The 55541-nt window shown below is 72.5% G+C and carries 54 protein-coding genes and 1 pseudogene (1 of these 55 running past the window's edge); 38 read left to right on the forward strand and 17 right to left on the reverse strand.

Annotated features, from left to right (window positions below):
- Nucleotides 1-354 precede the first annotated feature (354 nt).
- Both AB0881_RS23930 and AB0881_RS23935 read left to right on the forward strand, forming a co-directional pair.
- Complete coding sequence (locus AB0881_RS23930) at nt 355-534, forward strand: hypothetical protein (RefSeq protein ID WP_366620022.1); 180 nt, start codon at nt 355-357, stop codon at nt 532-534.
- Nucleotides 535-699: 165 nt separating this feature from the next.
- Nucleotides 700-1551: a bifunctional methylenetetrahydrofolate dehydrogenase/methenyltetrahydrofolate cyclohydrolase gene (locus AB0881_RS23935; RefSeq protein ID WP_366620024.1), complete on the forward strand. Its 852-nt coding sequence runs from the start codon at nt 700-702 to the stop codon at nt 1549-1551.
- A gap of 106 nt (nt 1552-1657) precedes the next feature.
- On the opposite strand, the gene AB0881_RS23940 is transcribed toward AB0881_RS23935, so the two are convergent.
- Entirely contained in the window at nt 1658-2380 is a 723-nt protein-coding gene (locus AB0881_RS23940) for an FHA domain-containing protein (protein ID WP_366620026.1), read from the reverse strand.
- 268 nt (nt 2381-2648) lie between these two features.
- Between AB0881_RS23940 and AB0881_RS23945 the strand changes: the two genes are divergently transcribed.
- The 5 genes from AB0881_RS23945 to AB0881_RS23965 all read left to right on the forward strand — a co-directional run bounded on the left by AB0881_RS23945 (nt 2649) and on the right by AB0881_RS23965 (nt 10325).
- Nucleotides 2649-3101, forward strand: coding sequence for a DUF3017 domain-containing protein (locus tag AB0881_RS23945; RefSeq protein WP_366620028.1), 453 nt, complete (start codon nt 2649-2651; stop codon nt 3099-3101).
- Nucleotides 3102-3228: 127 nt separating this feature from the next.
- Nucleotides 3229-4443 carry an NADP-dependent isocitrate dehydrogenase gene (locus AB0881_RS23950; RefSeq protein WP_366620030.1) on the forward strand — a complete coding sequence of 405 codons (1215 nt, stop codon included), beginning with the start codon at nt 3229-3231 and terminating at the stop codon, nt 4441-4443.
- A 246-nt stretch (nt 4444-4689) separates the two neighbouring features.
- Nucleotides 4690-5679, forward strand: a complete 990-nt coding sequence (locus AB0881_RS23955; protein ID WP_366620032.1) for a malate dehydrogenase — start codon at nt 4690-4692, stop codon at nt 5677-5679.
- 117 nt (nt 5680-5796) lie between these two features.
- The gene (locus AB0881_RS23960) at nt 5797-7590 is read left to right on the forward strand and encodes an HSP90 family protein (protein ID WP_366620157.1); all 1794 of its coding nucleotides are present in this window, start codon (nt 5797-5799) and stop codon (nt 7588-7590) included.
- Nucleotides 7587-10325 (forward strand): hypothetical protein, encoded by a 2739-nt coding sequence (locus AB0881_RS23965; protein ID WP_366620034.1) that lies wholly within the window; start codon nt 7587-7589, stop codon nt 10323-10325. The genes AB0881_RS23960 and AB0881_RS23965 overlap by 4 nt, the downstream gene beginning before the upstream one ends.
- 23 nt (nt 10326-10348) lie before the next feature.
- On the opposite strand, the gene galK is transcribed toward AB0881_RS23965, so the two are convergent.
- Entirely contained in the window at nt 10349-11527 is a 1179-nt protein-coding gene (gene galK, locus AB0881_RS23970; RefSeq protein WP_366620036.1) for a galactokinase, read from the reverse strand.
- Nucleotides 11524-12489, reverse strand: a complete 966-nt coding sequence (gene galE, locus AB0881_RS23975) for a UDP-glucose 4-epimerase GalE (RefSeq protein WP_366620038.1) — start codon at nt 12487-12489, stop codon at nt 11524-11526. Before galE ends, galK begins: the two co-directional genes overlap by 4 nt.
- A gap of 137 nt (nt 12490-12626) precedes the next feature.
- Between galE and AB0881_RS23980 the strand changes: the two genes are divergently transcribed.
- The 4 genes from AB0881_RS23980 to AB0881_RS23995 all read left to right on the forward strand — a co-directional run bounded on the left by AB0881_RS23980 (nt 12627) and on the right by AB0881_RS23995 (nt 16560).
- The gene (locus tag AB0881_RS23980) at nt 12627-13832 is read left to right on the forward strand and encodes a hemolysin family protein (protein WP_366620040.1); all 1206 of its coding nucleotides are present in this window, start codon (nt 12627-12629) and stop codon (nt 13830-13832) included.
- Nucleotides 13833-13834: 2 nt separating this feature from the next.
- Nucleotides 13835-14917, forward strand: a complete 1083-nt coding sequence (gene trpS / locus AB0881_RS23985; protein WP_366620159.1) for a tryptophan--tRNA ligase — start codon at nt 13835-13837, stop codon at nt 14915-14917.
- A complete protein-coding gene (locus tag AB0881_RS23990) occupies nt 14901-15506 on the forward strand; it encodes a 2'-5' RNA ligase family protein (protein ID WP_366620042.1) in 606 nt (201 codons plus the stop codon). Before trpS ends, AB0881_RS23990 begins: the two co-directional genes overlap by 17 nt.
- 70 nt (nt 15507-15576) lie before the next feature.
- Complete coding sequence (locus AB0881_RS23995) at nt 15577-16560, forward strand: YhjD/YihY/BrkB family envelope integrity protein (RefSeq protein ID WP_366620044.1); 984 nt, start codon at nt 15577-15579, stop codon at nt 16558-16560.
- Here AB0881_RS23995 and AB0881_RS24000 read toward each other — a convergent pair.
- Complete coding sequence (locus tag AB0881_RS24000; RefSeq protein WP_366620046.1) at nt 16511-16906, reverse strand: nuclear transport factor 2 family protein; 396 nt, start codon at nt 16904-16906, stop codon at nt 16511-16513. The two genes, AB0881_RS23995 and AB0881_RS24000, sit on opposite strands and share 50 nt — an antisense overlap.
- 116 nt (nt 16907-17022) lie before the next feature.
- On the reverse strand, nt 17023-18210 hold the full coding sequence (locus tag AB0881_RS24005) for a D-alanyl-D-alanine carboxypeptidase (protein ID WP_366620048.1): 1188 nt from the start codon (nt 18208-18210) through the stop codon (nt 17023-17025).
- Between the two features lie 659 nt (nt 18211-18869).
- Here AB0881_RS24005 and AB0881_RS24010 point away from each other — a divergent pair.
- The 8 genes from AB0881_RS24010 (at nt 18870) to AB0881_RS24045 (ending at nt 29018) form a co-directional block, all read left to right on the forward strand.
- The gene (locus tag AB0881_RS24010; RefSeq protein ID WP_366620050.1) at nt 18870-20039 is read left to right on the forward strand and encodes a glutamate--cysteine ligase; all 1170 of its coding nucleotides are present in this window, start codon (nt 18870-18872) and stop codon (nt 20037-20039) included.
- Nucleotides 20040-20181: 142 nt separating this feature from the next.
- Entirely contained in the window at nt 20182-21561 is a 1380-nt protein-coding gene (locus AB0881_RS24015) for a M20 family metallopeptidase (RefSeq protein WP_366620051.1), read from the forward strand.
- Nucleotides 21562-21772: 211 nt separating this feature from the next.
- Nucleotides 21773-22828, forward strand: a complete 1056-nt coding sequence (locus AB0881_RS24020; protein WP_366620053.1) for a BMP family ABC transporter substrate-binding protein — start codon at nt 21773-21775, stop codon at nt 22826-22828.
- Between the two features lie 136 nt (nt 22829-22964).
- Entirely contained in the window at nt 22965-24572 is a 1608-nt protein-coding gene (locus tag AB0881_RS24025; RefSeq protein WP_366620055.1) for an ABC transporter ATP-binding protein, read from the forward strand.
- A complete protein-coding gene (locus AB0881_RS24030; protein ID WP_366620057.1) occupies nt 24569-25972 on the forward strand; it encodes an ABC transporter permease in 1404 nt (467 codons plus the stop codon). Before AB0881_RS24025 ends, AB0881_RS24030 begins: the two co-directional genes overlap by 4 nt.
- Nucleotides 25969-27330, forward strand: a complete 1362-nt coding sequence (locus AB0881_RS24035) for an ABC transporter permease (RefSeq protein WP_366620059.1) — start codon at nt 25969-25971, stop codon at nt 27328-27330. The genes AB0881_RS24030 and AB0881_RS24035 overlap by 4 nt, the downstream gene beginning before the upstream one ends.
- Nucleotides 27330-27737: a cytidine deaminase gene (locus AB0881_RS24040; protein WP_366620061.1), complete on the forward strand. Its 408-nt coding sequence runs from the start codon at nt 27330-27332 to the stop codon at nt 27735-27737. The genes AB0881_RS24035 and AB0881_RS24040 overlap by 1 nt, the downstream gene beginning before the upstream one ends.
- Before the next feature lie 3 nt (nt 27738-27740).
- Nucleotides 27741-29018 (forward strand): thymidine phosphorylase, encoded by a 1278-nt coding sequence (locus AB0881_RS24045; RefSeq protein ID WP_366620062.1) that lies wholly within the window; start codon nt 27741-27743, stop codon nt 29016-29018.
- A gap of 407 nt (nt 29019-29425) precedes the next feature.
- Here AB0881_RS24045 and AB0881_RS24050 read toward each other — a convergent pair whose 3' ends face one another.
- Nucleotides 29426-29824, reverse strand: a complete 399-nt coding sequence (locus AB0881_RS24050; RefSeq protein ID WP_366620064.1) for an ATP-binding protein — start codon at nt 29822-29824, stop codon at nt 29426-29428.
- A gap of 174 nt (nt 29825-29998) precedes the next feature.
- Here AB0881_RS24050 and AB0881_RS24055 point away from each other — a divergent pair, with 174 nt between their 5' ends.
- From AB0881_RS24055 to AB0881_RS24100, 10 genes and pseudogenes are all read left to right on the forward strand, one after another.
- Nucleotides 29999-30805: a helix-turn-helix transcriptional regulator gene (locus AB0881_RS24055; RefSeq protein ID WP_366620066.1), complete on the forward strand. Its 807-nt coding sequence runs from the start codon at nt 29999-30001 to the stop codon at nt 30803-30805.
- Complete coding sequence (locus AB0881_RS24060) at nt 30793-30984, forward strand: DUF397 domain-containing protein (RefSeq protein WP_366620068.1); 192 nt, start codon at nt 30793-30795, stop codon at nt 30982-30984. The genes AB0881_RS24055 and AB0881_RS24060 overlap by 13 nt, the downstream gene beginning before the upstream one ends.
- A 69-nt stretch (nt 30985-31053) precedes the next feature.
- Nucleotides 31054-31224, forward strand: a pseudogene (locus AB0881_RS24065) (DUF397 domain-containing protein); the annotation flags it as partial.
- A complete protein-coding gene (locus AB0881_RS24070) occupies nt 31221-31400 on the forward strand; it encodes a DUF397 domain-containing protein (protein WP_366620070.1) in 180 nt (59 codons plus the stop codon). The pseudogene AB0881_RS24065 and the gene AB0881_RS24070, both read left to right, overlap by 4 nt.
- Complete coding sequence (locus tag AB0881_RS24075; protein WP_366620072.1) at nt 31387-31596, forward strand: DUF397 domain-containing protein; 210 nt, start codon at nt 31387-31389, stop codon at nt 31594-31596. Before AB0881_RS24070 ends, AB0881_RS24075 begins: the two co-directional genes overlap by 14 nt.
- An 11-nt stretch (nt 31597-31607) precedes the next feature.
- The gene (locus AB0881_RS24080) at nt 31608-31793 is read left to right on the forward strand and encodes a DUF397 domain-containing protein (RefSeq protein WP_366620073.1); all 186 of its coding nucleotides are present in this window, start codon (nt 31608-31610) and stop codon (nt 31791-31793) included.
- A 55-nt stretch (nt 31794-31848) separates the two neighbouring features.
- A complete protein-coding gene (locus AB0881_RS24085; protein WP_366620161.1) occupies nt 31849-32019 on the forward strand; it encodes a DUF397 domain-containing protein in 171 nt (56 codons plus the stop codon).
- Between the two features lie 171 nt (nt 32020-32190).
- Nucleotides 32191-32505 carry a hypothetical protein gene (locus AB0881_RS24090; RefSeq protein ID WP_366620075.1) on the forward strand — a complete coding sequence of 105 codons (315 nt, stop codon included), beginning with the start codon at nt 32191-32193 and terminating at the stop codon, nt 32503-32505.
- Nucleotides 32506-32578: 73 nt separating this feature from the next.
- Nucleotides 32579-33166 carry an RNA polymerase sigma factor gene (locus AB0881_RS24095; protein ID WP_366620077.1) on the forward strand — a complete coding sequence of 196 codons (588 nt, stop codon included), beginning with the start codon at nt 32579-32581 and terminating at the stop codon, nt 33164-33166.
- Nucleotides 33163-34116 carry a CU044_5270 family protein gene (locus AB0881_RS24100; protein WP_366620078.1) on the forward strand — a complete coding sequence of 318 codons (954 nt, stop codon included), beginning with the start codon at nt 33163-33165 and terminating at the stop codon, nt 34114-34116. The genes AB0881_RS24095 and AB0881_RS24100 overlap by 4 nt, the downstream gene beginning before the upstream one ends.
- A 41-nt stretch (nt 34117-34157) precedes the next feature.
- Here AB0881_RS24100 and AB0881_RS24105 read toward each other — a convergent pair whose 3' ends face one another.
- The gene (locus AB0881_RS24105) at nt 34158-34505 is read right to left on the reverse strand and encodes a VOC family protein (RefSeq protein WP_366620080.1); all 348 of its coding nucleotides are present in this window, start codon (nt 34503-34505) and stop codon (nt 34158-34160) included.
- Nucleotides 34506-34993: 488 nt separating this feature from the next.
- On the opposite strand from AB0881_RS24105, the gene AB0881_RS24110 reads away from it, so the two are divergent.
- On the forward strand, nt 34994-35923 hold the full coding sequence (locus AB0881_RS24110; protein WP_366620081.1) for a DUF5829 family protein: 930 nt from the start codon (nt 34994-34996) through the stop codon (nt 35921-35923).
- A gap of 9 nt (nt 35924-35932) precedes the next feature.
- Here AB0881_RS24110 and AB0881_RS24115 read toward each other — a convergent pair whose 3' ends face one another.
- Complete coding sequence (locus tag AB0881_RS24115) at nt 35933-36526, reverse strand: hypothetical protein (RefSeq protein WP_366620083.1); 594 nt, start codon at nt 36524-36526, stop codon at nt 35933-35935.
- Entirely contained in the window at nt 36526-36876 is a 351-nt protein-coding gene (locus AB0881_RS24120) for a PadR family transcriptional regulator (protein WP_366620085.1), read from the reverse strand. The genes AB0881_RS24115 and AB0881_RS24120 overlap by 1 nt, the downstream gene beginning before the upstream one ends.
- Nucleotides 36877-36983: 107 nt before the next feature.
- Between AB0881_RS24120 and AB0881_RS24125 the strand changes: the two genes are divergently transcribed.
- Nucleotides 36984-39650, forward strand: a complete 2667-nt coding sequence (locus tag AB0881_RS24125; RefSeq protein WP_366620087.1) for a hypothetical protein — start codon at nt 36984-36986, stop codon at nt 39648-39650.
- Nucleotides 39647-42286 (forward strand): hypothetical protein, encoded by a 2640-nt coding sequence (locus tag AB0881_RS24130; RefSeq protein WP_366620088.1) that lies wholly within the window; start codon nt 39647-39649, stop codon nt 42284-42286. The genes AB0881_RS24125 and AB0881_RS24130 overlap by 4 nt, the downstream gene beginning before the upstream one ends.
- On the opposite strand, the gene AB0881_RS24135 is transcribed toward AB0881_RS24130, so the two are convergent.
- Nucleotides 42276-43103, reverse strand: coding sequence for an SDR family NAD(P)-dependent oxidoreductase (locus AB0881_RS24135; protein WP_366620090.1), 828 nt, complete (start codon nt 43101-43103; stop codon nt 42276-42278). The genes AB0881_RS24130 and AB0881_RS24135 overlap by 11 nt on opposite strands.
- Before the next feature lie 89 nt (nt 43104-43192).
- Between AB0881_RS24135 and AB0881_RS24140 the strand changes: the two genes are divergently transcribed.
- Genes AB0881_RS24140 through AB0881_RS24150 form a run of 3 tightly spaced genes read left to right on the forward strand, consistent with a single transcriptional unit; the run spans nt 43193 to nt 45517 of the window.
- Nucleotides 43193-43798 (forward strand): helix-turn-helix domain-containing protein, encoded by a 606-nt coding sequence (locus AB0881_RS24140; protein WP_366620092.1) that lies wholly within the window; start codon nt 43193-43195, stop codon nt 43796-43798.
- Between the two features lie 9 nt (nt 43799-43807).
- Nucleotides 43808-44887: an adenosine deaminase gene (locus AB0881_RS24145; RefSeq protein WP_366620094.1), complete on the forward strand. Its 1080-nt coding sequence runs from the start codon at nt 43808-43810 to the stop codon at nt 44885-44887.
- Between the two features lie 30 nt (nt 44888-44917).
- Nucleotides 44918-45517 carry a PH domain-containing protein gene (locus tag AB0881_RS24150; protein WP_366620096.1) on the forward strand — a complete coding sequence of 200 codons (600 nt, stop codon included), beginning with the start codon at nt 44918-44920 and terminating at the stop codon, nt 45515-45517.
- Here the strand turns inward: AB0881_RS24150 and AB0881_RS24155 are convergent.
- From AB0881_RS24155 to AB0881_RS24165, 3 genes are read right to left on the reverse strand one after another with little or no spacing between them, the layout of a single operon-like run.
- Nucleotides 45510-47159, reverse strand: a complete 1650-nt coding sequence (locus tag AB0881_RS24155; RefSeq protein ID WP_366620097.1) for a phospho-sugar mutase — start codon at nt 47157-47159, stop codon at nt 45510-45512. The genes AB0881_RS24150 and AB0881_RS24155 overlap by 8 nt on opposite strands.
- Entirely contained in the window at nt 47156-47956 is an 801-nt protein-coding gene (locus AB0881_RS24160) for a purine-nucleoside phosphorylase (RefSeq protein WP_366620098.1), read from the reverse strand. The genes AB0881_RS24155 and AB0881_RS24160 overlap by 4 nt, the downstream gene beginning before the upstream one ends.
- Before the next feature lie 10 nt (nt 47957-47966).
- On the reverse strand, nt 47967-48530 hold the full coding sequence (locus AB0881_RS24165) for a helix-turn-helix domain-containing protein (protein ID WP_366620099.1): 564 nt from the start codon (nt 48528-48530) through the stop codon (nt 47967-47969).
- Between the two features lie 63 nt (nt 48531-48593).
- On the opposite strand from AB0881_RS24165, the gene AB0881_RS24170 reads away from it, so the two are divergent.
- Nucleotides 48594-49568, forward strand: coding sequence for an alpha/beta fold hydrolase (locus AB0881_RS24170; protein ID WP_366620101.1), 975 nt, complete (start codon nt 48594-48596; stop codon nt 49566-49568).
- 101 nt (nt 49569-49669) lie between these two features.
- Nucleotides 49670-50545, forward strand: coding sequence for a type II CAAX endopeptidase family protein (locus AB0881_RS24175; protein ID WP_366620103.1), 876 nt, complete (start codon nt 49670-49672; stop codon nt 50543-50545).
- Nucleotides 50546-50573: 28 nt separating this feature from the next.
- Here AB0881_RS24175 and AB0881_RS24180 read toward each other — a convergent pair whose 3' ends face one another.
- Nucleotides 50574-51026 (reverse strand): gamma-glutamylcyclotransferase, encoded by a 453-nt coding sequence (locus AB0881_RS24180; protein WP_366620105.1) that lies wholly within the window; start codon nt 51024-51026, stop codon nt 50574-50576.
- Between the two features lie 103 nt (nt 51027-51129).
- On the opposite strand from AB0881_RS24180, the gene AB0881_RS24185 reads away from it, so the two are divergent.
- The gene (locus tag AB0881_RS24185; protein WP_366620107.1) at nt 51130-52518 is read left to right on the forward strand and encodes an NAD(P)H-quinone dehydrogenase; all 1389 of its coding nucleotides are present in this window, start codon (nt 51130-51132) and stop codon (nt 52516-52518) included.
- A 35-nt stretch (nt 52519-52553) separates the two neighbouring features.
- Here AB0881_RS24185 and AB0881_RS24190 read toward each other — a convergent pair whose 3' ends face one another.
- The 3 genes from AB0881_RS24190 to AB0881_RS24200 form a co-directional block, all read right to left on the reverse strand.
- The gene (locus AB0881_RS24190; RefSeq protein ID WP_366620109.1) at nt 52554-52877 is read right to left on the reverse strand and encodes a DUF5313 family protein; all 324 of its coding nucleotides are present in this window, start codon (nt 52875-52877) and stop codon (nt 52554-52556) included.
- A gap of 36 nt (nt 52878-52913) precedes the next feature.
- Entirely contained in the window at nt 52914-54239 is a 1326-nt protein-coding gene (locus AB0881_RS24195; RefSeq protein WP_366620110.1) for a hypothetical protein, read from the reverse strand.
- 144 nt (nt 54240-54383) lie between these two features.
- Nucleotides 54384-55541 carry the 3' portion of a biotin carboxylase N-terminal domain-containing protein gene (locus AB0881_RS24200; protein WP_366620112.1) on the reverse strand. Its footprint extends 621 nt past the window's final position, so the window shows 1158 of its 1779 coding nt (coding positions 622-1779); the start codon falls outside the window, past its right edge — the gene reads right to left on this strand; its stop codon occupies nt 54384-54386.

The raw sequence follows: 55541 nt of genomic DNA on the forward strand, positions 1-55541 counted from the left end.
CCGTCCGGGTGGGGGGCTGCCGCCCCCCACTCCCCCTGCCTGGGGGCTCCGCCCCCTAGCCCCCATCTCTGGGGGCTCCGCCCCTTGCCCCTGGGCCGGGGTTTGGGTCGTTGGTCATGGTGCGGGGATGTGACTTGGGGAGTTGGGGCTCCGCCCCTTGCCCCCCGGGCACGGGCTGGGGGGGTCTCGGGGTTCTGTGGAAGGGCGGGGCTGGGGTCTTTACGAGTTGTTTGGGCGTTTTTGGGTTTCGGGGTTGGTAGCCTCGGGGCTTCCGCGCATCTTCGCTTGATGATCCTTTGACCTGCCCTTTGGGTGCGCGGGCCCGCTCGCCGTTGGTGCTTTGGAGCTTTCCGCATGGACGTTCTCGTGACCCTGCTGGTTTGGAGCGCGACGCAGGCCGCCTCGCTCCTGACGGAGTCCCGCCAGCTGGTGGGCCTGGCCGCCGCGGTGCTCGCCGCGATCCTGGCCGCGCAGCTCGGCTGGCACGGCACCGACCGCCTGATCGCCTGGCGGTCCCGTACCGACGAGGACTAGGCCCCGGCGCGCTCGGTAGCATGGGACGGACGCGACTGGCGCGGTCAAGGTGGACGACCACCGGGGAGCGAAGACAGTCCGGACACCGCGCGCCTGGGTGACCGGGACGAGCCGGGACGAGGCCGCCCAGGCGGGGCACCCGGCCAGTTCAGCGCGGAGGTACGCATGACTGCACAGATCCTGGACGGCAAGGCCACCGCGGCGGAGATCCGGTCCGACCTCAAGGTGCGGGTGGAGGCGCTGCGCGAGCGCGGTGTGACCGTCGGGCTCGGCACGGTGCTCGTGGGGGACGACCCGGGCAGCAACGCCTACGTCACCATGAAGCACCGCGACTGCGCCGAGGTCGGCATCGAGAGCATCCGCCGCGACCTGCCCGCCGACGCCACCCAGGACGACGTGGAACGGGCCGTCGCCGAGCTCAACGCCGACCCGGCCTGCACCGGCTACATCGTCCAGCTTCCGCTGCCCAAGGGGCTGGACGAGCAGCGCGTGCTGGAGCGGATCGACCCGCTCAAGGACGCCGACGGGCTGCACCCGATCAACCTCGGCCGGCTGGTGCTCATGCAGCCCGCGCCGCTGCCCTGCACCCCCAAGGGGATCGTGGAGCTGCTGCGCCGGTTCGACGTGCCGATCAAGGGCGCCGAGGTCACCGTCATCGGGCGCGGCGTGACCGTCGGGCGGCCGCTGGGGCTGCTGCTCACCCGGCGCAGCGAGAACGCCACCGTGACGCTGTGCCACACGGGGACCGCCGATCTGGCGGCGCACACGCGGAAGGCCGACATCGTGGTCGCGGCCGCGGGGGTACCGGGGCTGATCACCGGTGACATGGTCAAGCCGGGCGCCGCCGTGCTCGACGTGGGCGTGTCCCGGGTGGACGGCAAGCTGGCCGGCGACGTGGCCGCCGACGTCCGCGACGTGGCCGGCTGGGTCGCCCCCAACCCTGGCGGCGTGGGCCCGATGACCCGCGCGATGCTGCTGGCCAACGTCGTTGAGGCCGCCGAGAAGGCCGCCTCCTGACCTCCGGTGCCGACCCCGTACGGGGTCGCGAGGAACTCGCGACCCCGTACGGTGTCGTGGCGACCGCCCTCTACTGCGCTACCCGGAGGGCGATCGCACGGTCACATCAGCTCGCCCGGCGGCCCGCCGCGGTCGCCGCGGTGCGACCGGGGACGTGGCTCGCCGCGTGCGCCGGTCCCGGGCGGCGCACCTCCGGGCCTCTCGGCCGCCCGCCGTCCATCGGTGACCGGGCCTGCTGCGGCACGTGCACCGGGGGAAGCGGGCGGACGAGGCCCATCGCGATGACCTCGTTGGCGAGCCGGGTGCGCCGGTTGGCGCCCTCCGGGATTCGGAACTTCTGGTAGAGCCGCAGCAGATGCTGCTTGACCGCGGCCTCGGTGACGACGAGATCTCCGGCGATCTCCCGCGCGGTGGCCGGGGCGACGAACGCCTCGTCCGACAGCGCGGGACGGCACAGCGAGGTCAGCACGTCGACCTCGCGGCGGGTGAGCTCCGGAGCCACGGCGCGGCGCAGCTCGACGTCCGGATCGACCTCCTCCCGGGGGATGCCCCCCATGCGGCACCGCGCGGTGCCGAAGCTGACGACGTCGCCGTCCTCCAGAACGCGGCGGGCGATCGGCCGGCCGTTGACACGGGTCCCGTTACGGGAGAGCCCCATGTCGACGACGTACACGTACGGGCCGCGCCGAACGATCTCTGCGTGCAATCGGGACACACTCGGGTCGTCGAGGCGGATGTCGACACCCCGCCCGCGCCCGACCGTCGTGACGTCGGGGCGCAGCGGCACCACCAGCCCGCTGTCCTCGATCCGCATGAACGGCCCCTCCACGGCAGTCCTCCCAGCTAGTTAGCGACCCCTGTCTGCCGGGTTACCCGGCCGCGTTCCCGTCACACCCCCCTACTGGCCGGTAGCACCGATGGCATAAGGCATTCGGTGTCCATCGGGAGTTCCTGGACCTCACGCGTTACGCCATTGGCGTGAAGAGTCTCCGGTGAGAGATGGGTCATGGGGAGAAATCTTCGGCCCGATTGGACCCCTATCCGAAGGGTGCCGGTGGATGTCGTGGGGAGCCGCCGGACCGGCTACGGTCGGATCCATGAGCACCGAGGTGCGCCGCCGGCGGCGCAGGCCCCCCGCGCGGAGAGGAACCGCACCGCACTGGCTCGCCAGGCTGCCCTATCTGATCGTGCTGTCAGGTGTGGCGGTCGGGCTGGTGCTGTGCTCGTTCCACTACTTCCGCAAGGGAACGGTGCTGATCGCGGCGGCGCTGCTGATCGGCGCGCTCGCCCGGCTGGTGCTCCCCGAGTCGCAGCTCGGCATGCTGGCGGTCCGGAGCCGCTCCATCGACTGCTGGACGCTGGTCTTCCTGGGGGAGGCCGTCGCGTTCGTCTCGCTGAGCGTCCCGCCGATGAACCGCGCCGGGCTGGGCGTGGCCGCCGCGTTCGGGGTACTGATCGCGTGCCTCTTCGTCGCGCGGGGCGTCCGGTTCCTGCTGGCCAAGCGCAGGAGATCGGTCGCCCGGCACGGGGCCCACCACGCGCCCGGCTGACGATCGCCGGTCCCGTGGTCAAGCGCGGGTAGACCCGAGGTCTAGACCGCCGGGTGCTCTCGGATAGCCTTCCCAGTTGAGCCTTACAAGGACTGCTGGGCCGGTGTAGGAAAGGGACAGCAACAGCATGCCCAAGATCAAAGTAGCGGGCCCCGTCGTCGAACTCGACGGCGACGAGATGACCCGGATCATCTGGAAATTCATCAAGGACCAGCTGATCCTGCCGTACCTCGACGTCGATCTGAAGTACTACGACCTCGGGATCGAGCACCGCGACGCCACTGACGACCAGGTCACGGTGGACGCGGCCAACGCCATCCGGGAGCACGGCGTCGGCGTCAAGTGCGCCACGATCACCCCCGACGAGGCGCGCGTCGAAGAGTTCGGCCTCAAGAAGATGTGGCGTTCCCCCAATGGAACGATCCGCAACATCCTCGGCGGCGTCGTGTTCCGCGAGCCGATCGTGACCTCGAACATCCCCCGCCTGGTGCCGGGCTGGACCAAGCCGATCATCATCGGCCGGCACGCCCACGGCGACCAGTACAAGGCGACCGACTTCGTGGTCCCCGGCCCGGGCCAGGTGACGATCACCTACACGCCCGAGGACGGCGGCGAGCCGATGGAGTTCGAGGTCGCGAACTTCCCCGGCGGCGGTGTCGCGATGGGGATGTACAACTTCGACGACTCGATCCGGGACTTCGCCCGGACGACGATGCGGTACGCGCTCAGCCGCGAGATGCCGCTGTACATGTCGACGAAGAACACGATCCTGAAGGCCTACGACGGCCGCTTCAAGGACATCTTCCAGGAGATCTTCGACGCCGAGTTCAAGGCGGACTTCGACGCCAAGGGCCTCACCTACGAGCACCGGCTCATCGACGACATGGTCGCCGCCGCGCTCAAGTGGGACGGCGGCTTCGTCTGGGCGGCCAAGAACTACGACGGCGACGTCCAGTCGGACACGCTGGCGCAGGGCTTCGGCTCGCTCGGCCTGATGACCTCGGTCCTGATGACCCCCGACGGCAAGACCGTCGAGGCCGAGGCCGCGCACGGCACGGTGACCCGCCACTACCGGCAGCACCAGCAGGGCAAGCCGACCTCCACCAACCCGATCGCGTCCATCTTCGCGTGGACCCGGGGCCTGGAGCACCGCGGCAAGCTCGACTCCCAGCCCGAGGTCGTCGGCTTCGCGCGCTCCCTTGAGGAGGTCTGCGTGGAGACCGTCGAGGGCGGCCAGATGACCAAGGACCTGGCGCTTCTGGTCGGTCGCGACACCGAGTGGCTGACGACCGAGCAGTTCCTGGAGGCTCTCGACACCAACCTCCAGAAGAAGCTCAAGTAAGGCCGCGCTTCGCGGATGAGCGTTGGAAGGCCGCTCCGGAGAACCCGGGGCGGCCTTTCGTGTGGCCGGGGCGGGTGGGGGAATGCCCGTTGACGCACCTGCGCGTACCCGGTGCGGCGGCGCGCGATAGCCTGCTGGCGAACTATCTCGACGGCGAGAGAACTCGCGCGGCGGCGCGCTCTCGGGTGGTCGGGTTCCCACAAGGGCCGCCTGAGCCCCGTAAATGTCACAGCAGGAGAAGAGGCCATGACTCGCACCCCAGTCACCGTCACCGTAACCGGCGCGGCCGGCCAGATCGGCTACGCGCTGCTGTTCCGCATCGCCTCGGGCCATCTGCTCGGTGCCGACACCCCGGTACGGCTGCGCCTGCTGGAGATCCCGCAGGCGGTCAAGGCCGCCGAGGGCACCGCCATGGAGCTGGACGACTGCGCGTTCCCGCTGCTGGACGGGATCGACATCTACGACGACGCCACCAAGGCGTTCGCGGGCGCCAACGTGGCGCTGCTGGTCGGGGCGCGGCCCCGGACCAAGGGCATGGAGCGCGGTGACCTGCTGGAGGCCAACGGCGGGATCTTCAAGCCGCAGGGCGAGGCGATCAACGCCGGTGCCGCCGACGACATCAAGGTGCTGGTGGTCGGCAACCCGGCCAACACCAACGCCCTGATCGCGCAGCAGCACGCCCCGGACGTCCCGGCCGAGCGGTTCACCGCGATGACGCGGCTGGACCACAACCGGGCGCTGGCGCAGCTGTCCAAGAAGGCCGGCGTGTCGGTCGACGAGATCAAGAAGCTGACGATCTGGGGCAACCACTCGGCGACCCAGTACCCGGACATCTTCCACGCGGAGATCGGCGGGAAGGGCGCCGCCGAGGTCGTGAACGACCAGGCGTGGCTGGAGAACGACTTCATCCCGACCGTCGCCAAGCGCGGTGCGGCGATCATCGAGGCGCGGGGCGCGTCGTCGGCCGCGTCGGCGGCGTCGGCGGCGATCGACCACGTGCACACCTGGGTGAACGGCACCAAGGACGGCGACTGGACGTCCATGGCCGTGGTGTCGGACGGCTCGTACGGGGTGCCCGAGGGCCTGATCTCGTCGTTCCCGGTGACCACGAAGGACGGCGCCTGGAAGATCGTCCAGGGGCTGGAGATCGACGACTTCTCCCGGGCGCGGATCGACGCGTCGGTGAACGAGCTGGCGGAGGAGCGCGACGCCGTCCGCAAGCTGGGTCTCATCTGACCTGACGCGGTTTCGTCGAGCCCCGGGCCGTACGGTCCGGGGCTCGCCGTGTCTCCGGGGAAATCGGCGTTTAACCGTCGGTTTTCGCTACTAGGCTTGCCGCGGACCGGGCAGGGCATGAGGGGCGGCGGCGTGGACCAGGCGTTTCAGGTAGATCTTCGTGGCGTGGTGGACCTGCTCAGCAGGCACCTGTACTCCAGCCCGCGGGTCTACCTCCGCGAGCTGCTGCAGAACGCGGTGGACGCGATCACCGCGCGCGGCGCGGGCGGCGGGACGGTGCGGATCGAGACCGGCGGCGGGCTGCGCGTGCACGACGACGGGATCGGCCTGACCGAGGAGGAGGTCCACCGGCTGCTCGCCACGATCGGGCGCTCGTCCAAGCGGGACGAGCTCGGCTTCGCGCGCCACGACTTCCTGGGGCAGTTCGGGATCGGGCTGCTGTCGGGGTTCCTGGTGGCGGACGAGATCGAGGTCGTGACGCGGTCGGCGAAGGCGGGCGCGCCGGCGGTGCGCTGGACGGGTTTCGCGGACGGCCGCTACCGCGTGGAGCCGGGCGAGCGGGACGAGCCGGGCACGACGGTCACGCTGAAGGCCCGTCCGGGGTCGGCGGAGCTGCTGAGCCCGGAGATCGTCCGGGAGCTGGCGCGGTCGTACGGGTCGCTGCTGCCGGTCGAGCTGACCGTGGACGGCGCGCCGGTCACCGGCGGCGGGCCGCCCTGGACGGTGGCGCACGCGGATCCGGCGCGGCGGCGGCGGGCGCTGGACGCGTACTGCCGGGAGCTGTACGGGTTCGACCCGTTCGACGTCATCGATCTGGACGTGCCGGAGGCGGGGCTGACCGGGGTGGCGTTCGTGCTGCCGCAGCCGGTGGCGCCGGCCGCGCGGGGGGCGCACCGGGTCTACCTGAAGCGGATGCTGCTGGCGGAGAGCGTCGAGGGGCTGCTGCCGGAGTGGGCGTTCTTCGTCCGGTGCGTGGTGGACGCGGGGGAGCTGCGGCCGACCGCGAGCCGGGAGGCGCTGTACGAGGACGAGCTGCTGGAGGCGACCCGGCAGGCGCTCGGGGAGCGGCTGCGGCAGTGGCTCGTCCGGCTGTCGGAGACGGATCCGGCGCGGCTGCGCGCGTTCCTGCGGCTGCACCAGCTGGGCGTGAAGGCGATGGCGCTGCAGGACGACGACATGCTGCGCATCGTGGACCGCTGGCTGGAGTTCGAGACGTCGGCGGGGCCGATGACGCTGGCGGAGTTCCGGCGGCGGCACGCGGACGCGCGGTACGTGACGAGCGTGGAGGAGTTCCGGCGGCTGTCGGCGGTGGCGGGCGCGCAGGGCGTCGGGCTGGTGAACGGCGGCTACGTGCACGACACCGAGATCATCGAGCGGCTGCCGGCGGTCGATCCGGACGCGGCGCTGCCCCGGCTGGACCCGGCGGAGCTGACGACGCATCTGGGCGTGCTGGACCCGGCGGCGGAGCTGGCGCTGCGGCCGTTCCTGGCGGCGGCGCGGAGGGCGGTGGAGCGGCTCGGGTGCGAGGTCGTGGTCCGCGACTTCGATCCGCCGTCGCTGCCGGCGCTGTACGTCACGAGCAGGGCGGCGCAGCATCAGGCGGAGCTGGAGGAGGCCCGGGAGATGGCCGACGGCCTGTGGGCGGACGTGCTGGGCGCGCTGAACGGCGCCGTCCAGGCCGACCGTCCCCAGCTGGTCCTCAACCACCGCAACCCGCTGGCCCGCCGCGTCACGTCCCTCACCGAGGAGGGGCTGGTCGAGCTGGCCGTCCAGGGCCTGTACGGCCAGGCGCTGCTGTACGGGCAGCATCCGCTGCGGCCGGCGGACACGGCCGCGCTCAATCGCTCGTTCCTGGGCCTGCTGGAGTGGGCCATGCACACCCCCGACGCGGAAGCAGGAGAGTCCAAGTGAGCCTTGAGCAGGTCCAGGAGCTGATGGGGCGGGCGTACGCGCTGCCCTACGGCGAGGCGCGCACGGTCGTGACGGAGGAGGCGCTGCGCCGCGCGGAGGAGCTGGGGGACCCCCGGGTGACCTTCGACGTGCGGATGGAGCTGGGGAGCGCGTACGAGTTCGGCGGCGAGCCGACCAAGACGTTCACGACGTTCAGCCGCTGCCTGGCCGAGTACGACGCGGACCCGGGCGCGCTGGGGGAGGCGGCCGAGCACCGGCTGCTGTGGCAGTACAAGTGGATCGTCTACTCGCTGACGCAGTTCCCCGAGGTGCCGCTGGACCGGACCCGCGCCGCGCTGGACGACATGGAGCGCCGCTACAAGCTGGGCGGGCACAGCCTCCAGGCCGTGTACGGCCGCCGGGCGCGGGTGGCCAAGCATCTGGGGAACGGCGACGCCGCCGACCGCTGGTTCGCGATGTGGCACACGACGCCGCGCGACGAGCTGTCGGACTGCGCGGGCTGCGACCCGACCGGCAAGGTGAGCCATCTGCGATGGCGGGGCCGGGACGAGGAGGCGCTGGCGGTCGCGGAGCCGGTGCTCCAGGAGCGGCTGAACTGCGCCGAGCAGCCGCAGGCGATCCTGACGGGGCTGCTGCCGGTGTTCCTGCGGGCGGGCCGGCTGGAGGACGCCCGCAACGCGCACCTGCTCGGGTACCGGCTGATGCGGTCCCGGCTGAACGAGCTGGCCTACATCGGCGAGCATGTGGAGTTCTGCGCCCGTACCGGCAACGAGGCGCGCGGGCTGGAGATCGTCCAGCGGCATCTGGGGTGGCTGGACAGGGCGCCGAGCCCGTACGCGGAGATGCGGTTCGCGGCGTCGGCGGCGCTGCTGCTGCGCCGGGTGGAGGAGGCCGGGCACGGCGACGTGCTGATCGCGCGGCCGGTCGCGGCGGGCGGTCCGGTGGAGTCGGTGGAGGTCGCGGCGGGCGAGCTGCGCGCGGAGCTGGCCGAGCGGGCGCTGGCGGTGGCGGCGCGGTTCGACGTGCGCAACGGCAACGAGCACCAGAGCGGGCTGATCAGGGAGCTGCTGGACGCGGAGCCGCTCGCGGACCGGCTGCCGCTGGCGCAGTACGACCGGCCGCCCGCGGTCGCGGTTCCCGCCGCGGCGGCCGGGCCCGTTCCGGATCACGCGGACGTGGCCGATCCGGACGCGCTGCTCGACATCGGCCAGGAGGAGTGGATCGCGGGCCGGATCGACCGCGCGGCCGCGGCCTGGCGCCGCTACGACGAGGTGGCCGCCGAGCCCACCACGCTCCAGACCGCCCGCCGTACCGACGGCGAGGGCGCGGAGCGGTTCGCGCGGGAGGACGTCGAGGGCGCGCTGGATGCCTGGGAGCGCGCCGCCGAGCTGTACGGGCAGGCGGGCGACGAGGTGGCGCGGCAGGCGGCGCGCAGCCGTGTCGGGGCGATCCGCTGCGGCCAGGGGCGGACCGGGGAGGGCCTGCCGATGCTGCGGGAGGCCGCGGACTACCTGGCGGGTCACGCCGCCGGGACGCGGCGCGCGTTCACCGCGCGGATGCGCCTGGTCGGGGCCCTGCTCAACGGGGACGACGACGCGGAGGCCATGGCGCTCCTGGACGCCGTCGTGCCGGACGGGGCGGAGCAGACCGGTGAGCTGGCGCTGATGCGCGCCCGGGTGGCGCTGCGGACGGACGACACCGAGGCGGCCGTGCCCCTGCTGGAGGCCGCGCGGGAGGCGTTCAAGAGCGACGGCGACGGGCAGGCGCACGCCGCCCAGCTGGCCGAGGCGTCGCTGACGCTGGGGCGGCTGCTCGCCCAGCGCGGCCACCGGGCGGCGGAGGGGCACGAGGAGATCTTCGCGGCGGCGCTGGAGATCTTCGACGAGGCCGTCGAGCGGGGCCGGGCCGCCGATCCGTGGCTGGCGACCGCCGCGCACGCCGAGCGGGGCACGCTGCTCGCGTCGATCGGGCGCGGGGAGGCGATCGCCGACCTGGTGGAGGCGGTCGCCGGGTTCACCGCGGCCGGGGCGGCGGCGCAGGCCGCGTACGCGCGGCTGGAGCTGGCCGGGGCCTACCACGGCGAGGGCCGGCATCTGGAGGCCGCCGAGACGGCCGAGGAGGCGCTGCCGATCGTCGCGTCGTTCGACGACCCCGAGTCGTTCCGGCGGCTCCGGCTGATCCTCGCGCACGCGCAGTCCGAGCTGGGCGAGGAGAGCGCCGCCGAGCTGTTCGGGGAACTGGCCGCGGAGGCGGCGGCCGAGGGGAACGCGGGGGCCGCCGGGGAGCTGCTGGAGCTGGGCGCCGGCGTCCTGACGCGCCTGGACAGGGACGAGCAGGCCGTGGAGCGGTTCCTGGAGTCGGCGGCGGCGTTCGAGGCCGCCGGGAACCCGTACGGCGTCGTCCGGGCCCGCCGCGCCGCCGGGCTGTGCCACCTGTGGTGCGGCCGGCCGGAGGAGGGCCTGGCCGAGATCGGGCGCTCCCGCGCCGCCCTGGCCGGGCTGCCCGCCGAGGACACCGCGGGCCGGACCTGGGAGGCGTCCCGGGTGGCGTACGACGAGGCCCGCATCCTCGCCCAGCTGGGGCGCCTGCCCGAGGCGCTCGCCCTGGTGGACGAGGCCGTCGAGGGCTTCACCTCCCTCGGCCAGAAGGAGGCCGCCGACACCGCGGCGCACCTGCGCGACGACATCAAGGACGCCCTGAACGGCGAGGACGGCGACTACGAGAACGGCGGCTAGGAGAACGGCGGCTACGAGAACGGCTAGAGGAGGCGGCGGGCGCCGTCCGAGGGGACGGCGTCCAGGAACTCCGGGCCGGGGAGGCCGCGGTCGCGGTAGGCGGTGGTGATCGCGTCGCGGACCCGGGCGGCGCGGTCGGCGGCGGTCAGCACGATCACCGAGCCGCCGAACCCGCCGCCGATCATGCGGCCGCCGCGGGCGCCGGCCTTCAGCGCCGTCTCGACGGCCAGGTCGGCCTCCGGCCAGGACACCTCGTACAGGTCGCGCAGGGACAGGTGGGACGCCGTCAGCATGCCGCCCAGCTCCGCCTCGGCGCCGGCGCGCAGGAGGCCGGCGGCGGCCTCGACCCGGTGGTTCTCGGTGACGACGTGCTGGGTGCGGCGGCGCAGTACGGGGTCGTCCAGCCGGGCCAGCGCCGCGCCGAGGTCCTTGACGTCGCGGAGCGCCTCGACGCCCAGCAGCGCGGCGGCCCGCTCGCAGTCGGCGCGGCGGGCCGCGTACTCGCCGCCGGTCAGCTCGTGCCGCGCCCGCGTGTTGACCACCAGCAGCGCCAGGCCCTTGCCGGGCAGGTCGAGCGGGACCTGCCCGGACAGGCCGCTGCGGCAGTCGAGCATCAGCGCGTGCCCGGCCGTGCACAGCAGCGCCGCCGACTGGTCCATGATCCCGCAGGGCATGCCCGCGTAGTCGTTCTCGGCGCGCTGCGCCAGCCGGGCCAGCTCGGGGCGGTCGGCGGCCAGGGCGTCCAGCCCGTACAGGTCGCACAGCGCCAGCGCGGTCGCGCACTCCAGCGCCGCCGACGACGACAGGCCCGCGCCCTGCGGCAGATCGGAGTCGATCAGCAGGGAGGCGCCGCCCGCGCCGCGCCCGCGCAGCAGCGACGCCACGCCGAACGGGTACGCCGCCCACCGCTCCCGCGCGTCCCACCGGCCGACCTCGTCCGGCCCGGTGCCGTCGAGGGGGACGGTGACTGCCGCGTCGGCGGCCTGGAGGGACCGGACCTCCAGCACGGCGTCGTCCCGCCGGGCCGCCGCGACCGACACGCCCAGCGGCAGCGCGAACGGCAGCACGAACCCGCCGTTGTAGTCGGTGTGCTCGCCGATGACGTTGATCCGGCCCGGTGCGTGCCACACGCCCTCGGGGGCGCGGCGGTACGCCTCGGTGAACGCCGCCGTCAGCGGCGCGGCGGACGCGTGCGCGCTCATCGGCCCTGGACGAAGGTCCAGGCGTCGGTGACCATGGCCCGCAGGTCGCGCTCCGGCTTCCAGCCCAGCGCCGTCCTGATCTTCTCGGACGAGGCCACCAGGATCGCCGGGTCGCCGGGCCGGCGCGGGCCGACCTCGGCCGGGATCGCGTGCCCGGTCACCTCGCGGCACATGTCGATGACCTCGCGCACCGAGTAGCCGCTGCCGCTGCCCAGGTTGAAGATCTGGTGGGTGGACGGCGCGCACGCGTCCAGCGCCAGCAGGTGCGCCACGCCGAGGTCGACGACGTGGATGTAGTCGCGCAGGCAGGTGCCGTCCGGCGTCGGGTAGTCCTCGCCGAACACGCTGACCGACTCCTTCTCGCCGAGCGCGACCTTGAGCACGTTCGGGATCAGATGGGTCTCGACCGCGTGCCGCTCGCCCTGGGCGCCGCCCTCGACGAGCCGGGCGCCGGCGACGTTGAAGTAGCGCAGCGAGACCGCGCCGATCCCGAACAGCCGCGCGTACTCGGCGAGCGCGGTGTCGATGGCCAGCTTCGACATCCCGTACGGGTTGGTCGGGCGGGTCGGCGCCGTCTCCACGATCGGCGTCTCCTCCGGCTCGCCGTACGTGGCGGCCGTGGACGAGAACACGATCCGGGACGTGCCCGCCGCGCGCATCGCGTCCAGCAGCGCGAGCGACTCGCCGAGGTTGCCGTCCCAGTAGAGCCACGGCTTCTGCACCGACTCGCCGACCAGGGACTTGGCCGCGAAGTGCAGCACCGCGTCGAAGCCGCCCTCCGCCAGGACCCCGGCGGCCTTCTCGCGCAGCGTCCCCTGGACAAGCCGGGCGCCCGCGGGGACCGCGTCCGCGTGCCCGGTGGACAGGTCGTCGAGCACGACGACCTCGTGCCCGGCCTCGAGCAGCTGGGCGGTGACGACGCTGCCGACGTAACCGGCGCCTCCAGTGACGAGCAACTTCACGGAAAATCCTCCTGGTCGTTTCGCTGGGGGGCATCGCCGGGACGCGGATCAGGCTATCGGCAACCCCGGGCGGGGAAGGCTGGAAAGCACAGCGGCAACGTGAGCAGCCGGCACCCCGCAGGGAGGCGCGCACCGCCATGGACGAGCACCGTTCCCGCCGCGGCCGGGCCCTGGCCCGCCCGCTGGCGCGGCTGACGGCCCGGTCCGCGGGCCTGGCCGCGCGGCTGGCCGGGGAGGACCCCGGCGCGCCGCGCGAGATGGTCACCGCGGCGCGGGTCCGGGCCCTGATCGCGGCCAACACCGAGATCGCCGCCGACGAGCGGGCCCTGATCGAGGAGGTCTTCGCCGCCGCCGAACGGCCGCTGCGCGAGGTGCTGGTGCCGCGTACCGAGGTGGAGTTCCTGGACGCCGGCCTCACGCTCGCGGCCGCCGCCCGGATTGCGGCGGGCAGCCCGCACTCCCGGTTCCCCGTGTGCAGCGGATCGCACGACGAGGTGATCGGGTTCGTCCATATCCGGGACCTGCTGGTGCCGGAGGTCGCCGACCGCGGCGTGCCGGTCGGGGAGCTGGTCCGGCCCGTCCCGTACCTGCCGGCCTCCCGGCGGGTGCTGCCGGTCCTGTCGGAGATGCGCCGCGAGGGCCACCACCTGGCGATCGTCATGGACGAGTACGGCGGCACGGCCGGCATCGTCACCCTGGAGGACCTGGTCGAGGAGCTCATCGGGGACATCCGCGATGAATATGATGTCCAGGACGCGCAAGCGCAACGTCTGCACGGTGGGGTGGTCGAGGTCGACGGTCTGCTGAACCTCGACGACTTCGCCGCCGAGACCGGGGTGCGGCTGCCCGACGGGCCGTACGAGACGGTCGCCGGGCACATCATGGCCGCGCTCGGCCGGGTCCCCGCCGCGGGGGACGCGGTGGCGGCGGCGGGGTGCCGGCTGTCGGTCGTCCGGATGGACGGCCGCCGGGTCGCCCGCGTGCGCGTCACCCCGTCCGTTCCGGGGCAGCCGGGTCCCGGTCAGCAGCCCGGTCCGGCGCAGCCCGTCCCGTCCCAGGCCGTCCCCGTGCCGCCCGTGCCACCCGGGCCGCTCGTGCCGCCCGTGGCGCCGTTGCGGTCCGTGCCGCCCGTGCCGCCCGTGGAGTCCGGGTCGCCGGTGCGGTCCGGCGCCGGAGACCTCGCGCCGGGGCCGGTGGCCGGAGCCGGTCCGGACGCCCCCGTACCGAACGTCCCCGCACCGGACGGCGTCCCAACCGCTGACGGCGCCTCCGGGGCCACCGCCCCGGCCGGCGCCGGACCGGCGACGCCGCCTCGCGCGAGGCCTGAGAGAATCGATCCGTGAGCATGTCCGAAGCCTCCACTCCCAGCACCGGCCCCAGCACCGGCCCCAGCACGGGCCCCGCCCCGCGCGTGCTGTCGGGGATCCAGCCCACCGCCGACTCGTTCCACCTGGGCAACTACCTCGGCGCGCTCCGCCAGTGGGTCGCCCTGCAGGACACCCACCAGGCGTTCTACTGCGTGGTCGACCTGCACGCGATCACCGTCGAGCACGACCCCGAGCTGCTGCGCCGCCGCACCCGCGTCGCCGCCGCCCAGCTGCTGGCGATGGGCGTGGACCCCGAGCGCTCGGCCCTGTTCGTGCAGAGCCACGTGCCCGAGCACGCCGAGCTGGCGTGGGTGCTGGGCTGCCTCACCGGGTTCGGCGAGGCCGGCCGGATGACGCAGTTCAAGGACAAGTCGGCCAAGCAGGGCACCGGCGGCACCACCGTGGGCCTGTTCACGTACCCGGTCCTGCAGGCCGCCGACATCCTGCTCTACTCGCCCGAGCCCGGCCCCGGCGAGCGGACGTTCCACGTCCCGGTCGGCGAGGACCAGCGGCAGCACCTGGAGCTCACCCGGACGCTCGCGCAGCGCTTCAACCACCGGTTCGGCGACACGTTCGTGGCCCCCGAGGCGTTCATCCCCGCGGGCGCGGCCAAGATCACCGACCTTCAGGAGCCGACCGCGAAGATGAGCAAGTCGGCGTCCTCCCCCCAGGGCATCATCGACGTCCTGGAGGAGCCCGGCCCGATGCGCAAGAAGATCATGCGCGCGGTCACCGACACCGGCACCGAGGTCCGCTACGACGAGGAGAACAAGGCGGGCGTCACCAACCTGCTGCGGATCTTCTCGGCGCTGGAGGGCACCCCGATCGCCGACCTGGAGGCCCGGTACGGCGACGGCGGCTACGGCACGTTCAAGAAGGAGCTGGCCGCGGTCGTGCTCGACACGTTCGAGCCGATCCGCGAGCGGACCGCCAAGCTGCTGGCCGACGAGGAGCGGCTGGACCGCGTGCTGGCGCACGGCGCCGAGCGGGCGGGCGCGGTGGCCCGGCGGACCATGGACGTGGTCCGTGACAGGGTGGGGTTCGTTGGGCGAGGCCACTGAGCCCGCGCGGGCCCCGGGCACGGCGGTGACCCCGGGAGCTCCGGAGCAGCCGGGGCCCGCACGCTGGATCGGGGTGGCCGTCCCGATCCCCGACCCGTACGGCACGGAGCTGCAGCGCGCACGCGGCGCCCTCGGCGATCCGCTCGCCGACGCGATCCCCACGCACATCACGCTGCTGCCGCCGACCGAGGTCGCCGGCGCCGGCGCGCTGGCCGCGATCGAGCACCATCTGCGCTCGGTCGCCGAGGCCGGCGCCCCGTTCCGGATCAGGCTGCGCGGCACCGGGACGTTCCGCCCGGTGTCGCCGGTCGTGTTCGTCGCGCTCGCCGAGGGCGCCGAAGGCTGCTCCCGCCTCCAGCGGCGGGTCGTGTCGGGGCCGCTCACCCGCGAGCTGGAGTTCCCGTACCACCCGCACGTGACGGTCGCCCACCACCTCCCCGAGGAGGTCATGGACCGCGCCTACAAGGAGCTGGCCTCCTACAAGGCCGCGTTCACCGTCGAGAGCTTCTCCCTGTACGAGCACGGACCCGACGGCGTCTGGCGGCCGCGGCGGAACTTTTACTTCACCAAGAACGCTCCGGCCGGTTAGCGGGATGTCACCCAGGGGAGCGTTGACCGGACAGAGCGTTGATCTAGACACAGCGGGGTAGACCGCCCGTATGCGGCAGGTGATCAGGAGCGTCTGGGGCCGGATCGGCACGGTACGGGACGCCGGAACGGGCCTGCTCCGCGAGCGGCGCCGGCGATGGGGCTGGTTCGACCATCTGGTCCGGGCGTTCGAGCGGTACCAGGACCGGCGCGGCGACCGGCTCGCGGCGGCGCTGACCTCGTACGGCTTCCTGTCGTTCTTCCCCCTGCTCGCGCTGACGTACGCGCTGCTCGGCTACCTCGTCGGGGTCAGCGACCTGGCGCGGACCTACTTCGTCGACGCGGTCTACTCGCTGCTGCCGGGGATGGCGCAGCAGCTGGAGGTCGAGGAGATCGTCAAGTCCAAGACGGCGGCGGGCGTGGTCGGGCTGGCCGGGCTGCTGGTGACCGGGCTCGGCTTCGTGCAGGTGCTGCGGGAGTCGCTGCGCGACATCTGGGGCAAGGAGCCGCAGCCGGGGGCGAACTTCTTCGTCCGGCGGTCCTGGGACCTGGGCGTGCTGGCGCTGCTGGGGGTCCTGCTCATCCTGGGCATGGCGGTGACGACGATCACCAACCAGGCCAGCCACACGGTGCTCACCTGGCTGGGCTGGGACGAGGTCGCCGGGGCCGGCACCGCCCTGCGGCTGCTCTCGTTCGCGATGGCGATCGCGTCCAACACGGTGATCTTCCTGGTGCTGTTCTCCCGGCTGTCGGGCACCCGCGCGCCCTGGCGGTCGATCTACCGCGGCGCGCTGGCCGGGGCGCTCGGGTTCGAGGTGCTCAAGCAGGCCGCGACGCTGCTGCTCGGGCACACCACCAGCAACCCGGTGTACGCCTCGTTCGCGGTGCTGGTCGGGCTGATGATCTGGATCAACGTGGTGTCGCGGTTCCTGCTGCTGGTGGCGGCCTGGACGGCGACCCGTCAGGCGGTCCTCACCGCCGAGAAACGGGACGGTGACGGCGGGGTCACGACCAGAACTCGTCGTCCGCGTACTGATCCTCGGCCAGTGTCCTGATCTCGATGATCCGGCCGTCCTGGATGCGGAACACGTCGACCGCCCGCCCGGACAGCACCCGCCCGGGGCGCTCGGCGTGGGTGTTGACGAGCGCGACGGCGTGGTCGTCGCCCGCCATCACCGCGTACGGCTCGGTGCGGAACGTCCCGCCGGACAGCTCGAACACCCGGACGTAGAAGCCGAGGACCTCCTCCGGCGTGCGGTACTCCCCGCACAGCGGCCCGCGGCCCGGGACGCGGTGGACGACCCGCTCGTGCAGCAGGGTGCGGATGATGTCCATGTCGCCCTTGCCGAAGGCGGTGTAGCCGTCGCGGATCAGGGCGGCGTTCGGGTGCTCGTGGAACACGGCGGATCCTCCAGCGGCACCGGCCCGCCGTCCGGCGGCGGCGCGGGCGGCCGGCCCCAGTGCGAGGGTAAGGCCGGTCGCCGCGGGCGGCCAGTCACGCCACCGTCACCCCGGTGTCAGGAGCCGGCCTCGTCGTACGACTCGGTGTACGGCGCGCTGCGGCGCCGCCGCAGCAGCACGAACATCGCGCCGCTGACCAGCACGGCGGCGGCCGCCCCGCCGCCGACGACCAGGCCCCAGCCGCCGGCGGAATCGTCGTGCGTCAGCGGGTTGGTCGGCAGCAGCTTGTGGGCGTCGGTGGCCTTCTTCGCCGCCGGGTCGCCCGGCGGGACGAGCGTCCCGACCGGCTTGGCCTTGCCGCGAGCGGCGAAGCCCCAGTCGAGCAGCTCGGCCGCCAGGCGGGAGGGCTGCTCGTCGGCGCGCATCAGCGAGATGATGATCGTGTGGCCGTTCCGGCGGGCCGCCGCGACGAACGTCTGCTTCGCCGCGATCGTGTAGCCGTTCTTGCCGCCGAGCATGCCCTCGTACTCCTGCGACTGCCCCGCCAGCATCCGGTTGTGGGTGTGGATGGGGTAGCCGCCGACCTTCTTGCCCCGCTTGCGCTCCTTCTTGGACGGCGGCGCGGGGAAGTGGTGGTCGATCGTCTCCACGTACTTGCGGAAGTCGGCGTTCTTCATCCCCTCGCGCAGGATCAGCGCCAGGTCGTACGCGGAGGTGTGCTGCGTCTTGACGTCCAGCCCGAGGTCCTTGTCGAGGCCGTTGGGGGAGCCGGCCAGGGTGTCGCGGGCGTTGATGCGGCGGGCCTCGGCGTTCATGTCGGCGAGCGTCTTGGCCATGCCGCCGTTGGCCTCGGCGAGCGCCACCGCGGCGTCGTTCGCCGACATCATCATCAGCGCGTGGAACAGGTCGGACACCTTGTACTGCATCTTCGGCGTCATGCCGACCTTGGTGCCCTCGACGTCGCAGGCCTTCTGCGTCGGCCGTACGAGCTTGTTCTTGTCGAGCCTGGAGACGAGGGTGAGCGTGGTCAGCGTCTTCAGCGTGCTCGCCGGGAGGTACCGGCCGTGCGGGTCCTTGCCCGCCAGGACCTCGCCGGTGTCGCCGTCCGCGATCAGGTACGAGGACGCCTTGATCTTCGGCGGTGCCGGGACGCCGGGCCCCTGGCCGGCCACGATCCCCTTGCCGGCCAGCTGCGGGCCGCCGACCGGCCCGGTCGCGGCCGGGCTCGGCTCCGCCTGCGCGGGCGGGGCCAGCAGCGTCGCGGCGAGCAGCGGTGCCGCCGCGGCGGCGGCCGCGCGCCTCACGGCCGCGCTCCCCGGGCTGCCTGGGCTCCCCGGGCTCCCTGGGCCTGCTGGAATCCCCGCGGTGCCGCCGCCCGCCATGGTGCCGCTCCTCGCTCTGCTCGCAAGCTCCGCCGCCCCTCGTTCCGGTCACTCGTGCACACCGCTCGTGAACTCCCGAAGATTAGAAGATTAGGCGACGTAAGCGGCGGCCGATGGCCGCCGCCCCGACAGTCTGACCTTTCCGGCTTTCCTGATCTACAAGACTCTGGGTGTATACGGGACGTAGCGGGCACCGGTTCGCCGGTGCCGCCGCGTTCCGGTACGCCGTTTTCCGGGACGGTCTCAGCCATGCGCCGATCATTCCCCGGATACGGTCCGTCATGTGATCATTGCGTACCGTTCCGGATGCGGGTTCCGGACGGACGGACTAGTTCCTTCTGAGGATGACATCGGTACCGTTCAATGACCGAAAAGGGTGACACGCCGTGATCGTCGGCAGCCCGGACGAGTCAAATGATCCGCATAGGGCATGGTTTCCCGCAGCGTGGCGGGCACCGGACGCCATGATGGAACGCACGGCCCGAGCCTGGCTGCGCGTTTGTGCAGGCTTAGGGCCCCGCTGGCCGAATAGCGCCACGTGCCACGCATCGACCTGCGAGGATTGTGGACGGAGGTTGGCCGTGGCCATTGACTTCAACCCGTCGCGCGGCGCGACGCTGGGCGTGGAGTGGGAACTCCAGCTCATCGACGCGGAGACGCGGTACCTGCGGCAGGACGCCGGCGAGGTGCTCGCCGCCCTGCCGTCGCTCAGCGAGGGCGGCGACAACCCGAAGATCAGGCATGAGCTGATGGAGTCGACGGTCGAGATCGTGACCGACATCTGCCACACCGTCGGCGAGGCCAAGCAGGACCTGGCCGCCACGGTCGCCGAGCTGCGCGCCGCGGCCGCCGCCCGCGGCATCACGCTGGCCTGCACGGGCACCCACCCGATCAGCGACTGGCGGGACGCGGTGATGGCGCCGATGAAGCGCTACGCCGAGCTGATCGAGCAGATGCAGTGGCTCGCCCGGCGCATCCAGACGTTCGGCGTGCACGTGCATGTCGGGGTGAGCGACGTCGACCGCGCGATCCCGATCGTCAACGCGCTCTCGGCCTACCTGCCGCACTTCCTCGCCCTCACCGCCTCCAGCCCGTACTGGAGCGGCAGCGACACCGGCCTGGCCTCCAGCCGGGCGGTCGTCTTCGGCCAGCTCCCCACGGCCGGGCCGCCCCACCTCCTGGACGACTGGGCGGCGTTCGAGGATTACATGGAAACGCTGCTCCGGGCGGGTACGATCCGGAGCATCAAGGAAGTGTGGTGGGACATCCGCCCGCATCCCGATTTCGGCACCGTCGAGATCCGGATGTTCGACGGCATTCCCACCATGCGAGAGGTGGGCATGGCCGCGGCCCTGTGCCAGAGCCTGGTCACCCTCTTCGAACAGCAGCTGGACCGCGGCTACACGCTGCCGCGGCCGGCCGCCTGGGTGGTGCGCGACAACAAGTGGCGGGCCACCCGGTACGGGCTCGACGCCATCGTCATCACCGACGACACGGGGAGCACGGCACCGCTCCGCGACGATCTCTACGAGCTGATCCGCGAGCTGGAGCCCGTGGCCGACCGGCTGGGCTGCGCGGAGGAGCTCAAGGTCGCCGGCGAGGTGCTGGAGTACGGGGCGCCGTACGAGCGCCAGCGCGCGATCCGCGCCGAGGGCGGATCCGTACCGGACCTGGTCGACGCGGCGATCATGGAGCTCGCGCAGGACCGGTTCGTCACGTACGGGGAGGTCGCCAATGCAGGGACCGCCTGAACCGGGCGAACCGGGGGACCCTCCCGACGACCATGCGGCCGGATCGCCCGCGGAGACATCCGCCGACCCACCCGCCGATCCACCCAGAGAGAAGTCCACCGGGCGGACGCCGTTCGGCTCCGCCCTCGCGCAGGGGGCGCACATGACACACACCGGACCCGGGGTGATGCCGGGCCTTGAACCACCGACCGCCCCCGGGGCGGCGCAGCGCACCAGCGACGACCACGACGGCGCCGGGACCGGCGCCCGCACCGGCACCGCCGAGGGGCGGGCCGCCGCGCTGGGCGGCGCCGCGCTGCAGCCGCAGCTGGACGCCTTCCTCGCGCTGGCCGAGCCCGCCCTGATCGCGTTCCGGCGCGACCTGCACCGGCACCCCGAGCTGGGGTACGCCGAGTACCGCACCACCGAGCGGATCGCCGGGCGGCTGGCGGCGGCCGGGCTGAAGCCGCGGATCCTGCCGCGCGGCACCGGCCTGTTCTGCGACATCGGCCCCGAGGACGGCCCGACGGTGGCGCTGCGCGCCGACATCGACGCGCTGCCCCTCCAGGACGAGAAGAAGGACGTCCCGTACGCCTCGACCGTGCCGGGTGTCGCGCACGCCTGCGGGCACGACGTGCACACCGCGATGGTGCTGGGCGCGGGGCTGTTCCTGGCGCAGCAGGCCGAGGCGGGGCTGCTGCCCGGCCGGGTGCGGCTGCTGTTCCAGCCCGCGGAGGAGACGCCCGGCGGCGCGCTGGACGTGATGGCGGCCGGCGGCATCTGCGGCGTCGACCGCGCGTTCGCGCTGCACTGCGACCCGCGCGTGGACGTCGGGAAGCTGGGGCTGCGCACCGGGCCGATCACCGCGGCCTGCGACAAGGTGTACGTCAAGGTGACCGGGCCCGGCGGCCACACCGCCCGCCCGCACCTGACCGCCGACCTGGTGTACGCGCTCGCCAAGATCGTGACGGAGCTGCCGTCGGCGCTGTCCCGGCGGGTCGACCCGCGCTCCAGCCTGTCGCTGGTGTGGGGGCGGGTGTCGGCCGGGTCGGTGGCCAACGCGATCCCCGACGACGGCATCGCCGAGGGCACCGTCCGCTGCCTGGACGACCAGGCGTGGCACCGGGCCCCGGAGATGATGAAGGCGCTGCTGGAGTCGGTGGCGGCGGCCTACGACGTGGAGGCGTCGCTGGAGTACGTGCGCGGCGTCCCGCCCACGGTGAACGAGGCGGCGAGCGTCCAGATGCTGCGGGACGCGGCGGCGCAGGTGCTCGGCGAGGACGCGGCCGTGCCGACCCCGCAGAGCCTGGGCGGCGAGGACTTCGGCTGGTACCTGGAGTCGATCCCCGGCGCGCTGGCCCGGCTGGGCGTGCGCAGGCCGGGCTCGGACGACGAGTACGACCTGCACCGCGGCGACTTCGACGTGGACGAGAGCTGCATCGCGGTGGGCGTCCGGGTGCTGGCGGCGACGGCGCTGACCGCGCTGTGGGACGGCGGCCGGCCGGGCGAGACCGAGCCGGTCGAGGGCGCCGCGATCGCCTGATCCGCACGCCGGCCCCCCATCCCCCGTGGCCCGGTTTCCGGGCATGCTTCCGGCGCCGTCCCCCGGCGGTCCGGTCCGCGTCCTGACCTGTGGCGATCTCGCCTACGCCTTGGTAACGGACGCGTTGCGAATCGGTGCACAACGGGCGTTCTGCGCGTTCTGCGGGGTAGCGTCCGATCGATTTCTGGGGAATCGGGAAGGGAGCGCTGCCTTGCGCCGTGGACTGAAGATCTCGCTCGTCACCATGACGGGCGCGGCGTTGACCCTCAGTGCCGCCGCCTGCGGTGGCAAGAAAGCCTCCGACGGTGGCGGCGAGGGCGACAAGAAGACCCTGAAGGTCGGCCTGGCCTTCGACATCGGCGGCCGTGGCGACCAGTCGTTCAACGACTCGGCCGCGGCCGGCCTGGACCGGGTCAAGAAGAACCTGAACATCGAGACGAACGAGATCTCGGCCAAGCCGGACGAGCCGGACTCCGACAAGGAGTCCCGGCTGCGGCTGATGGCGAACCAGGGCTACAACCCGGTGATCGGGGTGGGCTTCGCGTACACCACCTCGATCAACAAGGTCGCCAAGGACTTCCCGAACACCAAGTTCCTGGTCGTGGACGCCGACCAGTGCAAGGTCGAGGGCGCGAACGTGCTGGGCGCCTGCTTCTCCGAGGAGCAGGGCTCGTTCCTGGTCGGCGCCGCCGCGGCGCTGAAGTCCAAGAGCGGCAAGATCGGCTTCGTCGGCGGCGTGAACGTGCCGCTGATCCACAAGTTCCAGGCCGGGTACGAGGCGGGCGCCAAGCACGCCAAGTCCGACATCGAGATCCTGCCGGCCAAGTACCTGACCCAGCCGCCGAACTTCGACGGGTTCAAGAACCCGGCGCTCGGCAAGGAGGCCGCGCAGGGCCAGCTGGACGCCGGCGCGGACGTGATCTACCACGCCGCCGGCGGCGCCGGCATCGGCGTGATCCAGACCGCCGGGGCCGCGAAGAAGTGGGCCATCGGGGTCGACTCCGACCAGTACAACCAGCCCGCGGTCGCGAGCGTGAAGGACCAGATCCTCACCTCGATGATCAAGCGGGTGGACCTGGCGGTGTACGACTTCGTCAACTCGGTCACCAACAACACGTTCCAGGCCGGGACGAAGAAGTACGACCTGACCAACGACGGCGTCGGCTTCGCCACGTCCGGCGGCCACGTCGACGACGTCAAGGCCAAGCTCGACGGCTACAAGGCCGACATCGTGGCCGGCAAGATCAAGGTCCCGACCAAGCCCTGATCACCCGGCGCTGATCACTTACTGGGCGCGCGCCGCATGATCCGGCGCCTCTCCGGGCAGCGAGCCTGGAGAGGCGCCGGGGGCATGCGCGCGTGCCGCGGCGCAGGACCGCAGACAGCGAGTCAGGAGGGCACACGTGCCTGACGTTCACCCCGCGGGGGAACGATCCCCCGCGGCGAGCGCGGGGCCGGCCGTACGGCTGACGTCGATCACCAAGCGCTTCCCGGGCGTGGTGGCCAACCGCGACGTCGACCTCACCATCGAGCGCGGCGAGGTGCACGCGCTGTGCGGGGAGAACGGCGCCGGCAAGTCCACGCTGATGAAGATCCTCTACGGGATGCAGCGGCCGGACGAGGGCACCATCGAGGTCGGCGGCGAGCAGGTGGCGTTCCGGTCCCCGGCCGACGCGATCGCCCGCGGGATCGGCATGGTCCACCAGCACTTCAAGCTGGCCGACAACCTGACCGTGCTGGAGAACGTGATCCTGGGCGCCGAGCCGCGCCGGACGAGCCGGCTGGGCAAGGTCATGGGCGCGGCGAAGCACGTCGGGCGGATCGACTTCGCCGCCGCCCGCGAGCGGATCGCGAAGATGTCCGAGACCTACGGGCTGCGGGTGGATCCCGACGTGCTGGTGGAGACCCTCGGGGTCGGCGACCGGCAGCGGGTGGAGATCCTCAAGGTGCTGTTCCGCGGCGCCGAGGTCCTGATCCTGGACGAGCCCACCGCGGTGCTGGTGCCGCAGGAGGTCGAGGAGCTGTTCGGCAACCTCCGCGACCTGCGCGCCGAGGGCCTCACGGTGCTGTTCATCTCGCACAAGCTGGACGAGGTCCTGTCGGTGGCCGACAGCATCTCGGTGCTGCGCCGCGGCACCACGGTCGCGACCCGGCTCGACCCGGACGGCGTGACGTCCCGGGAGCTGGCGGAGCTGATGGTCGGCTCCGAGCTGCCCACCCCCGAGCTTCGCGAGTCCACGGTCACCGAGGACGTCCAGCTCCAGGTGGACGGCCTGACGGTGCTCACCGACGCGGGCCGTCCCGTGGTCGACGACGTGTCGCTGCGCATCCGGCGCGGCGAGATCGTCGGCCTGGCCGGGGTGGAGGGCAACGGCCAGTCCGAGCTGATCGAGGCGATCATGGGGATCCGCCCCGCCGACTCGGGCACGATCGCGTACGGCGGCGACGACATCACGGCCTGGCCGACCCGGCGCCGCCGCGAGGCCGGGATCGCCTACATCCCCGAGGACCGGCACCGGCACGGGCTCATCCTCGAAGGGGCCCTCTGGGAGAACCGGATGCTGGGCCACCAGACCCGGCGCCCCAACGTGCGCGGCCCGTGGATCGACCGGCGCGGCGCCCGCGCCGACACGACCCGGATCGTCCGCGAGTACGACGTCCGCACCCCCGGCATCGACGTGCCCGCCGCCGCGCTGTCGGGCGGCAACCAGCAGAAGCTGATCGTCGGCCGGGAGATGTCGGGCGACCCGCGCCTGCTGATCGCCGCCCATCCGACCCGCGGCATCGACGTCGGCGCGCAGGCCGCCATCTGGGAGTACCTGCGCCAGGCCCGCGCCGCCGGGCTGGCCGTCCTGCTGATCAGTGCCGATCTCGAGGAACTCATCGGTATGTCCGACACCCTGCACGTGATCCTGCGCGGCCGGCTGGTCGCGGAGGTCGACCCGGGCACGGTCACCCCCGAGGAGCTGGGCTCCGCGATGACCGGCGCCACCGGCGAGGACGACTCATGAGCGTCTCCAAGAACGACCGGGACAACGACCCGGAGAAGCCCGCCGGCGGACCGCCGGCCGCGGCTCCCGCCGTCCCGGCGTGGAAGGCGATCCTCCAGGGGCTCGGGCCGAGCGGGCTCGGACTCCAGGTCGGCGCGCCGGTCTTCGCCCTGCTGATCTCGCTGCTGATCACGATCGGGCTGCTCCGGGTGACCGGCGCCGACCCGTTCAGCTCGATCCAGGCGATGGTCGACTACGGCACCACCGACAACTCGATCGTCGACATCCTCAACCGCGCCACCCGCTACTACCTGTCGGCGGTCGCGGTGGCGATCGGCTTCCGGATGGCGCTGCTGAACATCGGCGTGGACGGCCAGTACCGGCTGGCGGCCATGCTGGCGGCCTCGCTCGGCGGCGCGCTCGCGCTGCCCGCCCCGTTCGGCCAGTTCCTGGTGATCGTGGCGGCGATGCTGGTCGGCGGGCTGTGGGCCGCGATCGCCGGCATCCTCAAGGTGACCCGCGGGGTCAGCGAGGTGCTCTCCACGATCATGCTGAACGCGATCGCCACCGGGCTGATCGCGTACCTGCTGAACGACAAGCGGCTCGCCGAGGTGCGGCCGGGCAGCAACAACGTCGCCACCCCGAAGATCCCCGAGTCCGGCCAGGTCGGCAAGTTCAACGACATGCTGACCGCGCTGTTCTCCGGGCCCGGCCTGGCGATCGTCCTGGTCGCCGGCTCGGCCGCGATCATCTACTCGGTGCACCGCCGCCAGGCCGACGCCCACCCCGGCCGCGGCGCTTCTGTCGGGCTGATCCTCGGCGTGCTGGGCGCGCTGGCGTTCGCCGCGATCACCGCGCTGGTGGTCGCGCCGACGCTCACCGACCTGCCCGGCTCGGTGTACGGGCTGCTGCCGCTCGCGGTCGTCGTCGGGATCGTGTTCTGGGTGGTCATCAACCACACCCGGTTCGGCTTCGATCTGAAGATCTCCGGGATGTCGCCGACGGCCGCGCAGGCCAGCGGCGTCAGCGCCCGCAAGATGATCGTCATCACGATGGTGATGTCGGGCGCGGTGGCCGGCCTGATCGGGATGCCCGAGCTGCTCGGCGCCTCGTACGAGTACTCGCTGAACTTCCCCGCCGGGCTCGGCTTCACCGGCATCACGGTGGCGCTTCTCGGCCGCAACCATCCGGCCGGGATCGCGCTGGCGGCGCTGCTGTTCGCGTTCCTCGACCAGACCTCCGACGTGCTCCAGGAGGTCGACGTGCCGAAGGAGATCGTCGGGGTCATGCAGGGCGTGGTCGTGCTGACCGTCGTCATCGTGTACGAGCTGGTCCGCCGCTGGGAGATCAGGTTGCAGCAGCGCACGGTCGCCACCGAACTCGCCACCGGCCACGACCTCGCGAAGGGGGCCTCGTCATGACCGCCGCCTCCGTGGCAGGGAAGCTGAAGAACGGCGCGAACGGCAACGGCAGGCTGAAGCTGCGCTGGCCGCACTACCTGATCCTGACCGGCGTGCTGCTGGTGCTGCTGTCGCTCGTCCGGGTGATCACCGGCGCCGACGACGTGACCTCGTCCGGCACGGTCAGCGCCGCCCTCCGGCTCGCCGTGCCGATCTTCCTGGCCGGCCTCGGCGGCCTGTGGTCCGAACGCGCCGGGGTCATCAACATCGGCCTCGAGGGCATGATGATCCTCGGCACCTGGACCGGCGCCTGGGCGGGCTTCCAGTGGGGCCCGTGGGCCGGTGTCGTCGCCGGGATCATCGGCGGCGCCCTCGGCGGCCTCCTGCACGCCATCGCGACCGTGTCGTTCGGCGTGGACCACATCGTCTCCGGTGTCGCGATCAACATCCTGGGCCTGGGCCTCACCCAGTTCCTCGCCGGCCTGATCTTCAACACGGGCGAGGCGAAGGCGCTCGGCGGCGGCCCCCGGCAGTCTCCCCCCGTGGATCCGATCGACCGCGTGACCGCGCCGGTCCTGTCCGGCGGCGACTTCTTCGGCTGGAAGAGCCCCGACCTCCTGGGCTCGCTGGAGGACACGCACTGGTTCCTGGTCTCCGACCTGGCCGGGATCCTGCGCGGCCTCACCACCGACATGTCGCTGCTCACCCTGGTCGCGATCGCGCTGATCCCGATCAGCTTCTTCGTCCTGTGGCGCACGGCGTTCGGCCTGCGCGTCCGGTCCTGCGGCGAGGACCCGTACGCGGCCGAGTCGCTGGGCGTGAACGTCTACCGGATGAAGTACGCGGCCGTCACCATCTCCGGCGCCCTCTCCGGCCTCGCCGGCGCGTTCCTGGTCACCGTCGCCGCCCCGGTCTACCAGGACGGCCAGACCGGCGGCCGCGGCTTCATCGGCCTGGCCGCGATGATCTTCGGCAACTGGCGTCCCGGCGGGCTCGCCACCGGGTCCCTGCTGTTCGGCTACACCGACGCGATGAACGTGCGCGGCGGCGGCGAGGCCGTCCACGCCCTGCTGCTGTTCGTCACGATCATCCTGGTCGCCGTCGCGTTCTGGCAGCTGTACCGCGGCAACCGGCTGCGCCCGCTGGTCGCCACCGACCACGACCGCGCCGCCGTCCGCAACGCGTTCGTCGGCGCCGCCCTCGCGGTCGTGGCCGCCGCCGGCCTGCTCACCTGGTTCCTGCTCAGCGACACGGTGCCCGGCGAGCTGGTCTCGTTCACCCCGCACCTGACCACGCTGCTCGTCCTCGCCCTGGCCAGCCAGCGGCTCCGGATGCCCGCGAGCAACGGCCAGCGCTACCGCAAGGGAGAGGCCCGCTGATGCACGACGTCGACTGGCCGGCGCTCCGCACGGCCGCCCGCACCGCGATGGGCCGCGCGTACGTCCCGTACTCGGGCTTCCCCGTCGGCGCGGCCGCCCTCGTCGACGACGGCCGCGTCATCACCGGCTGCAACGTCGAGAACGCCTCGTACGGCGTCGGCCTGTGCGCCGAATGCAGCCTGACCAGCGCCCTCTACGGCGAGGGCGCCTCGGGGAGGCCGCGCCTCCTCGCCGTCTCCGTCGTCGACCGCAACGGCGCCCCCCTCATGCCCTGCGGCCGCTGCCGCCAGCTCCTGTACGAGCACGGCGGCCCGGAAATGCTGCTGGAGACCGTGTCGGGCATCCGCCCCATGTCCGAGGTCCTCCCGGACGCCTTCGGCCCCGACGACCTGATCACGAGGAGCTGACCGGTGGACGCCATCGACGTCATCCGCGCCAAGCGCGACGGCGCCGAACTCACGCCCGACCAGATCGCCTGGACGATCGCCGCCTACACCCGCGGCGACATCGCCGAGGAGCAGATGTCGTCCCTGGCCATGGCGATCCTGCTCAACGGCATGACCCGTCCCGAGGTCTCCGCCTGGACCCAGGCGATGATCGACTCCGGTGACCGGATGGACTGGTCGTCCCTGTCCCGACCCACCACCGACAAGCACTCCACCGGCGGCGTCGGCGACAAGATCACCCTTCCTCTCGCGCCCCTGGTCGCGGCCTGCGGCGCGGCCGTACCCCAGCTCTCCGGCCGCGGCCTCGGCCACACCGGCGGCACCCTCGACAAACTCGAAGCCGTCCCCGGCTGGCGGGCGTCCCTCTCACCCGCCGAGATGCTGGGCGTCCTCGAAGAGACGGGCGCCGTCGTCTGCGCCGCCGGCACCGGCCTGGCCCCCGCCGACCGCAAGCTGTACGCCCTCCGCGACGTCACCGGCACCGTCGAGTCGATCCCGCTGATCGCCTCCTCGATCATGTCCAAGAAGATCGCCGAGGGGACGGGCGCGCTCGTCCTGGACGTGAAGGTCGGCTCCGGCGCGTTCATGAAGACCCTCCCGGACGCCCGCGAACTCGCCGAGACCATGGTCGCCATCGGCACCGACCACGGCCTGCACACCGTCGCCCTGCTGACGGCCATGGACCGCCCCCTGGGCAACGCCGTCGGCAACGCCCTGGAGGTCGCCGAATCCGTCGAGGTCCTCGCCGGCGGCGGCCCGTCCGACGTCGTGGAACTCACCCTCGCCCTGGCCCGCGAGATGCTCGCGGCCGCCGGCCTGGCCTCGGCCAAGGACCCCGCCGACGCCCTCCGCGACGGCTCGGCCATGGACGTCTGGCGCCGCATGATCACCGCCCAGGGCGGCGACCCCTTGGCCCCCCTCCCGGTAGCCCGCGAGACCCACGAGGTCCTGGCCCCCGCCACCGGCGTCCTCACCCGCCTGGACGCCTTCGGCGTAGGCGTCGCCGCCTGGCGCCTCGGCGCCGGCCGCGCCCGCAAGGAGGACCCGGTCTCGTTCGGCGCGGGCATCCTCTGCCACGCCAAACCAGGCGACAAGGTCACCAAGGGCCGGCCCCTGCTCTCCCTCTACGCCGACGACATGGACCGTTTCCCCCGAGCCCTAGAGTCCTTGGACGGCGCGTACACCATCGAGGAGACCGGCACCCCCGACCTCCACCCCCTCATCATCGACCGCATCACCTGACCGCCCGGCCGCACACCTCACCAGCGATCAACGAGGCCGACCAGACCGCGAACCAGTCGCGAGCGCCCACTCAGCCACCGGAGAAGCCCCCGCCGCTCCGGTCGCGGCCGAAAGCCCTTGCCCAGACACAGGCCTTCGGTAGGCCCACGCCCCGTCCTGCCTCCGCAGAGGCCTGGACGGCGTACGCATTCGCATGACATCCACCCGGCGTCCGACCCCCTCCGCGCGTAGCTTGCGGTCAAGCGCGGCGGCGTTCTTGGCCTCCACGAGCCGATCGGGCAGGAGCGCCCACAGCGAACCGCTGTACTCGCCGTACCAGATGCAGACCCCGGGGAACGCACGCCGCAACGTGAACAGCGCCAGATCGAGATCACTGTCCACACCCTGTGGAAAACAATCCCGAACGGTCACCGCACGAGTCGGGCCCATACGACCTTGCCCTCCTCGTTCAACAGGCGAACACCCCACGCCTGTACGAGTTCGCCCACCAGTCGCAACCCGCGCCCGCAGGTCGCCTCGTGGTCCTCAGGCTGGACTGAGGGCAACGCGATGCCCTGGTCCCAGACCTCGATGACGACCGTCCCGTCCCGCTCGTCCGGGAAGACGCGGACGACGATGAAGCCGTACCCGACGTGCCGATAGGCGTTGGTAACCAGTTCGGTAACCACGAGCCGCCCGACGTAGTCGTCCGCGATCCCGAGCTCCCGGTAGCGCCCCACCAGGAAGCGCCGCGCCCGAGAAGGCGCCTGATCGGTGTGAGCGAGTACGAGAGCCGGCGTCTCCGGCGCGAAAGCCACTGCTGACATGGCCAGTTCCCTCCATGGGGATGCGACCGACCCCGGCCCGCCGCCGAAGTCACCCTGTGTGCTCGAACGACCACCATGAAGGCATAGTCGGGCGTACTCTCATCGGAGAGTCATCAATCAATCGCAAACGGCTAGCAACGGTTAGCGCGCCGCTCTCGCGAGAGGGAGACCAACATGCCCGGCAGCAGCGCCAGGCCGAAGATCGACCCCGCACTGCTGGACTTCGGCACGGAAGTCAAGCGGGGCCGGGAGGCGGCGGGTCTGAGGCAGGGGGAGCTGGCGCAACTGGTCAACGTCGCGCGCTCGTACATCAGTCACGTGGAATGCGGCCGTACCAAGTGCCGGAGGGACTTCGCCGTACGCCTGGACCAGGCGCTCAAGGCCGGCGGCGCGATCGTCGCGGCGTGGGAAGGCCTTCTGGAGAAGACCAAGCTGATCAGGTATCCGCGCCACTTCCTGGCCTTCCCCAAGGTCGAGGCCACGGCAGACCAGCTGCGCGTGTACGAGAGTCACTTCGTCTACGGACTGTTCCAGACGGAGGCATACGCTCACGTCCTCCTGGATGACGAGGATGCGGTGTCGGCCCGCATGAGGCGCCAGGAAATCCTCTCCAGAAACCCTCGCCCCATGATCAGCGTAGTGCTCGAAGAGAGCGTCCTGTATCGCCAGGTCGGTTCGGCCGAGGTCATGTACGACCAGCTCAAGTCGCTGATCGAGATGTCCCTGCAAGAAGGGGTCTTCTTGCAGGTCGCCAAGAACGTCTACTATCGAGGCGTGCGAGGCTCGTTCACCATAGCGACTTTGGCGGACCGAAGTGAGATCGCCTATATCGTCAAGGCGAACGGAGGGGAGACAAGCCGGGATCCATCTGAACTCGCGAATATGAGCCAATCGATGCAGTTGTTGAACGCCAAGTCTCACAATACGGAAGATTCGCGGTCGCTGATACGAAGGGTGATGAACGAAAGATGGAGGAGCTGAATGAGGTCATCTGGCGCAAGGCGCGGCGCAGTTATGATGACGGAGATCAGTGTGTTGAAGTCGCTTCCCTTGCTGGAGGGGTTGCCTTTCGGGACAGCAAGGATCCTGCTGGCCCAAAGGTGACTATTGAGCGTGTGAGATTCCGGCGCCTCATTGAGGTAATGAAGCAAGCTGAGTAGATCGGGCGGCTTGCGAAAGAGAAGGGGAAGGTGGACTTTCGCGATGCCGTTTGATGTAAGGCTTCCCGCGGTCATGAGGACGGCGATCAGTACATCGAGGCTGCTGCTGTGGCCGGTGGTGTAGTGCTTGGTGTAGCGATCCGTGACAGCAAAGATGCCGTTGGCGCCATGCTCATCGTGAATCGTGACGACTTTCGGCGCTTTGTTGAGACCTTGAAGAGGGGTGGAGTTGCGGAATGATCTGGCGCAAGTCCTCTCGCAGCAAGGAAGATGGTTCCAACTGTGTCGAGGTGGCTTCCGTGGCGAATGCCATCGTCGTTCACGACAGTAAGGACCCTTGTGGGCCGATGCTTGTCGTGGAGCGCGGTGAGTTTCGGCGCCTCGTCCAAGCCTTGAAGAGGGATGGGGGTGAGTGACGTGACCTGGCGAAAGGCCTCTCGTAGCAGCGAACAGGGTGACAATTGCGTCGAGGTCGCCTCCCTCTCGGGGGCTGTCGCATTCCGTGACAGTCGGAATTCTGATGGTCCCATGCTTGTTGTAAATCGTGATGTGTTTCGATGCTTCGTTGACACCTTGAAGCATGGGCTGATGCCGGAGAAGCGTTCGCCGTGAGGGTAGGGGAGGTGGACTGCCACGAAGCTGTCTGGCGCAAGGCTGGTCGGAGTCATGATGATGGTGACCAGTGCGTTGAGATCGCGTCGGTTGCCGGGGACATCCTCGTGCGCGATAGCAAGCATCCAGACGGGCCGAAGGTCGTTACGAGCAGCCAGGATTTTCAACGTTTCGCTGAGACATTGAAGGGTCTTTGATGTGGGCTGCGTTCCAAATGCTTCGTCGGATCCTGAAGGAGTTGGGGTGGTTGGCGTGACTTGGCGGAAGTCATCGCGCAGTACTGCGCAGGGGGACAACTGCGTAGAGGTCGCCCCCCTCTTGGAGTTCGTGGCATTCCGCGACAGTCAGGATTCTGATGGCCCGGTGCTCGTCGTGGAGCGAGATGAGTTTCGGTGCCTTGTCGAGACCTTGAAGTGTTCCTAGTGCTTGAGTGTGGCGCAAATGGATAGATACAGGCTGCCGCGTGGGGTGACGGGGTTCTGGGGAGTTGAATCCGCGTCCTTGCCTGATGGCGATCGCAAGGAGTTCGCGCGTGTCTGTCACGCGGCGGCGCGGTGGCTCGATGCTCGGGTGGAGGGGATCGCCTCGCCGGGGGTGACGCCCAATTTCTACACCGCGGTCATCGTTCGCGGTGAGTGGCGGGTCGCGATACTCGCTCATCGGCATCTGGCGCTGCTCGCGCTCGCCGTTCCGCCGGCGAAGGGGGAGATGGAGGTCCGCTTCGTCGAGGAGCCGGAGGTCGCGGCGGTGGTGGCCGAGCTGGGCTCGTTCCGCCTCATGAGCATGGAGGAGCTCCGTACGCCGCTGGACCAAGCCGACCTCTCCGCGCTGGCCGAGGCCGAGCTTGCGCAGGTCGCGTACTGGAAGCCTCACACTGTCGGGGAGCTCGTCTTCAACTACTGGGACTGATCCGGAACAAGCGGGACCCGTGTCGCCAAGTACTGGTTGACCGATCCACCGGATCAGGGAGACAGGGTTGGTGATGATCACACGACCTCCGGGCACCGGAGGGGCGACCGACGGCGAGGCCATCGGCGCGTCCCTCGATGACCCGGAGCGGTTCGCCGAGATCTTCGAGCGGCACTGGGACGAGATACACCGGTACGTGGCGCGGCGGCTGGGCCCCGGGATCGCCGAGGACGTCGGCGCGGAGACGTTCGCCGCGGCGTTCCGTGGCAGGAGCCGGTACGACCTGAGCCGTCCGGACGCCAGGCCGTGGCTGTACGGCATCGCCACCAACCTGATCCGGCAGCACCGGAGGGTCGAGCGCCGCCACCACGAGACGCTCGCCCGTACCGGCGCCGAATGGGCCGCGGAGCCGTTCGAGCGCGACAGCGACGAGCGGTTGATCGCGCAGGGGCTCGGCCCCCGGATCGCGGCTGCGCTGGCGAAGCTGACGCACGGTGAACGCGACCTGCTGCTCCTGATCGCGTGGGCGGACCTGACCTACGAGGAGGCCGGGCAGGCGCTCGGCCTGCCGCTGGGCACGGTCCGGTCCCGCCTGCTCCGCGTGCGCGGAAAGCTCCGCCGGGCCCTCGGCGACATCGACCCGCTCCAGGAGGACGCGTGAACGACGAAGAGATCGCCCTCATCGCCCGGTTCCGTCCAGAGGTGCCGGAGGATCCCGCCGCACGCGCCCGCGCCTGGGCCTACCTGCAGCGGGAGCTCGAACCGGGGCGGCGCCGTCCCCGCGTCGGGCGCCGTTCGATGCTTCTGGGCGGGCTCGCCGCGACGGCCGCCGCGGCGGTCGCGGTGGCGCAGTTCGGTACGGCTCCGGAGGCCGGCCCCGGCGAGGTGAACCTGCGGACGCTGGAGCTCGCGGCCGCGACCGTCGAGCGGCAGGCGCCGACCGCGCCGGCCCGTCCCGCCCCCGATCAGTGGGTCTACACCCGTACAAAGGCGGCATATGCCCTCCAGAGCGGGAACGTCGGCGGGCCCGAGGCCATGCGGAAGGGCAGGGTGACGGTCGAGGAGTGGTGGAGGTTCGACGGCAAGCAGATGGCGTCGTCCGTCCAGAACCAGGAGATCAGCCGCTCCTACATCCTGAGCCCTGGGGAGAAGCGCCGCCCGGGCGTCCCGCGTCCCGGCTTCAACGGAGGGGACATCGGCGGCCCGGGGATCTGGAACTCGCTCCCGAACAAGACCTACGCCTACGTGGCCTCGCTGCCCACCGAGCCGGGCGCCCTCCTCGCCCGCGTCCGGAAGGACCACCGGGACGACGGCCGGGACGTCACCACGTTCGGTGTGATCTCCGGACTCTTCCGCGAGAACCACCTCATCCCGCCGGAGAAGAACGCCGCCCTCTACCGCGCCCTCGCGAAGATCCCCGGGGTGCGGGTGAAGAAGAACGTCAAGGACTACGCCGGACGTGCGGGCATCGGCGTCCTCTTCGGCCGGGACCGCCAAGGCGACGCCCGGGTCGGGATCATCCTCGATCCCCGGACCTACCGGTACATGGGCGACACGCAGTTCGCCCTCCTCCACTCCGCCGTGGTCGACGAAGCGGGGCGCCGCGCGTGATCGAACGGCCCCGCGCCGGACGGTGCGGGGCCGCCGTACCCCTACCGGTGGGTCAGGACGTTGACCACCCGGCCGTTGGGGTCGCGGACGAAGAAGCGGCGCACGCCCCACTCCTCGTCCTGCAGCGGGTGCACGATCTCGGCCCCGCTCTTCCGCATGGCCTCGTAGGCCGCGTCCACGTCGTCCACCTCGACGCTCAGGTCGGGGACGACCGGTGCGGTCTCGTCGCTGGTGATGAGGCTGACCTGCGCCGTCGGGTTGGACGGGGAGGCCAGCGTCACGATCCAGCCGGCGTCCATGACCTGCTCGAACCCGAGCCGTTCGTAGAACTCGCGGCTGGCGGGCACGGCGTCGGACTGGATGTCGGGCATGACACGGCGAATGGTCATCGATGACTCCGGGTGAACGAACTCGGTGCTGTTGCACGTTCCATCGTGGCCGGGGTCCGCGTCCATGGATTGGACGGATGGGAGCGCGCCGTCGGGCTTCGATGCGGTCGTGGCAGACCAGGGTGCCGGACGGCGCCGTACCGCATCACGTGGTGTGAGACCTCCGCACTGAACTCTGATGGGCTGAAGCTACTTATGGGTGACGGGATGTTCTGGTGTTTTATCGAGGCGTTCTCGCGCTGCTGAGGCGGGAGGGCATTGCCCGGCCGTACGCGGGCAATGGGGGGAGTTCTCGCGCATCATGGCCGATGGCGGCCGTTGTGGGCGGGAAGGGTGTGCGCGAGATGTGCTCCTGCACAGGTCGGAAAAGTGAAGGTGATGTGCCCTTCTTGGGTCTTTCGCGGGGCGGCCGGGGCGGCGGGGCATTGTCCCTCTGGTATCAGCGGGTGGCGTGTACAGCGGCAGTCTCCCGATTTAGCATCGGGCGCATGCTGATCTCCCGGATGGCGCAGGCGTTCGCGGCTCTCGCGACGACGCTCACGGTCCTTCTCGCCGGTACGGCCGAGGCGGGGACGGCGGCCCGGGGGCAGGAGAACCGGCCGCAACTGCTGTTCTTCAACCACGCCTACGGTGTGCTCGACCGGGTGACCGCCGATGCCGTCGAGCACTCCGCCTACCTGCGGGAGTTCGCGCATTTCCAGGTCCGTACCACGACCGGTACGGGAGGGGTCACCTGGAAGGGCCGCTACCTGTTCGGCCGGGAGACCTATTTCGAACTGTTCGGGGTGGGCGACCTTCCCGACACCGGATACGGCTCCGCCGGGATGGCGGTCTCCGTCGAACGCGCCGGTGGCCTGGCCACGGTCGTCGAGGGGATGCGTGACCAGGGTGTCGCCGACCCGGTCCAGTTCCTGCAGACACGCGATTTCGGCGATGGCGTTCCGGTGCCGTGGTTCGACGCGGTCTACGCCACCGACGAGATCGACGCGTTCCTCGGCTGGGGCATGGAATACCGGGCCGAGTACTTCGCCGATCCGCGCGGCAACACCGAACCGCCCGCCTACCCCGGCGATGTCGGGCGGGAGCGGTACCTGCCGGACCTCTACCGCGACCGCCTGATGCGCGATGTGACCGGCGTCCGGATCGCGATCACCAGCGGCGACCTGGCCGACACGGTCCCGTTGCTGCGCGCCGGAGGCTTCACCGTCCGCCCGCTCCCGAACGGCGGCGTCGTCGCGCTTCGCGGCGGCACCAAGATGCGCCTCGACGTCGTACCGCGCGACCAGGTCGGATTGCGGCGGATCGACATGTCGCTCAACCGCTCCGTCTCGTCCCGCCATGAGGAGCGCATCGGCCGGTCGACGCTCGCGGTCGGTCCGGGGCCCCGCGCCGTGTGGACGTTCCCGGACGTGGAGTAGGGGCCGCTGTCAGGCCGCGCGGCGGTCGTGGCGGGCGACGAGGGCGGTCGCGAGGACCGCGGCGAGCATCAGGGCCAGGCCGAGGCCCATCTGGGCCTCGATGGGCAGGCCGTCGGTGGTGCAGGTGCCGTCCGGCGAGCACATCGTGGACTCGGACGCGCCCGGCCCGGCGTGCCAGGCGCCCATGCCGAGGCCGATGGGCCAGGCCGCGGCCACGAGCAGTTTGTGGTGGACGGGCCAGCGGGTCAGCACCCAGATCAGGGCGGCGGCGATCAGCGAGCCGATCACGGGCAGGAGGATCCCGGCAGCGGCCGCGGCCAGGGCCAGGGCGGCGCCCGTGATGCCGAACGCGCCGCGGCGGGGCGCCGGGAGGTCCGCAGGGGCGTCGGCGGCGGCCTCGCGGACGATGGCGGCCGGGTCGCCGAGCCGGTCGAGGACGTTCCGGACGCCGGCCTCGGAATCGCCGGCCTGTTCGGCGACCGCGACGGCGATGTGCTCCCTGATCTCGGCGAGCAGGTCGGCGCGCCGTTCCGCGGGCAGGGTGCGGGCCGCCGCCTCCAGCCGGTCGAGGTACTCGGTGATGAGATGGTCGGTGCTAGTCATCAGATCTCCGTTTCCGTTCCGACGAAGCCCTCCACGGCGTCGCGGAAGCGCGCCCATTCGGTCGCGAAGACGCCGAGGGCCCGGCCGCCGTCGGCGGTGAGCCGGTAGTAGCGCCGTGGCGGGCCGGACGCCGACTCCCGCCAGGTCGTCTCCACCAGGCCCTGCCGGCGCAGCCGTGACAGCAGCGGGTAGATGGTGCCCTCGCTGGTGACCAGGCCGTCGACCTCGGCCAGCAGGCGGACGATCTCCACGCCGTACCGTTCGCCGTCGCGCAGCAGCGCGAGCACGCAGTACGGCAGCGCGCCCCGCCGCATCTGGGTCAGCAGGTTCGATGCGTCACCCGGTACCATGCCTCACAAGGTACCTGGCGGTGGCGACTACGTCCAGGAAGCCGAGGGAACCGGTCCGGGGGCGGCCCGGCGCCATGCGCGTGGCGGGCGGCCGATAATCGATCACCATGACCCCGGAACTCGCAGCCCTGGTCGCCGGCGCCGCGACCGACCACCCCCGCAAGCTCAAGTCCGGCCTGAGGAAGCTGGCGGCGCCGCTGCCGCCCGCGGACCGGATCGACTTCTACGAGGAGGCGTGCCGGGCCTTCACGGCGGGGTCGGCCGAGGTCGCGACATGGGCGTTCACGCAGGCCCGCAAGGTCGAGAAGGACGAGGGGCTCCGGGACGTCGCGCGCCTGCACCGGGTCCTGCTCGAACTCGTCCCGGACGGCGTGGTCGCGCCGACCGTGCTGCGCGACCACGCGAAGGACCTGAGCGCCCACTTCGCGGCGGACGAGGCGCACGCGCGGTTCCGCGAGGTGGTCCGCGCGGGCTTCGACGCGGGCCTGATCCCGTACGCCCGCGTGTTCCCCGACCTGCGGAGGCTGGCCGCCGCGGCGGGGCTCGGGAAGCGCGAGGAGGACGAGTTCCTCGCCGCCCGCCTGCTGCGCGACGGCCTGCTGCCCGAGGCCCCGCCGACGATCTGGGCGGCCGCCGCGCCCGCGCTCGCGGACGTCGCCGCCCGGGACGGCGGGCTGATGGACCTGCTGATCGCGGCCGAGCCGGACGGCGAGAACCGGGACCGGTGGCTGGAGACGCTCGCCGACGCGGGCGCCGGGACCCGGCTGCCGCTGGAGTGGTACGCCGGCCGCCCCTGCCCGGCGGGCGTCCTGCTCCGCCTCGCCGACCAGGGCGCGGACCACCTGTTCCCGCGTACGGGCGAGCCGCCGTCCGGCACCGACCCGGCGGCGGTCCCGCCGACCCCGGCCCCCTGGCACGATGCGCCCGACGCCGAGCTGAGGGAGATCCTCAAGGCCGACCTGGAGTCCGGCGTCCTGGCCCGCCTCGACCGGGCCGTCTCCTGGCTGTACGACAAGGGCCACCGCTTCCTGGAGCGCAATCCCGGATTCCTGGCCGAGGTGGAGATCGGCGATCCGGTGGACGCGCTGGTGGCGGAGCTGCGCACCGGGATCCTGGAGGAGATCGGGATGCGGGCGGTGCCGCCGGCGCAGGACGTCAGGCGGCGAGCCGGCACGGAGTCCGTCCTCCAGCACGGCGCGTACGTGACCGTCCGGAGGAAGGGCGAGGTCGTCGCGGCGGACGGGAAGGGCGGCACCTGGACGCTCGGCTCCTGCCCGGGCGACCTGATGCCGTGGTTCGACGGCGGGTCCTGGTACGCGTCGCGCCCGCGACCCGGCGGCGACTGGCAGACGTTCGTCGTGGACGGCCCGGCCGGGGACGGCCTGAGGCTGGAGGCCGCCTCCCGCACGGCCCGTCCCGAGGCGCCCGGCACCGGAACGGTCACCTTCCCCGGGTCCTCCGTACGGCACGACGTCCGGCTCCGGGACGGCGTGATCACCGTGACCGCGCCGGACGGCACGGAGGTCGCCAGGACCGCGTTCACTCCCCGGCAGGCGTCCGTGCTCCCGCCCGCCGCGTGGAGCGCGCGGGAGGCGGTGGACCCGGCCGGATCGGCGTGGCTGCGGTCGCTGGACCGGGCGGCCGTCCTGCGCCTGCTGGAGCCCGTCCTGCCCCGGTGGTCCGGGGTGGGGCTGATCAGGCGCGGCGCCTTCGTCGCGGAGCTGCTGCCCGAGATCACCGATTCCGGGCTGGCGCAGACGGTCGCCGCGCGGCTGGTGCGCGCGGCGCGCTGCCTGATCGAGGAGCACGTGGTGCTGGTCAAGGAGGGCCTGCCGCCCCGCCCGCCGCTCCTCCCGCTGCTGGAGACCGCGCCGGACCTGCCGACCCCCTTCCTGCCCACGCTGATGCGGCTCCGGCTGCTGTCCGGGTATCTGGTCGAGGCTGCGGCGGACGGCCCGGCCCCGCGGGAACCGGTCCACCTGCGGACCCTCGACGACCTGAGCGGGACGGAGTGGGTCGCCTCGGAGTTCGAGCGGATGACGGGACAGCTGATGTGCCGGCTGTGGCCGTGGGACCGCTTCCCGGACCGGACCGTCTCGGAGCTGAACGCCTGGGCGAACACCGGGCTGGGCGACGGCAGCGGGCGCTGGCGGCTGCACTGGTTCGACCGGCCGTTCAGCGGCTCCGGCCTTCCCCACCTCGCGCTGTGGCGGACCTCGAACGGCGCGCTGCTCGTGGTGAGCGGCCGCAGCCAGGGCCGGGACCTGTTCGCGGCCATCGAGTACGCGCCGGACGGCGGCTTCGGCCCCACCGAGTTCCCGGACGGGCAGATCCCCGTGGAGACCGTCCCCCAGGGCAGGTTCAGCCCGGATCTCCTGCGCCGCGCCGAGCGGCTGCTGGCCGACAAGGGCCCGCCGCCGGCCGGCGCGGACGCCGCGAGGGAGCTGGCCGCCCAGGCCGGGATCACCACCGCCAACGCGGTCGGGATCCTGTACGGCGACAAGGACGGGTTCGTCCTGTCGTACCCGCGTCCCCCGCTGGAGGAGTCGGGCCTGCCCGCCGACGTGATCGAGCTGCTGAAGGCGACCCGGGACGAGCGCGTGGTCCAGGGCGGACTGGAATGGAAGACCTTCGGGAGCCGCCGTTCGGGCGCGGTCGGGCGGTTCCGTGAACTCCTCATGCCCGACGACCCCGCCGACCTGTGGACGACCGGCCCCGACATCGCCCGCGCCGCCGGCTGGTGGCAGGCCCGCCGAAGGGAGCACGGCGAATGAACCTCCAGGAAACGGCCATCGAGAAGTCCAAGGTGACCAGGGCGGCGCGCCCGCTCCCGGCCCCCGGACTGCCGCCCCATTTCGAGCGGGCGTGCCGGGACTTCCTCGCGGCGGGCGAGGCCGAACTGGCGGCCTGGGCGTTCGGCGAGGCCCGCCGCGCCGAAGAGAACCATCCCGCTCTCCGCGACATGGAACGGCTCCACGACACGTACCTGGAGTTCGTTCCGGCCGGGGCCGTGGCGCCGACGGTCCTGCGCGCCCACATCGGCCTCATGGCGGAGCATCTTTCTCCGGACATCGCCCTCGACCGCTTCCACGAGATCCTGGAGAAGGCGTTCGCCGCGGGGGTCGTGCCGTACGCGCGGATGTTCACCGACCTGCGGACGCTCGCCAAGGCGGCGGGCGTCCGGAAGAGGGACGCGGAGAACGGCCTCGCCGCCCGGCTGCTGCGCGCTGGCGCCCTCTCCGCCGCGCCGTACACGGTCTGGAACGCCGCCGGCCCCGCCCTGGCGCGGGTGGCCGCGAAGGACGACGACCTCCTGAAACTCCTCCTCGCCGCCGATACCGCGACCGAGAAGGTGCGCCAGATCCGGCTGTCGGTGCTCGCCGACGCGGGAGCGGGCGCTCATGTCGACCGGAAATGGTTCCGCACGGTCGCGTACGACTGCGACCAGGACGTGCTGATGGCGCTGGCCGACCAGGCCGGATCCCGGCTGAAGCGCCGCAAGCGGTTTCCGCCGGGCGACCCGGCGATTCCCGTGACCGTCCCGGACTACTCCGCGGCCGACACGAGGGACCGCGACGCGCCCCTCTTCTGGAATCTGGACACCGACTTCGGGAAGGCCGCCACCGAAGCGGACCTGCCCGAGAAACTGGACGCGTTCGTCCTCGACCTGGACGCGATCGACAAGGACGGGCCCGCCCTTCTCCGCCGGGCCCTGTCGGCGCCCGGAATCCGCCGCGTCCTGAACGGGCTCGCCGCCGGCTGGGCCGCCGAGGCCGCCACGGAATCGGTGCCCGACCTCCGGCACGCCCTGGCGCGCCTGCTGCCGTTGGTGCAATCCGGCTTCACCGTTCCCGATCTCGAAATCGCCGACCCCCGCACCGCGCTCCTGCGGACCCTGCGCGGCGGGATCCCGGCCGAGCTCGCGCTGCCCCGCCTGCACGGCCGCAATTGCTGGAAAGAGGAGACCACCGTTCTCCAGAACGGCGACCACCTCGCGATCGCCTGGCGGTACGCGGACGTGGCCGTCCTCTCGCGCGGAGAAGTGCTCGACCGGCCCGACATCGGATTCCGCCTCCGCGAGGACGACATCGGGTTCTGGTACGGCGACGACGGCACCCTCTACCGCGGGCGCCTGCACGACGGCGAATGGCAGAACTTCCGTGCCACGGAACGCGGACTCACCCTGGACCCGGACAACCGTTTCCCGTCCGCGCCCGCGACCGCCGAGGTCACCTTCCCCGGGGCGCGGGAGCCGAGCACCGTCGGCTGCGCGGGAGGCGTCCTCACCCTCACCGCCCCGGACGGGACCGTGACCGCCCGGCTTCCGTTCTCCTCCCGCCAGCTCCTCAGCGGGTTCGCCGCCGTCCCGGTCGTGCCGCCGGGCTGGTGGAAGTGGCTGTCCCCGGTCGACCCGGACGGCTCGGCCGCCCTCCGCGCGCTCGGCGCGGACCAGGCGGACGCGCTGCTCGACGCCGCCCTGACCGGGCCGCGCGCCGCCGCCGAGGCGCTCACCACCGTCCTGCCGGAGCTGACCTCCGCCGAGCTGCGTACCGCGGTCGCCGAGACCGCCTGCGCCGCCGCCGACTGCGTCCGGCTCTCCGCCGCGCTGCGGGCGGTGCTCGAAGACCGCCCGGTGGCGCGCTCCGTGCCGTTCGTCTCGGCGGCCGGGCGCCTGACCCGGATCCTGGAGGAGGCCGCCGGACTCCCGGCGGGCCCGTACCTGATCGGTGAGGCCGACCGGCCCGTACCCAACTGGACCTGGCACACGTTCGGCACGCTGGGCGCCAGAGCCCTTCGCGCGCTCTGGCCGTGGACGGAGGAGCGCCACCGCGTCCGGGCGGTCGAGTCGCTCCGCGGCTGGGCGGCCACCCCACTTGGGGACGGCAGCGGCCGGTGGCGCCTCCTGCGCCTCGACCGCGCCGGCCAGGGGCACGAACTGGGCTTGCACGAACTCTGGCGCACCACCAACGGCGCGCTCCTCATCGTCCGGCCCTACGAGGCCGTCGAGTACGCTCCCGGCGCCCGCTTCGGCCCGCCCGGCCTGGACGGCTGGGCGGTGCGCGACGAGACCGCGCAGGGCTGGGGCGGCGCCGCCGGGATCGACGCCCTGACGCGGCTGCTCACCGAGCGCGGGCCCGTCCGCCCCGACCCGTCCTGGGCGCACGAGCTGGCCGAACGCGCCGGGATCCCGCTGCCGAACGCCGCCGCGATCTGCTTCGGGTCCCACTGCCCGGAGGGCGCGCCCGGCCCGATCCGCGCCCTGTACGACGGCGAGGCCGCGCCGGTCGACTTCCGCGTCGAGGACGCCGCGCGCGAGCACCTGATCCCCGCCGACCCGGCCGCCATCTGGACCGGCCGCCTGGACATCGAGGGCGCCGCGCGCCGCCTGGAGGACCTCGTCAGCCGGTGACCATGCGCTCGACGGCGCGGGCGAGCCGCTCGGCGTCGCCCTCGTCGTCCGGGCCCGGCACGAGACCGGCCTCCTTCGCGCCCCGGTACGCGGCGCGGCCGGGGCGCGGGTCGTCGATCAGGCGGATGACGGGGCGTACGGCGTCGCCGGGGTCCTGCCCGACCAGCGGTGCCAGGAGCGCCGCCGTCCACTTCATGACCGGGCCCGTCTCCCCGGCGAAGCTGGTCCTGACCAGGTTGCGCGGGCCCCAGGTGATGTAGGAGAGATCCGCGTTCCGGGTGGCGAGGATGCCGAGCAGCTCGTTGGCGCGGCGCTGCTGGGCGTTGGCCCTGGAGAAGGTGAACCGCCCGGCGAGTTCGAGGTCGTCGAAGTCGATGGCGTCCGGCCTGGTGCCGGGGACGGCGGTGTTGACGATCACCGGACGGCCGGCGGCGGCGAGCCGGTCGGCCAGGCCGGTCACGAAGAGGTACTTCGAGACGAGGAAGAGCATCCACGACGCCTCGCGGCCTTCGGCGGTGACGTGCCTCTTCTGGCGGATGAACGAGGCCGCCAGGACCAGGACGTCGATCCGGTCGTAGTGCTGCCTGAGCCGGTCGATGACCCGTTCGTTGTCGGCGAGCAGCGAGAGGTCGGCGGCGAGGAAGCGGGCCCGGCCGGCGGGCGAGAGCGCCCCTTCCGCCTCCGCCGCGGCGAGGAGGGCGTCGAACTTGGCGCGGCTGCGGCCCACCACCGCGACCCGGTCGCCTGCCCTGAGGTGGTGGCGGGCCAGGGCGGCGCCCATGCCGTCCGTCCCACCGGTGATCACCACTGTGCGCATCGTCGCCTCCCTGTATCGGAACCCGTGTTCCGTTTTACGCGACGCTAGCACAATACGGAACGCACGTTCCGTATTGGTATCGTGGCCGGATGGGGGAGACGAGGCGGCGGCGGCGCGACGTGGTCGCCAACCGGGCGCGGATCATCGAGGCGGCCGAGAGCGTGCTGCGGGAGCAGGGCCTGGACGCCGACATGCGCACGATCGCGCAGGCCGCCGGGGTGGGGATCGGCACCCTCTACCGGCACTTCCCGACGCGCGAGGACCTCGTCCACGAGATCACCGGGGTCGATCTCGCCCGGCTGGCAGAGCAGCCGCTTCCGCCGGACCTGCCGGCCGCCGACGCGCTGCGGCACTTCTTCACGACCGCCCTCGGGAACCTCGCCGGGCGCCGGGCCATGGTCGACCTGCTCGCCGGCGCCAAGCCCGGCGACGCCGACCTGAAGCGGTGCGTCGAGCACCTGACCGGGGTCGGGCGCGCCGCCCTCGCCCGTTCCGAGGACGATCGCACGCTCGCGGCCGACGTGACCGCGAGCGACATCGCGTACCAGTTCCTGGCGCTGGCGCGCGTCGTCCAGCTCGCGCCGGAGGCCGACATCGGGCACCATGTCGACCTCGTCCTGCGCGGCATGGAGCGCGGTCGCGGCGGCCGACACTCGGCAGATGTTGCCGACGTGCGGAGGCGGGCCGGCGGGTAGATTCGCCAGATGAACGAACGTCCGTCGCTCGACGACATCCGGCGCGCGCCGAAGGTGCTGCTGCACGATCATCTGGACGGCGGCCTGCGCACCGAGACCATCGTGGACCTGGCGCGGGACACCGGGTACGGGGACCTGCCGACGACCGATCCCGGGAACCTGCGCGCGTGGTTCTCGGAGGCGTCCAACTCCGGGTCGCTGGAGCGCTACCTGGAGACGTTCGCGCACACGGTGGGCGTCATGCAGTCGGCGGAGGCGCTGACCCGGGTCGCGTACGAGTGCGCCGAGGACCTGGCGAAGGACGGCGTGGTGTACGCGGAGGTCCGGTACGCGCCGGAGCTGCACACGCGTACGGGTCTCCCGCTGGAGACGATCGTGGAGGCCGTCCTGGACGGCTTCGCCCGGGGCGGCCGCGACCACGGGATCTGGGTCGGGACGCTGGTCACGGCGATGCGGCACCAGGCGCGCAGCATGGAGATCGCCGAGCTGGCGGTGCGGTACCGGGACGCCGGGGTCGTCGGGTTCGACATCGCGGGCGCCGAGGCCGGCTACCCGCCCACCCGCCACCTGGACGCCTTCGAGTATCTCCAGCGGGAGAACGCGCACTTCACCATCCACGCGGGCGAGGGGTTCGGGCTGCCGTCGATCTGGCAGGCGATCCAGTGGTGCGGCGCCGACCGGCTGGGGCACGGGGTGCGGATCATCGACGACATCACCGAGGACGAGGACGGCGCCCCCAGGCTGGGACGCCTCGCGGCCTACGTGCGCGACAAGCGGATCCCGCTGGAGATGTGCCCGACGTCCAACATCCAGACGGGCGCGGCGAAGTCGATCGCCGAGCATCCGATCGGGCTGCTGCGGCGGCTGCACTTCCGGGTCACGGTCAACACCGACAACCGGCTGATGAGCGGGACGCTGCCGTCGCTGGAGATGGCGAAGCTGGTGGAGGCGTTCGGGTACGGCTGGGACGATCTGCAGTGGTTCACGGTGAACGCGATGAAGTCGGCGTTCGTCGCGTTCGACGAGCGGCTGGAGCTGATCAACGAGGTGATCAAGCCGGGGTTCGCGGCGCTGCGGGGCGCGGCCTGAGCACCGCCCGGTTCCTGGAATGCTGTGGGCATGACCCCGCTCCTGACGATCAAGTCCACCGTCGCCCGGGTCGCCGGCTGGGCCTGGATGGTGTTCGCCGCGCTCAACCTCATCGACATCGCCGTGCGCGGCCGGGACATGGCCTCGGTGGTCATGACCACGCTGCTGCTGCTCGGCTGCGGGATCGCGTACGCGGTGGGGCTGCGCCCGGCGGTGGTCGCGGACGAGCAGGGGTACACGGTGCGCAACCCGCTGCGGGACACGCGCGTCCCCTGGCGGGCCTCGCGGAAGATCGAGGCGGCGGACGCGCTGCTGGTCACGTTCAAGGCGGCTGACGGCGAGCGGAAGACGAAGGCGTGGGTCCACCAGACGTCGCCGCGCGCCAGGGCCAAGGCGGAGGCGCGGGAGCGGCGGCAGGCCGCCCGGATGCCGGACGCGGCCGCGACCGCGCTCAAGCACGGCACCCCCACCATGTTCGCCGCCCAGCAGCTGAACGAGCTGGCGCGCGAGCACAAGGGCAAGGGCGATGCGGATCAGGGCACGGTGGCCTGGTCGCGACCGGCGGTGGCGGCGGTCGCCGTGCCGGGCGCGCTGGCCGTGGCCGCGTCCCTGATCGCCCTGCTCAGCTAGCGCCCAGGCCGAGTACGGCCGCCAGGGCGTCCCGAAGGGCCTCCAGGTCGCGGGCCGCGGCCGCGCGCGCGGCGGGCACGTCGCCGTCCGGCACCTCCCGGACGACCTCCAGGTAGCACTTCAGCTTGGGCTCGGTGCCCGACGGGCGGACGACGACCCGGGCGGACGTGGCCAGCCGGAACCGGAGCCCGTCGGTGGGCGGCAGGCCGTCCACGCCCTCGGCGAGGTCCTCGACCGACTCGACGGCGAATCCCGCCAGCCCGGACGGGGGATCGGCGCGCAGCCGCCCGACCGCCGCGGGGAGCAGCGCGAGGTCCGGGACGCGGATCGACAGCTGGTCGGTGGCGTGCAGGCCGTACCGGCGGGCCTGGTCGTCCAGGAGGTCGAGCAGCGTGCGGCCGTCCCGCTTCGCCTCGGCGGCCATCGCCGCGACGGTGAGCGCGGCGCCGACGCCGTCCTTGTCGCGGACGATGCCGCCGACGCTGTAGCCGAGCGCCTCCTCGTACCCGTAGACGATCCCGTCCCCGGCCTTCATGATCCACTTGAAACCGGTGAGCGTCCGGGCCGAGCGCGCGCCGTACGCGGCGGCGATCCGGTCCAGGAGGGACGACGACACGATCGTCGTCACGACGAGCGGATCGCGGGCGCCCGCGTGCCGCAGGACGTGCTCGGCGAGCAGGCCGCCGACCTCGTCCCCGGTGAGCGGCCGCGCGCCGGGGACGGCCACGGCGCAGCGGTCCGCGTCCGGATCGTTCGCGATCACCAGGTCGGCGGTGCCGCCGGCGAGCGCGACCGCGAGGTCCATCGCCCCGGGCTCCTCCGGGTTCGGGAACGCGACCGTCGGGAAGTCCGGATCGGGCTCGGCCTGCTCGGGGACCACCGCCGGCGCCGGGAACCCGGCCCGCTCGAACGCGCGCAGCAGCACCTCGCGGCCCACCCCGTGCAGGGGCGTGTAGACCGTGGTCACGTCGCGGGCGCCGCCCAGGGGGAGGGCGGCGAGGGCGTCCAGGTACGCCTCGACGATCTCGTCGCCGAGGACCGTCCAGCCGTCGCCCAGCGGCAGCGCGTCCACCGGCCCGGCCGCGTCGATGGCGGCGGAGATCTCGGTGTCCAGCGGCGGTACGATCTGCGCCCCGTCGCCCCAGTAGACCTTGTAGCCGTTGTCGCGCGGCGGGTTGTGGCTGGCCGTCACCATGACGCCGGCGGAGGCGCCCAGGTGCCGTACGGCGAACGCCAGCACGGGCGTGGGCAGCGGCCGGGGGAGCAGCCAGGCGCGCAGGCCCGCCCCGGTCACCACGGCGGCGGTGTCGAGCGCGAACCGCTCCGAGTTGTGCCGCGCGTCGTACCCGATCACGACCCCGCCGGTCCCGCCGCCGGTCCCGCCGCGGCCGAGGCGTGCGGCCAGCCCGGCGGCGGCGCGCATGACGGTGACCCGGTTCATCCGATTGGGGCCCGCGCCCAGCTCGCCGCGCAGCCCGGCCGTGCCGAACTCCAGCCGCGCCCCGAACCGGGCCGCCAGCCCGGCCGCGTCCCCGGCCGCCAGGATCCCGCGCAGCTCGGCGGCGGTCTCCGGGTCCGGGTCCTGCGCCAGCCACTCCTCGGCCTCGCGGACGTACGGCGGCCGCTCCACGGTCCCGCTCAAAGCTTCGAGATGACCGTCGCGAGGAGGGCGCCCATGCGGCCGGCGGCGGCGCGGCCCGCGGCCAGCACCTCCTCGTGGTCCAGCGTCCCCTCGGCCAGCCCGGCCGCGATGTTGGTCACCAGCGACACGCCCAGCACGTCGGCGCCGCCCTGCCGGGCCGCGATCGCCTCCAGCACCGTGGACATCCCGATCATGTCGGCGCCCATGGTGCGGAGCATCCGGATCTCGGCGGGGGTCTCGTACGTGGGGCCGCGGAACGCCGCGTACACGCCCTCGCCCAGCGTCGGGTCCACCTCGCGGGCCAGCGCCCGCAGCCGCTTGGAGTACGCCTCGGTCAGGTCGAGGAAGGTCGGCCCGGTCAGCGGGTTGGCGCCGGACAGGTTGAGGTGGTCGGAGATCAGCACCGGGTCGCCGACCTTCTGGTGCTCGGGCCGCAGCCCGCCCGCCGCGTTCGTCAGGACGACCGTGCCCGCCCCGGCCGCCAGCGCGGTGCGGACGCCGTGCACGACCGGGTCGACGCCGAGGCCCTCGTACAGGTGCGTGCGGCCGAGGAATACCAGCGCGCGCCGGCCGCCGACCTCGACCACCCGGAGCCGCCCCGCGTGGCCCTCCACCGCGGGCGGCGCGAAGCCGGGCAGCTCGGTGACCGCCAGCTCCGCCACCGGCTCGCCGAGCGCGTCGGCGGCCGGGACCCAGCCGGACCCCATCACCAGGGCCACGTCGAACCTGTCGAAGGACGTCAGTTCCCGCAGCCGCTCGGCGGCGGCGCGGGCCTTCGGGAAAGCCTCATCGCTCACCATGCCGACCCTAGCCGTCCGCGCGCCCGGTGGCGCCGCCGGTGCCCGCGTCCTTGTCGGGGACGACGACGAGGCTGATGATGTGCCGGGTGCGGCCGTCCCCCGGGGTGGTCGCGGTGCGGCGGGCGACGACGGCCTCCAGCTCCTCGACCAGTTCGGCGAACTCCTCGCCGGTCAGCCACATCGCGCCCTGGCGGTAGAGGACGCCCTCGCGTACGGGGTCGGCGTCGTCGCGCGCGAGGTAGCGGTCGAAGTCGGCCATCATCGCGCCGGTGAAGAGGGTGAAGGCCTGCCGGTGGTCCTCCTTGGTCATCGCGGCGCGCGCGTCGGCGTCGACCAGGGCCTCGTCCTGCCGGACCCGGTAGCTGCGCTCGACGGTGCCGCGGACGGGCGTCTCGCGGACCACCTCGATGATCCCGGCCTGGGTGAGCGCGGCGACGTGCCGGTACATGGTGGCCGGCGGGACGTCGGGGATCCGTTCGCGCAGCTGGGCGGTGGTGAGCTCGTCCGCGCCGAGCAGCGTCCGCAGGATCAGCGCCCGGACGGGGTGGAGGAGCAGATTCGCGTTGGGCATGACTTCATGATCTCATACCTGATAACGTTCTCAGCGCTGATAACACTCTCGACAGTGATAACAATGAGAGGCGAGGTCTTGCCCGACATCGACATGGAGGTCACCGCGGACGACGGGACGCTCCTGGCCGGCACCCTGACCCTGCCGGCCGTCCCCGGACCGCACCCCGTCCCCGCCGTCCTGCTCCTGCACGGCTCCGGCCCCCTGGACCGCGACGGCAACACCCCCAAGATCCCCATGAGGCTCGGTCCGCCGCTGGCCGGCGCCCTCGCCGCGCGAGGGATCGCCACGTTCCGCTACGACCGGCGCGGCGTCGGCGCCGCCCCCGGCGACTGGCGGGAGAACGGCTTCACCGACAACCGCCGGGACGCGGCCGCCGCCCTGCGCGCCCTGGCCGCCCACCCCGCCGTCCGCGCCGGCGCCGTCGGGGTCGTCGGCCACAGCGAGGGCGCCCTGCACGCCATGGCCCTCGGCACCCGCCCCGACGTGCGGGCCGTCGTGCTGCTCGCCGGATACGCCAACCTGGGCGAGGACGCCCTGCGCTGGCAGGCCCGCTCGCACTTCCAGGGCCTTCCCGCCCCCGCCCGCCTCCTGCGGCGCCCCCTGGCGGCGCTGGGCGAGCGGCTCCTCGCCCGGATCAAGAGGACGCGCACGGACGTGGCGCGCGTCGCCGGGCTCCCCGTCAACGCCCGCTGGATGCGCGAGCAGCTCGCCCACGACACCCGCGACGACCTCGCCGCCGTCCAGGCCCCCGTCCTCGCCGTCACCGGCGCCAAGGACGTCCAGGTCGACCCCGCCGACCTGGCCGAGATCGCCCGGCTGGTGCCGGGCGGCGCCGAGACCCACCGCGTCCCCGACCTCACCCACGTCCTGCGCCGCGACCCCGCGAGCCGCCCCACGGTCCGCTCCTACCGCCGCCTCCTGCGCGAGCCGGTCGACCCCGGACTCCTCGCCCTCGTGACCGGCTGGCTCGGCGCCCGGCTGGACGCGGCTCCCGCCGAGGAGACGCCCGCCGGGAAGAGGACCGCCTCCTCCTGACCGCGGCGACCGCGGCACGGATCCCGCCGCTGAACCCGCCGCTGATCCCGGCATGCACGCCCCCTGAACGACGCAGTGGACACCTGACAGAGGGAACCCCCATGACCACTTCGCACGAGCCCCCCGCCGCCGCCCCCGGCAGGAGCCGGCACGACCTCCTCCTCTTCATGGCCCTGGCCTTCGTCCTGAGCTGGGGCTCCTGGCTCGCGGCGATGGCCACCGGCGGGACGGCGATGACCGCCCCCACGGTCCTGCCGTACATCTTCGGCGCCTTCGGCCCGCTGATCGCCGCCCTGGTGGTACGGATCCGCCGCGCCCGGCGCGGCGAGCCCGCCCCCGCGCACGCGGTCCGGTTCCGGCGGGCGAGCCTGCTCTGGGCGCCGCTGTTCCTGGTGCTGGCCGCGGCGACCGTGCTGGTGGCCGCCCTGATCGGGCACGCCGCCGGTGGACCCGCCCTGAGCTGGGAGGACGCGAAGGACACGATGGACGGCATGGGCGGCCCCGCCGCGTTCCTCGTCAGCATGGTGATCTCCGGCCCGCTGTCGGAGGAGCCGGGCTGGCGCGGGACCGCCTACCCGCGGATGCGCGCGTCCATGAACCGCCTCCAGGTCGGCCTGGTGCTCGGCGTCATCTGGGCCGTGTGGCACCTGCCGCTGTTCTTCATCGACGGGACCGTCCAGAACGAGCTGGGCCTCGCGACCCCGAGCGGCGTGCTGTTCGCCGCCAGTTCCGTCCCGATGGCGATGCTGATCGCCTGCGCGTACGAGCGCGCCGGCGTCCTCGCCGCGATCGCGGTGCACTTCGCGGCCAACACGACGATGGTCCTGCTGGGCGTGGACGCCCCGGTGGTGCAGGCGCTGATCATCGGGATCCAGGCGATCGCCGTCGCCGCGCTCCTGGCGACCCACCGTCCGGCCGCCGTGCCCGCCGCGCGCGCCGCGGCCGCTCCCGCGGTCGCGGAGGGCGCCCGCCGCTGACCCCGCTCGGGGCCGCGCGGCCGCCCCTCTAGTCGCCGAGCGACTTGCAGGGGCGGTTGCGCAGCTCCTTGACGTAGTCGTCGGGCGCGCCGGCCGCCTCCGCCGCGTCGGCGAGGATGCCCAGGTAGCGGGCCGAGGGCAGGCCGCCCTCGTAGTCGTCCAGGACGTACATCCAGCACAGGACGTCGCCGTCCAGCGTCGAGACCCGCACCCTGATCTTGCGGTAGACGCCGAGGGCCGCGCCCTCCCAGGCGTCCAGCTCGGCCTCATCCCAGTTCGGGACGTCGTACAGCACGACGAAGACCTGCTCGTCGCGGTCCTCGACGACCGTGGCCAGCGCGCCCTCCCAGCCGACGTCCTGACCGCCGAAGGTGAGCCGCCAGCCCGCGAGCCAGCCGGTGCCGCGCATCGGAGAGTGCGGGGCCCGGGACGCCATCTGCTCGGGGTCCATGTTGGAGGCGTACGCCGCGTACAGTGCCACGGTCGCCAGCGTACGGCAGTTCCCCGGATTCGAGGGGACCCGCCCCGCGCGCGGGGCGGGTCCCTGGCCAGGGCATCGCCGGGAATGAGAAACAATGGGAAACGTGACGACCCGCATCGTGATCATCGGAGGAGGCCCCGGCGGCTACGAGGCCGCGCTCGTGGCGGCGCAGCTCGGCGCCGACGTGACCGTCGTGGAGCGCGACGGCCCCGGCGGCGCGTGCGTGCTGACCGACTGCGTGCCCTCCAAGACGCTCATCGCCACCTCGACCCGGATGGCCGTGATGTCGGAGTCCGCCGGGCTCGGGCTGAAGTTCAACGGCGGCCCGGACGGCATCGTCGGCGGCCTGGAGGTCGACCTCCCCGTCGTCAACAAGCGGGTGAAGGAGCTGGCCCGGGCGCAGTCGTTCGACGTGGCCGAACGCCTCGCGTACGAGGAGGTCAAGATCGTACGCGGCGAGGCGCGGCTGCTGGAGCCGCACCTCGTCGGGGTCGGCGACCGCCGGCTGCGGGCCGACGTCATCCTGCTCGCCACCGGCGCCACCCCGCGGGTGCTGCCCGGCTCCGAGCCCGACGGCGAGCGCATCCTGAACTGGCGCCAGCTGTACGACCTGCCCGAGCTGCCCGAGCACCTGATCGTGGTCGGCTCCGGCGTCACCGGCGCCGAGCTGGCGGGCGCGTACCTGTCGCTCGGCTCCCGCGTCACGCTGGTGTCCTCGCGCGACCGGATCCTGCCGACCGAGGACGCCGACGCCGCCGGCGTGCTCCAGGACGTCTTCCTGCGCCGCGGCATGAACGTCATGTCCCGCTCCCGCGCCGCCGGCGTCGAGCGCCAGGGCGACAGCGTGGTGGTGTCGCTGGAGGACGGCCGCAAGGTCACCGGCTCGCACTGCCTGATGACCGTCGGCATGGAGCCCAACACGCGCGGCATCGGCCTGGAGAAGGCCGGGGTGCGGCTCAGCGCCCGCGGGTTCGTGGAGGTCGACAAGGTCTCCCGGACGAGCGTCCCGCACATCTACGCGTCCGGCGACTGCACCGGCATCCTGATGCTGGCCTCGGTGGCGGGCATGCAGGGCCGGATCGCCATGTGGCACGCGCTGGGCGAGGCCGTGCAGCCGCTCAAGCTCGGCTGGGTGTCGTCCAACATCTTCACCGACCCCGAGGTCGCCTCGGTCGGCGTGACGCAGAAGATGGTCGACTCCGGCGAGGTCAACGCCCGCACGGTGATGCTGCCGCTGTTCAGCAACGCGCGCGCCAAGATGCAGGGCTTCGAGGACGGCTTCGTCAAGATCTTCTGCCGCCCGTCCACGGGCATCGTGCTCGGCGGCGTCATCGTCGCGCCGCGCGCCAGCGAGCTGATCCTGGGCGTGTCGGTGGCCGTCCAGCAGCACCTGACGGTCGACCAGGTCGCGCACACGTTCGCGGTCTACCCGTCCCTGTCGGGCAGCATCACCGAGGCGTCCCGCCGCCTGATGACCGAGCACGCGTACTGATCACCCGCGGCGCTCCGATCCCCGCGGCGCTCTGATCATCGCCGGGAGGCCGGCGGGGGCAGGCCGTGCTGGCGGAGGCGGGAGCGGCGGAGCTCGTCCGCGCTGACCGCGACCGTGAACGTGCTGGCCGTCAGCGCCAGCAGCGGCACCGTCAGCCGCAGCCACCAGGGCCCCGGCAGGCAGGCCAGCACGGCGCAGATCGGGAGCATCAGCGCGAGGTGCCGGACCATGATCCGGGCCCGCCAGCCGGCGTCGGTGAGGTCGTGCCGGACCCAGTCGCGGTTCTCGGCGGGCAGCCGGAAGCCCAGCGCGTACCGGGCCCACCGGAGTGGGCCCGGGTCGCCGGGCAGCCGGACCATGATCAGAGGCGGGACCGGTGGAGCGGGGACGGCGGGTCAGAAGCCGCCGAAGTCGCCCCCGCCGCCGAAGTCGCCGCCGCCGAAGTCCCAGCCGCCGCCGACGTCGCCGCCCTCGCCGCCGAAGCCGCCGCCGCCCATGTCGCCGTAGCCGCCGCCGTAGAAGCCGCCGCTCATCATGGAGCCGAGCATCGTGCCGATCATCATCCCGCCGAGCAGGTCCATGCCGCCGTATCCGGCGTAGTACCCGCCCGCGTACGGCGCGTACGCCGGGCCGGCGTCGTAGTACGGCCGTCGGCCGCCGGCGTACGGGACCATCCGCACGTCCGGGTCCTCGCCGGCCAGGACGCGCTGGGCGTCCATCTCGCAGGCCGGGACGGACCGGGCCACGCCGCCGTGCGGCGCCCAGACGACGTCCTTGGCGGACGGCCCGTGCTGCGGGTTGAAGAAGCAAGGAGCGCGCCGTTCCGGTACGGGCTCGCCCGCGAGCCGGGCCCGCGTGGCGGTCATGTGGTAGCGGCCGTTCTCCAGGGCCGTGGTGACGTTCTCCATGTCGGCGGGGCGCGCGGCGCGCTCGGTCGCCGCCTTGGCCTCGTCGTAGGAGTTCATCGCCCGCTCGTAGTCGCGGCGCGTGTCGGGGTCGAGGTCCTGGTCCATGACGTTGAGGTCGAGCGCGGCGATGTCCTCGCCGAGCAGCGTCACGTCCTCCTCGACGCCCTTCTTCAGCTCCGCCATCTCGCGGGCCTCGCGGGCGCGGCGGCGCTTGCCGGCGACGAGGAACGCGCCGAGCGCGCCCGCCATCACCAGGATCACCACGCCGAGCGTGACGAAGCCGCCGATCATGCCGCTGCGGGCCTTGTCGTCGGCCTTGGTCTCGGCCACGTCGGCGAACGCCGTCAGCCGCGCCTGCGCGCCGCTCCCCGGGTCGGAGCGCGCGATCAGCTGGTTGATCTCCCGGGTGTCGAACGTCTTGGAGATGCCGGTCATCCGCGAGCCGTCCGCGGTGATCGCGACGTAGGTCTCGCCCTCGCCGACGCGGTTCTTCACCGCGACGAGCATCCGGCCCATGGCCTCCTGGCCGGCCTGGTTGCGCACCACGACGGCCCGGATGTCGGCCTCGCCCTGCCGGTCGAGCGCCGACCGCACGGCGTTCTGGTCGATCGACGCCTGCTGCCTCGCCTCGGCCGTCACGTACAGCCGGGACTGGGACAGGCCGTTGGCGATCGTGGAGACGTTGTCGTCCGCCTGGGCCGGTGCGGCGAAGCCGAACAGCAGCGCGAGCGCGGCGGCCGCCACCGCCAGCACCGCGCCGCGGCGGGCCGCCCGCCCGGGCTGGGATTCGGTGTTCTTCTGTCCGGTGTTCATGTGCAGACCTGCCTCCTCACCTGGTAGACGAGCAGGCGTCGCCGTCCGTTCCGTCTGATCCGGACATACCCGGACTAGGGGGACGGCAAAGGCGAACGCCCCCGATTCCGGATGGCCGGAACCGGGGGCGCCGCGACGTCCCGGTCAGGAGTCCTTGATCTCGCAGATCACGGCGCCGTTGGAGACGGTGGCGCCGACCTCGGCGACCAGGCCGGTGACCGTCCCGGCCTTGTGCGCGTTCAGCGGCTGCTCCATCTTCATGGCCTCCAGGACCACGATCGGGTCCCCGGCCGCGACCTCGGCGCCCTCCTCGACGACGATCTTGACGATGGTGCCCTGCATCGGGCTGACCAGCGAGTCGCCGGACGCCTGCGAGCCGCCGCCCTTCTTGCCGCCGCGCCGCTTGGCCGGGGCCGCCGCCCGGCCGCCGCCGGCGCCCGCGCCGGCCGGCGCGGCGCCCAGCCCGGCCGGCAGCACGACCTCGACGCGCCTGCCGCCGACCTCGACGGTCACCCGCTCGCGCTCGCCCGCGTCCTCTTCGGTGGCCACATCGCCCTCGTACGGGGCGATCGTGTTGTCGAACTCGGTCTCGATCCACCGCGTGTGGACCTGGAACGGCTCGCTCTCGTCCGCGGGCACGAACGCCGGGTCGTCCAGCACGGCCCGGTGGAACGGCAGCACGGTCGGCATCCCGCCGATCTCGAACTCGGCCAGCGCCCGCCGCGACCGCTCCACGGCCTGCCGCCGGCTGGAGCCCGTCACGACCAGCTTGGCGATCATGGAGTCGAACTGCTGCGGGATCGTCTGGCCCTCGACGCAGCCCGCGTCCAGCCGGACGCCCGGACCCGACGGCGGCTGCCACGCGGTGAGCGTGCCCACCGCCGGCAGGAAGTTGCGGCCCGCGTCCTCGGCGTTGATCCGGAACTCGATCGAGTGCCCGCGCAGCACCGGGTCGCCGTACCCCAGCTCCTCGCCGTCGGCGATCCGGAACATCTCGCGGACCAGGTCGATCCCCGCGACCTCCTCGGTCACCGGGTGCTCCACCTGGAGCCGGGTGTTGACCTCCAGGAACGAGATCGTCCCGTCCTGCCCGACCAGGAACTCGCACGTCCCGGCGCCGACGTACCCGGCCTCCTTCAGGATGGCCTTGGACGAGCTGTACAGCAGCTCCAGCTGCTCCTCGCTCAGGAACGGCGCCGGGGCCTCCTCCACCAGCTTCTGGTGGCGGCGCTGGAGCGAGCAGTCACGGGTGGACACGACCACCACGTTGCCGTGCTTGTCGGCCAGGCACTGCGTCTCCAC

The sequence above is a fragment of the Spirillospora sp. NPDC029432 genome (assembly GCF_040703975.1).
Lineage (GTDB): Bacteria > Actinomycetota > Actinomycetes > Streptosporangiales > Streptosporangiaceae > Spirillospora.

What these genes read in the sequence shown, in the direction of transcription:
- AB0881_RS24125 (WP_366620087.1), top strand. Translation starts at nt 36,984, where the DNA reads ATGACCCCGGAACTCGCAGCCCTGGTCGCCGGCGCCGCGACCGACCAC.
- AB0881_RS24120 (WP_366620085.1), bottom strand. Translation starts at nt 36,876, where the DNA reads ATGGTACCGGGTGACGCATCGAACCTGCTGACCCAGATGCGGCGGGGC.
- AB0881_RS24140 (WP_366620092.1), top strand. Translation starts at nt 43,193, where the DNA reads ATGGGGGAGACGAGGCGGCGGCGGCGCGACGTGGTCGCCAACCGGGCG.
- AB0881_RS24015 (WP_366620051.1), top strand. Translation starts at nt 20,182, where the DNA reads ATGACACACACCGGACCCGGGGTGATGCCGGGCCTTGAACCACCGACC.
- AB0881_RS24030 (WP_366620057.1), top strand. Translation starts at nt 24,569, where the DNA reads ATGAGCGTCTCCAAGAACGACCGGGACAACGACCCGGAGAAGCCCGCC.
- AB0881_RS24170 (WP_366620101.1), top strand. Translation starts at nt 48,594, where the DNA reads ATGAGAGGCGAGGTCTTGCCCGACATCGACATGGAGGTCACCGCGGAC.
- AB0881_RS24050 (WP_366620064.1), bottom strand. Translation starts at nt 29,824, where the DNA reads ATGTCAGCAGTGGCTTTCGCGCCGGAGACGCCGGCTCTCGTACTCGCT.
- AB0881_RS23960 (WP_366620157.1), top strand. Translation starts at nt 5,797, where the DNA reads ATGAGGGGCGGCGGCGTGGACCAGGCGTTTCAGGTAGATCTTCGTGGC.
- AB0881_RS24135 (WP_366620090.1), bottom strand. Translation starts at nt 43,103, where the DNA reads ATGCGCACAGTGGTGATCACCGGTGGGACGGACGGCATGGGCGCCGCC.
- AB0881_RS24055 (WP_366620066.1), top strand. Translation starts at nt 29,999, where the DNA reads ATGCCCGGCAGCAGCGCCAGGCCGAAGATCGACCCCGCACTGCTGGAC.
- AB0881_RS24115 (WP_366620083.1), bottom strand. Translation starts at nt 36,526, where the DNA reads ATGACTAGCACCGACCATCTCATCACCGAGTACCTCGACCGGCTGGAG.
- galK (WP_366620036.1), bottom strand. Translation starts at nt 11,527, where the DNA reads ATGAGCGCGCACGCGTCCGCCGCGCCGCTGACGGCGGCGTTCACCGAG.
- AB0881_RS24040 (WP_366620061.1), top strand. Translation starts at nt 27,330, where the DNA reads ATGCACGACGTCGACTGGCCGGCGCTCCGCACGGCCGCCCGCACCGCG.
- AB0881_RS23945 (WP_366620028.1), top strand. Translation starts at nt 2,649, where the DNA reads ATGAGCACCGAGGTGCGCCGCCGGCGGCGCAGGCCCCCCGCGCGGAGA.
- AB0881_RS24095 (WP_366620077.1), top strand. Translation starts at nt 32,579, where the DNA reads ATGATCACACGACCTCCGGGCACCGGAGGGGCGACCGACGGCGAGGCC.
- AB0881_RS24145 (WP_366620094.1), top strand. Translation starts at nt 43,808, where the DNA reads ATGAACGAACGTCCGTCGCTCGACGACATCCGGCGCGCGCCGAAGGTG.
- AB0881_RS23950 (WP_366620030.1), top strand. Translation starts at nt 3,229, where the DNA reads ATGCCCAAGATCAAAGTAGCGGGCCCCGTCGTCGAACTCGACGGCGAC.
- AB0881_RS24075 (WP_366620072.1), top strand. Translation starts at nt 31,387, where the DNA reads ATGGGGGTGAGTGACGTGACCTGGCGAAAGGCCTCTCGTAGCAGCGAA.
- AB0881_RS24165 (WP_366620099.1), bottom strand. Translation starts at nt 48,530, where the DNA reads ATGCCCAACGCGAATCTGCTCCTCCACCCCGTCCGGGCGCTGATCCTG.
- AB0881_RS24035 (WP_366620059.1), top strand. Translation starts at nt 25,969, where the DNA reads ATGACCGCCGCCTCCGTGGCAGGGAAGCTGAAGAACGGCGCGAACGGC.
- AB0881_RS23980 (WP_366620040.1), top strand. Translation starts at nt 12,627, where the DNA reads ATGGACGAGCACCGTTCCCGCCGCGGCCGGGCCCTGGCCCGCCCGCTG.
- AB0881_RS23935 (WP_366620024.1), top strand. Translation starts at nt 700, where the DNA reads ATGACTGCACAGATCCTGGACGGCAAGGCCACCGCGGCGGAGATCCGG.
- AB0881_RS24105 (WP_366620080.1), bottom strand. Translation starts at nt 34,505, where the DNA reads ATGACCATTCGCCGTGTCATGCCCGACATCCAGTCCGACGCCGTGCCC.
- AB0881_RS24110 (WP_366620081.1), top strand. Translation starts at nt 34,994, where the DNA reads ATGCTGATCTCCCGGATGGCGCAGGCGTTCGCGGCTCTCGCGACGACG.
- AB0881_RS23930 (WP_366620022.1), top strand. Translation starts at nt 355, where the DNA reads ATGGACGTTCTCGTGACCCTGCTGGTTTGGAGCGCGACGCAGGCCGCC.
- AB0881_RS24070 (WP_366620070.1), top strand. Translation starts at nt 31,221, where the DNA reads ATGATCTGGCGCAAGTCCTCTCGCAGCAAGGAAGATGGTTCCAACTGT.
- AB0881_RS24060 (WP_366620068.1), top strand. Translation starts at nt 30,793, where the DNA reads ATGGAGGAGCTGAATGAGGTCATCTGGCGCAAGGCGCGGCGCAGTTAT.
- AB0881_RS24190 (WP_366620109.1), bottom strand. Translation starts at nt 52,877, where the DNA reads ATGGTCCGGCTGCCCGGCGACCCGGGCCCACTCCGGTGGGCCCGGTAC.
- AB0881_RS24150 (WP_366620096.1), top strand. Translation starts at nt 44,918, where the DNA reads ATGACCCCGCTCCTGACGATCAAGTCCACCGTCGCCCGGGTCGCCGGC.
- AB0881_RS24130 (WP_366620088.1), top strand. Translation starts at nt 39,647, where the DNA reads ATGAACCTCCAGGAAACGGCCATCGAGAAGTCCAAGGTGACCAGGGCG.
- AB0881_RS24175 (WP_366620103.1), top strand. Translation starts at nt 49,670, where the DNA reads ATGACCACTTCGCACGAGCCCCCCGCCGCCGCCCCCGGCAGGAGCCGG.
- AB0881_RS23995 (WP_366620044.1), top strand. Translation starts at nt 15,577, where the DNA reads ATGCGGCAGGTGATCAGGAGCGTCTGGGGCCGGATCGGCACGGTACGG.
- AB0881_RS24195 (WP_366620110.1), bottom strand. Translation starts at nt 54,239, where the DNA reads ATGAACACCGGACAGAAGAACACCGAATCCCAGCCCGGGCGGGCGGCC.
- AB0881_RS23955 (WP_366620032.1), top strand. Translation starts at nt 4,690, where the DNA reads ATGACTCGCACCCCAGTCACCGTCACCGTAACCGGCGCGGCCGGCCAG.
- trpS (WP_366620159.1), top strand. Translation starts at nt 13,835, where the DNA reads ATGTCCGAAGCCTCCACTCCCAGCACCGGCCCCAGCACCGGCCCCAGC.